Source organism: Corynebacterium sp. KPL3927, assembly GCF_040225835.1.
Lineage (GTDB): Bacteria > Actinomycetota > Actinomycetes > Mycobacteriales > Mycobacteriaceae > Corynebacterium.
Window position 1 is genome coordinate 1 of record NZ_JBEHGD010000016.1, and the last position, 50,767, is coordinate 50,767.

Below are 50,767 nucleotides of genomic sequence, written 5' to 3' on the forward strand. Positions count from 1 at the left end.
CCGCGTCAAAAAACTAACTGGACTCCGAGTCCAAAAAGTCAATGGACTCCGAGTCCAAAAAGTCACTAGACATCACATCTTTCGGCTAAGAACCATCTGGTCGCGCTCAGCTATTTCTGCGGTGATCCGCGGAGCGCCATACATCTCGTCGAAGTCTTTTCAGATCCGATGAATCTTGCGATCAACATCATCGTAAAAGGACTTCCGGCAATCTTTACCGGATGAGCGTTGCTGCTGCGTGTACGCCCATGTGTAGTATCCAGACCGAGTTACCTTCAACAAGCGTGCCATGCGCTTGATGATGAAATTCGCCTTGCTCTGGCTACATTAATTCAAACTTTTCTATTCGCGTTGCCTTAAAGCGAAGAAGGCTATCGTTTGACAAAAACTCGTTATCCATCTTCGCTTCTGCAAGCTCACGGCGTAGACGAGCGTTCTCAGCGCAAAGATTGGCCTCGCTTAGCCCATTGGAGGATCCTCGGTGGTTCCGCTCATTTCTACCCACCGGCCTAAAAGGCTAGGTGTCACACCGATTTCATTAGCCATATGAGAGATTGGGCGCTGCGATTTAATTACCAGGTTCGCGGTTTCACGTCGATACTCCGGCGTGTATTTTTGGCGGTGTTGACTCACGGTGAACATCCACTCTCACGGACACATGATTCGCACTCATCGGGTGTCCACTAAACGAGGGGGTACCTCATTTGTGGAATCTAGGATCTTTGTAACCTTCGCCAGAATAGGGGATTCCACGAAAAATTCGGAAAGGAAGCTGCTTCTCGTCGAGATCTGCATCCGTAATTTCAAAGTTCGGGTCTTGCAACTCGAAGCGGATAAACTGAACAGAAAAAGCCAACCCAAGGAGTCACCATGAACCAGAACAAATTCCGTCACGTCGTCGTCATGGGAGTCTCTGGCTCGGGCAAGACAACGGTGGGGGAGGTGCTGTCGCCGCTGGTAGGGCTAGAGTACCGCGACGGTGATGACATGCACCCGCAGGCAAATATCGACAAGATGGCCGCGGGAACGCCGCTGAATGATGAGGACCGGGAGCCGTGGCTAAAACAGATCGGTCAGTGGTTGGCGGATAGGCCAGAAGGCGCGATGGTGGGGTGCAGTGCACTGAAGCGAAAGTACCGGGATTTGATTAGAAAGTACTGCCCAAGCGTGGCGTTTGTGCACGTACACGGTGACTTTGATGTGTTGTATGAGCGGATGCAACACCGTCCGGGACATTTCATGCCGGCGTCGTTGTTGCAATCGCAATTCGATACCTTGGAGCCCTTGGAAGAAGATGAAACTGGCCGCGTCTTCGATGTGACGCGGCCAGCGGAAGAGATTGCAGAAGACGCTGCGGCTTGGATTAAAACCGGCGCCTAAAAGACTGCGGCCACGCCGTAGAGGACTAGGACGAGTGTGAAACCGATGATGGAGATGAGCATCTGGTTGACGGTCCAAGTCTTCAGAGTTGTCATGGTATCCATACCCATCAGGCGGCCGACGAGCCAGAATCCGGAATCGTTGACGTGAGAGCCAAAGACCGAACCGGCGGCGGTGGCCACGACGATGAGTGCGAGTTGGAGTTCGTTGAACCCGCCAGCCTCCACGGCGGGGACCATGAGGGCAGCAGCAGTGGTGAGTGCGACGGTGGCCGAACCTTGTGCCAAGCGGAGGGCTACGGCGATGAGATAGCAGGCCAGGATGACGGGGATACCGAGACCGGAGAGGGAATCGGCAAGCGCATCGCCAATGCCGGAGGTGCGAAGCACTCCACCGAACATGCCGCCCGCACCGGTAATAAGTACGACGGAACAGATAGGGCCAAGCGAGGAGTCAACGAGTTTTTCCAACGCCGACTTTTCCACGCTGCGGCGCAGGCCCAGAACTACCAATGCGATAAGCACCGTAATCAGCAGTGCGATTGGGGTTTGGCCGAGCATGACGAAGAACCTGACCCACGTGGCATCGGCATCAATGGTGCCGTAGGAAGCTAGAGCGTTGAGCCCAGTATTGAAGAAGATAAGCACCATCGGGATGAGCAGGATGGAAATCACTGTGGTGGCGGACGCAGGTTTTAAGGGTTGTTCTTCCTCATCAAGGACGGGCCCGGCGATGGCGTCAGTGACCTTGAACGGGAATTTCTTTCCGGCCACTAGTCCAAAGCGGTAGCCAGAGATATACCAGGTAGGCAGAGCCAGCAGTAGGCCGACGAGCAGCACCAAGCCAAGATCGGCGCCGTAGAATTCGCTTGCGGCGACAGGACCGGGGTGCGGTGGCAGGTAGACATGCATGACAGAAAATGCGCCAGCGGTCGGCAAGCCAAAGGCAAGGACTGGGCCATTCAAGCGGCGGGCAACAGCAAAGATAACCGGCAGCATCACGATAAGCCCAGCATCAAAGAAGATAGGGAAGCCCATAATCAGCGAGGCGACGCCGAGTGCAAGAGGCGCTTTATTTTCGCCGAAGCGGCGAACCATGGCATCGGCAAGCGATTTCGCACCGCCGGAAGATTCCACGAGCCGGCCGATCATGGCGCCGAGCCCCACCAGTAGCGCAACCGAGCCAAGGGTGGAGCTGAAACTTTCCGTCATCGTAGGGACAATGCCTTCGAGTGGTATGCCTGCCGCGAGTGCCGTCAGAGCGGACACCACCAGCAGCGTGAGAAAAGCATGGAGCTTGAAATATATGACCAGTACCAAAATTACAGCGACCGCAGCAACTGCAATCCCTAGCAACGTACCAGTGGACAATGTGGGCTCCCACGTCTCCATAGGGCAGGCTCCTTTACTTGTGCAAACCTTTGAATAAGGGCAACGTTAGCAGCAGCGCTGCTAGCCGATGCCCATATTCGCCCAACGCGGCTTATCCAACACCCCGAAACTGGGCATATAAAAATCCCCTGGCTCCCGTTCAGGACCAGGGGAGAAGCCGAGGCAAGCTTAGTCGAACTGACCTTGGATGATGGCCGCTGCATCAAGCGGGGTTACGTGATAAGAGATTGGATTTTGATTGGAACCTGCCATAAGTGCGCCGGCACAGGAATGCCCCGCGCCCATCATGTGGCCTAGCTCGTGAGCAATGGTGCCTTGGAGCGCCTCAGGGTAGGTGGCGTTGGGCATCTTGATGGAGACCAACTTGTGATCTGGGTAAGCCGACCCCTGGACGTAGCCGCGAGGATCCGGATTGTAGATGATGGAAATGGTGTCATCATCAGCTTCGGAAGGCTTTACTTCCTGAAGGGAAGCCTTCCCCCCGAGAGCCTCATTCCACTCGGCAACGGCGGCGTCCAGCTGCTTGCGGTATGGGAAGTTATCCGCCACTTTGTACTTCAGTACGCCATCGCTGAAATAAGGTTTTACAGAGTCCTCATCGTGGAGGATGGAAGGATCTGGAACCGGCTTGCCCTCGTTAGCTAGCTTGGTGATGGTCTTGCAGGTTCCAGGATCGATGATGGAACGTACTGGGTCGCTCTTTGCGTTCGCTGCCGGCGCGGCGATAGTACCGAGAATGGCGGTGGTGGCAAGGGCAGTGACAGATAGCTTCTTTAGAGAGCGCATCGGCAGTTAGTGACCTTTCGATTGGCTTTATCGTTCGTGGAATGCATTTGGCCTTAGCAATATCCGCGGGAAACAGAATTGCGTGGATGCCTCAGGCAATCGAGTAACAATGAATTTTTGCTACACCGGGCAAAGTAGAAATTTACATTGTTAACTTCGCTTTGTCGACTTTAGTTTAGACGCTCACCAGTAGAAGAACTAAATAGGTGGATGCGGTCAGGATCTGGGGAAACGCGGAAAGTGTCACCCACCGTGCAATCACGGCGAGCGCTTACTAACATGCCAGTTTGTCCGCCCATTCGGGTCGTCGACTGTAGATTCTCCCCGGATTCTGCCAAGTCGCCATAGAGGTAGGTTTGATTGCCGAGCTCTTCAACGTGCTTAACGGTGAATTCCGCACCTTCCTCTGTGTGCACCCAATCTTCAGGGCGAACGCCAACGGTAATGGATTGCGCACCATCGAAGTCGTAATTGGCCAAGTTGATGCGAGTAGACCCCAGTGAAAGCTGGCTAGAGGTGAGTGCGAGGTTGTAGATATTCATCGCAGGGGAGCCGATAAAGCCGGCAACGAAGACGTTTTGGGGGCGATCGTAGATTTCACGAGTGGTATCTACTTGTTGTAGGACACCGGCGTTAAGAACTGCGACGCGGTCACCCATGGTCATTGCTTCGGTCTGGTCGTGGGTCACGTACACCGTCGTGGTGCCTAGGCGGCGTTGCAAATTTGAAATCTGCGCGCGGGTAGAGACGCGTAGTTTTGCATCCAGGTTGGATAGTGGCTCGTCCATGCAGAATACAGCAGGTTCGCGCACGATGGCGCGGCCCATCGCTACACGCTGACGCTGGCCGCCTGAAAGATTCGCGGGTTTTCGGTCAAGTAAATCCTCCATCTGCAAAATTTTCGCGGCTTCTTGCACCCGTGTCTTAATCTGATCCTTGGGAACTTTCCGGTTCTCCAAAGCAAAGGACATATTCTGCGCGACCGACATATTCGGGTACAGGGCGTAGTTCTGAAAGACCATGGCTACGTCTCGATCTGATGGGCTGACTCCAGTGACGTCTTTTCCGCCGATCCGAATGGAACCTCGGTCCGTTGGCTCAAGGCCAGCGAGCATTCGCAGGCTGGTGGATTTTCCGCAGCCAGAAGGCCCGACGAGGACCAAAAATTCGCCATCGGCAATATCTAGATTGAGTTGGTCAACTGCGGGACGCTCCGCGTCTTTGGAGTAGATGCGGCTTGCTCCATCAAATGTGACAGTAGCCATGGTGTTACCTTTCAGATGTTAAGGAGAATTGGCACGGTTAGCCGTTAATGACGGGCTTTACCTGGTTGTCATAAATGGACTGCAGAGTCTTTTCCAGATCCGTGAGCACCTTGGTGACATCGTCGCGGTTGGTGACGATCTTCTCGAAGGCTCCACCAATCTCCTGATCTGCACCAGGGAGGAATACACGGGCGTTGTCCTGTGGGCGAGTTTCTGGAAGCTGCTTGATAGCAGTCTCGAAATTCGGGTTCTCTTCCATGAATTTCTTTTGTTCCTCGTTGTCGGCAGCAGAAGAGCGGACCGGCATGTAACCCACATTTTGGGACCAGTACGAGGTGTTTTCGTCGTTCGTGATGAAATCAATCAGCTTAATGGCTGCCAACTGGCGGTCCTTGCTAATACCGGAAGGAATGGCAAGACCGGCACCTCCGGTGGGGCAAGCGCCGTCTCCCTTTGGATTGGGAAGGAATGCGGTTCCTAATTCGAAGTCAGCGGTATCAGAGATACCTGCAAGGTCGCCTGTGGATAGGACAGTGGCTGCAGCGCGTCCGGTACCGAATTCCATAGCCATGTCATTGCCCATGTAGGAATAGCCATTCTTGCTATCGGTAACATCCTTGAGCCATTCCACAGCCTCGATGGTTTTGTCATCAGTGAACTTCAATTCCCACTCATCGGAGTAGGCGCCGCCCTTAGACCACAAGGGGCCTTGGAAAATCCATCCCAGGTAGCCAACGGCGTCGCCCCAGCCAAATGGCTTCATTTTGGAATCCGCGCTCGCGAGCTTTTTAGACCACTCATCCATTTCGTCCCAAGACTCCGGTCCGCGGTCCGGCAGGCCAGCCTTCTTCCAAGCGTCCTTGTTATAGAAGAACAGGGGAGTCGACCGAGCAAAGGGAAGCGCGAAGTGGCCGCCGTCGTAGTTGTAGTCCTCATAGAGTGGCTGGACATAGCTTGAAAGGTCAATATCGGCTTCTTTGGCTAGATCATCAACATTGGCAATCTGCCCGTTGATAGCGAAGTTGTACCACCACACATCGGAGAGAACCACGATGTCTGGAAGATCAGATCCGGTGAGTGCAGCATTAAACTTTTGTGCTGCCTCCTCGTAGTTCTTTCCAGCGTCAACAAGGTTGACCTTAATATCAGGGTTTTCCTTCTCGAAGCGAGAGATGATTTCCTTTTCGATGTCCTTTGAAGAAGCTGGGTGGTTGGACCACCACGTCAATTCCGTGACCTCGCCACCATTGCCACCGTCGCTACTGCCCTGGGAACTCGTAGATGAGGTGCCAGCACAAGCGGCAAGAAATGAAGCGGTAGAAGCAGTGGAAGCTAGTGCGAGAAACTTACGGCGAAGCATGGGTATCTCCTTATATTTAAGTCAAATTGCGAAGAAGTGGGTGAAAACGGCGAGCGCGATGGGGATAGAAACCTTCTAACCTTTTACGGCGCCAGTGGTGAGACCTTGAATCATGTATTTCTGCAGGCCAAGGAAGATGACGACCATCGGAAGAATGGTTAGAACGGTAGCGGCCATTACTGGGCCCCAGTTAGTAACGCCATCATTGTTTTGCAACATGGTCAGGCCCACCTGCAAGGGAGCGACACGTTCCGTATCTGCCATCAGGAAAGGCCACAAGTAGGTATTCCACTCGTTTACTAGTGTGATCACGGAAAATGCTGTCAGCGTTGGCCAAGAAACGGGAAGAAGCACCTTGGTGAGTAAGCGAATGGGGCCGGCACCGTCCATGCGAGCAGCTTCCACAAGTTCATACGGCAAGGAAAGAAAGTGATTACGCATGAGGAAAGTGCCGAAGGCAACACCAGCCAGCGGAACGATGATACCGACAAAGGTATTGCGCCAGCCCAAGGAATTGACCAAGGCATAGTTGGAAATCACCGTGATTTCTGCAGGAACCATCAGGGAAGAAATCACTACGATGAAGACTAGATTGCGTCCTGGGAAGCGAAGGATAGATAAGGCGTAGGCGGAGACGACACCAAGCACAATTTTTATAGCGGATAGTACCGCGGTAATGAAGACCGAGTTGCGCAGGTAGGTCCAGAAGGGAACGCGCGTGGTGGCATCTGCGTAATTTTTCGTTTCCCACGTCGGCGGTAGCCAGTTAACTGGGTCGGTGTAAATGTCACTTCTGGCCTTGAATGAGGTCATCAAAATCCAGAACAACGGCAGTCCCACGAGCAGGAGGACGAGGATAATTCCCACGTAGCCGCCGATGAGCTTGGCGCGCCTAGCTACAGGGGAAGAGTCTGTGACCATGTGAAGATTTGAATCAGCCATTGGGTGGTTAACCTCGCTTATCCATGATGCGGACCTGAATCAGCGTAACGACGAGCAGGATGAGGAATAGGATTGTCGCAGCAGTGGCGCCGTAACCAGCGCGGAAATTGACAAAGGTTTCGTTATAAATCTGAAAAACCAGCGTCTGGGTGCCGTTGCCTTGTGGGCCGCCTCGGGTCATGACGTTGATGATGTCAAAGACCTGCACAGAGTTGAGCAGTACCGTAATGGAAAGGAAGAAGGTGGTATTGCGCAGTTGCGGCATCGTCACGCGCCAGAATTTGCGCCAACGGCCTGTTCCATCAATGGCAGCAGCTTCGTCTAATTCCTTATCTAGGCCCTGTAGGGCAGCCAAGTAGATTACAAACGTATAGCCCAAGTTTTTCCACACGAACGTGAATGTCACCATGAACAACGCCCAGCCAGGCACGGCATAAAAGTTTGGAGAACTTATGCCAAACCACCCAAGGATTTCTTGAATCAATCCGAAGTTGGGGTCGAATACGAATTGGAAGGCGATACCAATCGCGGCACCGGAGATCGCATAAGGCGCGAAGACCACCGAGCGTGCAAAGTTGCGACCCCTGATTTTTTGATTGAGAAGAAGTGCAAGCGCGAGCCCAATCACCATGGAGCCGATGACCGCGAAAAAGGTGAAAATGACGGTATTTAAGACAATCGTCTTTGTGTCATCGCGCGTGAACCACTCCACGTAATTATCAAAGCCAACAAAAGTGGAGCTTGAACTGGAAATATTCCAATTAAAAAAGGAAAGCCGAATATTATCCAGCAGCGGCCGGTAGGTAAAGATAGCCAGCAAGATGAGGTTGGGCGCCAAAAGTACGGCAGCCAGCAACCATTCCTTATGTCGGCTCTTTGTAGCCTTTCGTACGAGCTCCGATGAATTATCGTTGCTCGGGCCAGTGGCCGTGGCAGTCGCGATGCCGTTCTTAGCGTCGGCGTGGTCATCCCTGAGAGTCACCCAGCCAACGTAAACCGCGTAGATTACGGGGTGTTTCACATAATGGAAACTTTTGATGAATTGTAATCGTCGAGTCCGTAAAGGCTAGGGGACTATTGCGAACTCGATGAAAACAACTCCAGCGCCCGGGCCTCAGTAAAGGGCCGCAGGGCGCTGGAGCTGGTTCTCTCTATCTCTCTTGCGTTCTCTCAAACGCTAAGGAAAGTATGGCGCTAGACCCTGTTATAGGCATTGAAAAAAGCTGGAATTTTCCTGAAAGTTAGTGGAGGCTAAGAGGGGACACGGGGTAGGCAGGCGGTGCGCTAGTCTGGAAGGTAGAAGAAACAGCCAAAATGTGGGTGGAAGCTGGGGCAATGGCCGGCGAAAGGCGGCCTGGCCCGCAGCTTTCCCGCGAGGTAGAGGTGAAAGATTTGTCGTCGCAGTATGATCCGAATTTTCACCGGCAGATGGGCGTGGAAGCTGACGTCGTGTTGCGTGTCGGGATGATGCTGATGGGCGCTGGCACATCGGGATATCGCGTGCTGCGCGGTATGAAGCGCAGCGCCCGGGCGCTAGGGTTTGACTACTTGGATGCCAACGTGGGGCTAACGCAGATTACCTGTACCTTTCACCGGGGTGACTCCTTTCGCACCGTGATTGCGCGCACGCATTCGCCGGCCGTTGATGCCTCCCGCATTGAGGCATTGGAGGACCTCACCCATAACCGCCTGTACTCCGGAATTACTGCAGAAGAGCTTTCGGGAATGCTCGATTCCATTGAAAGTGACGTAAAAAAGCGTTGGAATGTGTGGGTTCTATCCACCGCAGCCGCGGTCGCGTGCGCGGCGTTTGCATTCCTGAACTTCTTTCCGGTGCAGGCGGTAGGGCTCGTCGCGCTGGCGGCGTTCGTGGGGCAGTTCGTGCGCTATGAGGTGCTCCACCAGCACGTGCACCAAATTGGCGGGATCATCGCCGGTGGCGCGGCAGCCAGCATCACGTTCTTTATTCTTATCGAGATCCTAGGATTTGCCGGGGTGGTAGAGCCGAGCTCGCTGTCCTCGGGCTATGTCGCGACGGTGCTCTTTTTGATTCCGGGGTTCCCGCTGTTTTCGGCCCTGATCGATATTGCGCGCTTTGACTTTGACGCGGGCATCGCCAGGCTGGGGTATGCGTTTACGGTCATCTTTACCGCTACGTTTACAGTCTCCATGGTCAGTTGGTTGACGGATCTTAGCCCGGATCCGCCGGTCCCCGCGCCGGATACGCGGTGGTACCTGCTGGCTTTTGTCGCCAGCTTCTTCGGCATCGCGGGCTTTGCCTTCCTCTTTAATTCCTCGCGCCGCATGGTCCTAGTTGCCGCAAGCGTGGGAACCGTGGCCAATGCGGTGCGCCTGGGACTCCTTGAACTGGGCACGACCATCTACTTTGCGGCTTTTATTGGCGGGCTGATTATCGGACTCTTGGGAGCGGTGGCCTCGCAAAAGGCGCGGTTGCCGCGCATTACCACGACCGTGCCTGCCGCCGTCATTATGATTCCTGGGGTGACGATGTTCCGCGCGGTTTATTACCTCAACGATGGACAGATGGATCAGGCTGTGGCGAATGTGGCCACCGGTTTGATGGTAGTAGGCGCTATCGGCGCGGGGATGGTATTTGCCCGGCTGCTTACGGACCGCGATTGGGCATTGGGACGGCTCATTGACTTCGATAAGGAAATCCCACGGAAGAAGCCCGCCTAGCGCGGGTGGTTCGGCCTTGCAGCGGGGCCGAGGCGATAGCCAGCGGCGGCAGGCAGAGGCAGCGGGCAAAACGGCGGCGAATAATGTGACTAGTAAAACGCCAGCGGCACCCGGTTCCTGTCGGTTCCGAGTGCCGCTGACGTCTCTCTCTACAAGGGTGTTTCCATGTATCGGTTTTCACCGCCCTCTGGAAACTGAGGGGTTCTCTCTATCTCTCTCGTATGCGCTCTCTCAAACGCATGATTTAAGTATGGGGCATGCGGCTGGGCTCGCCATTGAATCTGCCTGAAAGGTTGCTGCTAAGTGCTGTGAGTTGGGTGGGGAAGGGGAGGCATCGGCAAGCAAAGCCTGTAGTAGAGGCAATAAAGGTGTACGAAAGTGATCTAAACCATAGTAAGTTCTGTAGGCTCGTCGCTATGGGTGCAGACTATGCTGCGCCATTTTTGCGAATGAAGCTCAACAGAAACGAGGTGAGGAGCATGGCTCCTCTGATAGCCCCACCGCCAGCGAGCGATGAATCTGCCCCAACGGGTGTGGACGTTCCTGGCACTTCACACGAACAGCGCGTTTCCGCCATCAAGGCCGCTTTCATCGGCACGTTCATTGAGTGGTTCGATTATGCGGCCTATATCTATATGTCCGCGATTATCTCGCGCGTCTTCTTCCCGGAAATGGAAGGCCGCCGCGCGCTAATTTTGACCTTCGCGCTCTTCGCACTGTCATTCCTGGTGCGCCCCATCGGCGGAATAGTCTGGGGCCATATTGGTGATAAGCACGGCCGCATCCACACGCTGACCTATTCCATCGTATTGATGTCGATGGCAACCGCCTGCATCGGCCTATTGCCTGGGTATGCGACCATCGGCTTTGCGGCCACACTCTTGCTCCTGCTGTGCCGCATGGTGCAAGGCTTTTCCGCAGCCGGTGAATACGCCGGCGCCGCCACGCACCTGGCTGAGATTGCCCCACCTGGAAAACGCGGGATTTATGCCGCGGTGGTGCCATCGGCAACCGCATCAGGGTTGCTCTTGGGCTCGCTCATCGCGGCATTTCTTACCGGTGTGCTTGAAGATGATGCCCTGCATTCCTGGGGCTGGCGCGTTCCCTTCCTGGTGGCGCTGCCGCTGGGCTTGTACGGCCTATGGATCCGCCGCCACACGGAGGAATCCTCCCGCTTTGAAAAGCACGCGGACACTGAGCTTTCGCCGCTGCGCCAAGTGCTGAAGTACCCCAAGGCCCTGGCCATTGCTTTTGCCGGCGCGGTGCTCAACGCGATTGGCTTCTACGTCATCTTGACCTACCTGCCCACCTATCTTTCGGAGGAGCTGGGCATGGCAGAAACCCCGGCGTTTGTCGCCTCCTCGGTGGCTTCCGCGTTCTACGTGTGCTTTGCGCTATTGACCGGCCTGCTGTCCGATCGCCTAGGCCGGCGCACCACCATGCTGTGCGCCGCGCTCTTTATGGGCCTTGCCATTATTCCGGCATTCATGCTTCTCGATGGCGCAGGCATTCTGCTCGTCATCATCATCCAGGTGTGCCTGGGTGGGGTGCTGGCGCTTAACGATGGCGTCTTGCCCTCCTTCCTTTCCGAGCAGTTCCCCACGCACGTGCGCCTGTCTGGTTTCGCGCTGACGTTTAATACGGCCAATGCCATCTTCGGTGGTACAGCCCCGATGATCGCGACGTGGCTGATTGATACCACCGGAAATAAACTCGCCCCAGCGTTTTACTTGGTGGCTGCGGCGATCGTGACGGGTACCGCCGTGCTCTTCGCGCCGCGCAAGAACGACCTGGTGGCATAGCCCTTAACCCAGCAAGTAGAACTAGAAAACGCCAGCGGCACCCGGTTCCTTTCGGTTCCGAGTGCCGCTGACGTCTCTCTCTACAAGGGTGTTTCCATGTATTGGTTTTCACCGCCCTCTGGAAACTGAGGGGTTCTCTCTATCTCTCTCGTATGCGCTCTCTCAAACGCATGATTTAAGTATGGGGCATGTGGCTGGAACAGCAATGGAATCTATCTGATAGGTCGCTGAAAATTACTGAAAGTTTCCTGTAAATCCATTTGCGCTGGTAGAGCGGCCAGATGATTAAGCTTCTAGCAGCCCTTCATCGATAAGGAAATCCCGGGCCACGGCGGTGTAGTCCTCACCGTCGACGTCCACGCGGGCATTGAGCTCCTGCATCTTCTCATCCGTCAGGAGCTCCGCTAAGGGAGCGAAGAGATCCTTGATCTCTGGGTGTTCCTCCAGGACCTCCGTGCGCACAACTGGGGCGAGGTTGTATTTGGGGAAGAAGAGCTCAGGATCCTCAAGTACGGTGAGGTTTAAGGACTTAATGCGGCCATCGGTGGCAAAGATCGAACCGAAGGTGCACTCGCCCTTATTCAAGGCGGCATAGACGGCGCCGGAATCCATAATCCGGATGCGGTCGCGCGGTGGTTGTTCAATGCCATAGCTATCCAGCATGGTAAGCAGGCCGTCGTTGCGGGCCAAGAACTCGCTATCGGTGCAATAGGTCTGTTCATTGGCGGGAATACCCTTGATATCGGCCAGCGACTCAAGGTCGTACTGTGCGCGGGACTGTTCGCTAATGGCCAGCGCGTACGTATTATTCATCGGCGCAGGGGGCAGCCAGGTAAGTCCATGGTCCTTATCGGCTTCTTTTACCGCCTCGTATTGCTCCTGCGAGCCGGGGACCGGATCGGCGTTGCCCAGGTAGGTAATCCAGGCGGTACCGGTGTATTCAAACATGGAGTCCATATCGCCGACCTCCAGCGCTTGGCGCGCCGAGGTGGAGCCGGGGATATTGGTCAAGTCCTTTACGTTGGCACCGGCGGATTCCAAGAGGATGGCGCCAATCTTGCCCAGGATCACCTGCTCGGTGAAGTTCTTGGAACCGATGGAAATATTGGCGCCATCCAAGTCGATATCGGCTAGGTCGCCCTTTAACTGTCCGCTCGGGATGAGGCCACCGGCGGTGCCGAGGCCGCACCCGGCGAGGAAGAAGGTGCCTGCGGCGGCGAGGGTTGCGAGGAGGCGTTTCATTTGATCATTCCCTTCGGGGCGAAGACAACCTCAAGAACGCGGCCCACCCATTCGACCGCTAAGGCTAAGGCGGCGATAAGGACCGCGCCAGAGATGAGAATAGGATTGCGGTAGAGGGTGATACCGGTGGTAATCAGCCCGCCGAGGCCGCCGGCATCGATAAAGGTGGCAAACGCACCCGCGCCGACCAAGAGCACCAGGGAGGTGCGGATACCAGTCATGATGACCGGCAGGGCCATGGGCAGCTCGACCTTGGTGAGCACCTGGATTGGTGACATGCTGAGTCCGTAGGCGGCCTCGACAAGCTGCTTATCCACGCCCCGCAAGCCCGCAATCACGTTGGCGAGCACGGGCAAGAAGGCATAGAACCAGAGGCCGAGGATGGCCACCGGCTCACCAAAGCCCAGCCAGATGGCCAATAAGACGATGACGCCGACGACGGGCGCGGCCTGGCCAATATTCGCGATGCTGGTGATGATCGGCGCCATGAACTTGGTGGACTTGCGCGTTAGCACAATGCCCAGCGGCACGGCCGTGGCGATGACCAGCAGCGCGGAGATAACCACGAGGACTAAGTGCTCGCGGGTCATGGTGAGCACGGAGCTAATCTGTAGGGTGCGCTCTTCAATATCATCCAGCTCGGCCGTGGCGTGCCAGATGAGCCAGCCGCCCACCGTGAGCACCACCAAGATGGGGATGCCGATGATAAGGAGGCGGTCTTCACCGGTCAGGCGCTTAAATTTCTCCACCGGAATCCACCTCCTGGTCATCTAAAGCCTCTTGGGCGGCGGCATTCATCTGCTGGATATAATCTGTGACCGTTTCGTAGTACAAAACGCCCACGAATTCACCGCGGCGGGTAACAAGCGCCCCGCTGTGGGAGGAAGCAAGCATGGCAGACATGGCATCGCTAAGCGTAGAGCGCGCATCCACGACGGAGTTGAGCTCGAACTGCGGTTCTGGGATGGTCTCGTAGCGCTCGAGCTGGCGGGCGAAGATCCAGTCGCGGGGATGGCCCTTGTCATCGATGATGACCACCATTTCTTCACCGGCTTCGCGCAGGCGCGCTAGCGCCTTGCTTGTGGATTCGCCGATGCGCGCGGTGGCCTGGTCCGCTAGCTCCAGCTCATCCGCGCGGCGCAGGTTGAGCTGTTTTAGGGCGGAACCGGAACCAATGAAGTCGGCCACGAAGTCATTCGCGGGCGCGGCCAGGATGTTTTCGGGCGTATCGTACTGGCTGATCTTTCCGCCCGGCTCAAAGATGAGGATGCGGTGGCCCAGCTTGATGGCTTCATCGATATCGTGCGTGACGCAGATGATGGTCTTTTTCAACTCGGATTGGATATTGACCAATTCATCCTGCAGGCGGGTGCGGGTGATGGGGTCGACAGCGCCGAAGGGCTCGTCCATCAAGACAACCGGAGGATCCGCAGCCAAGCCGCGGGCGACGCCGACGCGCTGTTGCTGGCCACCGGATAGCTCGCTGGGGAAACGATCGCGGTAGGTGGCAGGATCGAGCCCGACCATATCCAATAGCTCGTCGGTGCGCTGCGAAATCTTATCGGCCTTCCACTTTTTCAGCTTGGGCACAAGCGCGATATTATCCGCGACGGACATGTGCGGGATGAGGCCGCCGCCTTGGATGACGTAGCCAATATCGCGGCGCAGCTGCGTGGGGTTTTTCTTGGTGGCATCCTCGCCGTCGATATAAATGGTGCCGCTGGTTGGCTCCACCAAGCGGTTAATCATCTTCAGCGAGGTGGTCTTACCGCAACCAGACGGGCCGACGAATGCGACCAGCTCGCCCGCCGGAATTTCGAAGGAAAGGTCCTCCACGGCGGGGGAGTCCTGGCCCGAATAGGCCTTGGTGACGTGATCGAAGACGATGCTGGCACCGCTATTGCTCGTGTCCGCGGCGTGCGTGGAGGAAGCGTGCGTTGAATCAGACATTCTTAGATACCTTTCGGGGTGGTCAATTTTTGGATTCCGGCGAGAATCGCATCCACGATGAGCGCAATGATGATGACGCCGATGGTGCCCACCAGCGTGAAATTAAGTGCGTTGGTGCCGCCGATTTGGCTAAGCCCTGAGTAGATATATCCACCCAGCCCTGGGCCGAGCGCGTAGGCGGCGATGGCGGCAACACCCATAGACATTTGGGTGGAGACGCGGATGCCGGTCATAATGACCGGCCAGGCCAGCGGCAGCCGGATGCGGAAGAGGATGGCCGTCGAGCTCATGCCCTGCCCACGGGCGGATTCGATGACATCGTCGCTGACATTGTGCAAACCGACGATGGCATTGCGCAGGATGGGAAGGACGGCATAAAAGACCACGAGGACAACGGAAGGTATGGTGCCGATGCCAAAGAGCGGGATGGCAAGGCCAAGTAGTGCCAGCGAAGGCAAGGTCAGGCCGATGGAGGTTAAGGCATTAGCGATAGCCGCACCGCGCGGGCGTTGGGCTACAAAAATGGCAATAATCAACGCGATGACTAGGGCCACGGCGACCGATTGGATGACAAGGCTTGCGTGCTGGTAACTGCGGAAAAGGATGTCCTGCCAGCGCGCAGCGATAAATTCGTTCATTTCATCACCTAAAAGAAAGAGAATAGGGCGCAGGGAAAATTGATGGAGGGTACAGACTCTCTGGTCCTTCCTCTGCGCTGATGATGCACTTCTAGCGTACAACCTTTTTTCAGCGCGAAACAATAGCTGGACAGGCTAGAGACAAAACCGGGGGCAGTGAGCACGAGGTAATGCCGGTCTTATTGGCGGCCTAGAAAAACAGCACTTGGCCGATAAGTGCCAGGGCAGCGGTAATAGCTACCACTGTGACGATGCGGTTCAGGCGCTTGGTATCGATGAAGTGGTTGAGGTAGTTGGCAATGAATAAACCGACGACCACCAACGGGCTATAGGCCGCGGCGGCGTAGACCTGCGGCTGGGTCACCTGGCCGTTGAAGCCCAGGATGATAAGGGACATGACGGTACCGATCACAAAGGTGCCGGCGAGGCTGCCGCGCGTGCGCTGTGGGTCGAAGCGCTTCATAATCAGCGCCATCGGCGGCCCACCGATGGAGGTAGAGGTTCCCAGGAATCCGGAGGTAAGCCCGGCTAAGACGGTATTGCGCCTGGTGGGCTCGGGGCTCCAGCCGAGGCTGGAGAGGGACATCGCCAAGAGCACGGCGCAGCCGATGAAGATGGACAGGCCGTCGTGTGAGAGGGATGCGATCGCCCACGCACCGGCGAACGAGCCCGGAATGCGGGCGATGACGGATATGCCGACCAAGCGCCATGAGGTTTCGCGGTAGGTTCGCGCCAGCGTATAGATGGAAATGCACAGCGCGAGGAGCAAGATGAGTGTGGGGACTAAATCTGGGCGCAAGAGCGCGACTATGGGGGTGGCGATGGTGCCGAGCCCAAAGCCGATCGAGCCCTGAGTGATAGTGCCGACCAAGATGAGCACACCAATAAAGATGTAGACCCACGCGTCTGAAGAGATTCCCAAGAACATGATGGAAGGCAAGTATAGGGCACTTAACCTACAGCCGGGCGGTTACTTTCTCATTCGCTGCAATTTCATACAAGCGGGACGCGGGGCAGAGTCCAGCGACGATGACGGCGGAGCCGCCGACTGCTAAGGGCTCGAGCACGGCGCGGGTGAAAGAAGATTTATCGCTCCACCCAGTAGACAGCAACCGCTCGGCACTCGCGGGCGGGGTCACCAACTCTGGCAGGGGTTGGGTTTCACCGAAGTATTGGTCGCCATAAAAACGGACGGTGGGGCCGAAGTCAATGGCACCGGTGGGCAGATCCCCGCCGGATTCGACGATGCCACGGCCAAAGGGATCATCGCTGATGAGCACGATATCGGCCTGCGGCTGCCGCTCTTGGGCTGAAAGGTAGCGGGAGGGGGAGGTAAAGACGACGTCGGCAAGCGCGGCCGACTCACCGAAATCAAAGGTGGGCCCAGCGGCGAGGGCGCCTAAGGCAATGACGGCGGCCTGCCACGAGGTGGGCACATCGATGGCGATGGTGGAATCCGGCTCCAAGTCGAGCTCTTCTTCCAACATATTGGCGATCTTGGCCACCCAGTTATCTAGGGTCTGCGCGGAAAAATCCATGCGTGCGCCGGTGGATTCGTTATAAACAGTCAGCCGCGGGGTGGCGGCATCGGCGTTTAAAAGATGGGCGAGTAGTTCCATACCCGCCCATCGTAGGCCAGCCTGCTTAGTTCACGCAGCGCGGTCCGTCGCCGCCGGCGTCGATTTCAGGGGAAACCTTGTTGGCGCCGAAGTCATTGCCCGGGGTGCCTACCAGGTCGGTATCTTCCTCGGCCGCGGATTCCTCGGCGCTTGCTTCCTCATCGGAGGGGCCCTGGTAATCATCGGTGGCCACGACGAGCAAGGTATTGTCATCGAGCTGCGGGTTTTCTACCACCGGCAGGCCACCGAGCTTTTCCGCCAGCTTCTTGGCATCTTCGCTATCGGGGTCCGCGGCCACGACCTGGGACTCGGAGTAGATGCCGGGCTGGGCGTTGGCGGAGCGCTCGACGGTATAGCCGGTGTTTTCCAGCCAGGTGCCGATGCCGGCGGCCAAGCCATCGATATTGCCGGCATTGAGGACGTGGACCTCGTTATCGGAGTTGATATCAGCATCATGCTCCGGCGCGTCTTCTGTCTTCTCGTCCTTCTCGGCCGCCTCTTCTTCGGCTTCCTCGTGCGACTTGGCCAGATCCTCCATAAAGCGGTGAACCTCATTGGTATCGATGGTGACGATGGATTCGCCGTAATCGCCGCGGCCATCGATGGAGGTGACCGGGATGGTGGTGAAGGTGACATTGCCGCCGGCCAGGCCGGCCAGCTGGGTGACGAAGCCCATGATGTCCCAGCCATCATCGATGACCACGGAGCGCTCCACGGCCTTAGCAATCTTGGAGAGCTTAGACGGGCTGGTCAGCGTGTCATTATCGAGTACCTTCTTAACCAGCGAGGCCATATACGCCTGCTGGCGCACGATGCGGTCGAGGTCACCGCGCGGCAGGTTATAGCGCTGGCGCACGAAGGTCAGCGCCTTCGCGCCATCGAGGGTCTGGGTCCCCTTGTGGAATTTGGCGCCGGACATCTCGTCCTCAACATCTTCGTTGAGGCACACGTTGACGCCACCGACGGCATCAGTAAGCAGCGTAAAGCCCAGCAAGCCCACCTCGGCGTAGTGGTCAATGGATACGCCGGTCAGGGAGTGCACCATCTTGAGCAGGCCTTCGCGGCCTGCTTCCACGCCGTGCTTTTCGATGTCCTTATCCGAATACGGTTTCTTCTCACCCTGCGCCTCCGCCTCGGCGTTTTCCTGCTGGAGCTCCTGGACTTTGTCGTTTTTGTGCGAGGCGTAGACGGCATTGATCTTCATATTGCCGTAGTCCGGGTCGTTGACATAGGTATCGCGCGGAATGGAGACAGCCGTAGCACGCGAGCCGTCTTCCGGAATGCGCACGAGCATGATGGTGTCGGTATTTTCCTCGCCCTCGGCAACGCCGGCGTGGAGATCCGCCAACTCCTTTTCGGAGAGCGGGTTGCCCTGGGCATCGGTACGCGAGTCCTTGCCCACGAGCAAGATATCGGCGGCGCCGTCCAAGGAAGGATCGGATAAACCATCCTCGCCCAAAGATAAGTCCGAGGCGGAGGACATGCCCGTATCCAGGCGCCCCACCGTGGCGTAGCCCACGCCGGAGACAGCCAGGATGAGGGCAGAAATAACAGCCACGATGGTTTTGGTGGCCGTGGAACCCTTTTGCTTAACCGCGCTAGCGGCAGAGGGCGCGGGTTGGATATTGCGCGCCCGGCGAGTGTTCTCAGAAGTCACAAGTGAAGGCTTTCTACTTTCCGGGGATCTGGAGACAGTTTAGGGGAGATCTCGCCAAAATTAGGGATCCGTGGCCAGTTTCGCGCAATTGAACAGTGTCTGTCTCCGGACACAGCCTCTGGCGTGACTAAACTTGGGGCCCATTGTGACTACTGAAACTACAGCTCCGCTCGCCGTTATCACTGTGACTTATAATCCCGGTGAGTACTTGGCGCGCTTTATAAGCTCCCTGCCGGACGCCTGCGTTAACGGCACCGAGGTGATACTGGCGGATAATGGTTCGACCGATGGCGTCCCCGAAGCCGCCGCTGCAGAAAAAGAAGACGTACACTTCCTCGATACCGGCGGCAATATTGGTTACGGCGCCGGCATGAATGCCGGCGCGCGGTGGGTGCGCGAGAACCGACGCGTAGATGATGAGTTCTTCCTTATCTCTAACCCGGATGTCACCTTTAGTAAAGGCGCAATTGACCAGATGATTGCGTGCGCGCGCCGCTGGCCGGACGCCGCCGCGGTGGGCCCGCGCATCGTGGAACCGGACGGCAGCAACTATCCGTCCGCTCGGTCGGTGCCGAATATATCCACGGGCATCGGGCACGCGCTGTTTTCCAACCTATGGCCGTCTAATCCATGGACGCGCACGTACCGTAACGATGCCGATATGTCCGTCCAACGCCCCGCCGGGTGGTTATCCGGATCCTGCCTCTTGGTGCGCTGGGATGCCTTCGATGCCATTGGCGGCTTTGATGAGCGTTACTTCATGTACTTGGAGGATGTGGACTTAGGTGATCGCTTCGCCCGCGCCGGGTACCAAAACATTTTCTGCCCAGAAGCCGTCATCAGCCACGCCAAGGGACATTCCACCCAGGCGCACGCCGGGGCGATGCTGCGCGCGCACCACAGTTCCGCGTACCGCTTCCAGGCGGACCGTCACCCGGCGTGGTGGCAGGCCCCGCTGCGCGCCGCGCTGTGGCTGGGATTGCAGGCGCGGGGAGCGGTGACGGCCGCTCGCGCCAGTACGGCCAAAGATTCGGAGGCCTGAAGCGCGTGCCGTTGACCTGGTTTCTGGCCGCGGCCGCATACACTGACCTTCGAAAAACCTCAGAATAAGATTGTCTGCATACAAAGGATGACTATGACTGAAGCAGCCACCACTCACGGTGCCACCACCGATGCAGTGATTTTGGTGGGCGGGCGCGGTACCCGCCTGCGCCCACTGACCATTGGTACGCCCAAGCCCATGCTGCCGACGGCAAATTACCCGTTCCTGCAGCACCTGCTCGCCCGCATCAAGGCCGCGGGCATTGAGCACGTGGTGATGTCCACCTCGTATAAGGCAGAGGTTTTCGAGGAATACTTTGGCGATGGCTCCGAGCTCGGCCTGGACATTGAATACGTGGTGGAAGAGACCGCGCTGGGCACCGGCGGCGGCATCCGCAATGTCTATGACAAGCTGCGCAATGACACCGTTATGGTTTTCAATGGTGATGTTCTTTCCGGCATGGACCTAGAGGGCATCTTGACCACGCACCACAACAAGGGTGCCGATGTCACCATGCACCTGCTCAACGTGGCGGATCCCCGCGCCTTTGGTTGCGTGCCCACGGATTCTGAAGGCCGGGTCACGGCCTTTTTGGAAAAGACCGAGGATCCACCAACCAACCAGATCAACGCCGGTTGCTACGTCTTTGACCGCTCCGTCATCGAATCCATCCCTGCAGACCGCGTGGTCTCGGTTGAGCGCGAGACCTTCCCAGGCTTGCTTGCCGATGGCCGCTTGGTCGTCGGCCACGTCGATAATTCCTACTGGCGCGATATGGGCCGCCCAGATGATTTCACCCGCGGCTCCTCTGACTTGGTGCGCGGCATCGCCCCATCGCCGCTGTTGGAAGGCCGCACCGGCGAGTCCCTCGTGGAATCCTCTGCGGGCATTGCCGGCGGCGTGCTGCTGCTATCTGGCACCGCGGTGGGCCGCGGATCCGAGGTGGGAGCCGGCTCCCGCCTCGAGGGAACGGTGGTCTTTGATGGCGTGCGCATCGAACCAGGGGCCATCATCCACAACTCCATCATTGCCTCGGGCGCGCATATTGGCGCCAATGCGGTCATCGAAAACTGCGTCATTGGCGAAGGCGCCCACGTAGGCGCCCGCTGCGAGCTCGTGGACGGCATGCGGGTATTTCCTGGTGTGACCATCCCCGATGCCGGCATTCGCTTTAGCTCCGACGCCTAAAGCGCCCGCCACCTACCCTCCGCACCTCCTGCAGCTCGGTAACGCTGCGCGGTGCGGAGGGCTTTGTGATCCTTGCCCGGCTGAGATTTTGGGAGACACGCCGACACTTCCTGAAAATTGTTGACAGAAAAACCGGGAACCACTATATCTAGTACCCCCTACCTATACACCCGGATAGCACCGGGTGTTACTAATGTGACGGATGGGGATCGTGTGCAGCGTTTTTGCGATAAAGCGCGAAAAAGGCACTAATTCAGGTTGACGATATTTAGTGATCCGGTGTGAAATTACATCAGTGCAAGAAACGGCGACCGACGCACTTGTTTTCACGGATTGGCTCGCGGGTTGACCGCGATTCAGCCGCACTTCAGCCTCGTGTACAGTCGGTTGCACTGATTAGGATTACCCAACCTCGGAGAAAGGAAAAGGCGTGGACAAAATGGCTAATAACAACGCCATTCTCCGTGGCGGTGCTGCTGCAGAGGTATCGCTCGATGAACTCTTCGGTGCCGTCGAGCAGGAGTGGCAGGATCAAGCGTTGTGCGCGCAGACGGATCCAGAGGCATTCTTCCCTGAAAAGGGAGGTTCCACCCGTGAGGCAAAGCGTATCTGCCAAGCCTGCGCGGTGCGCGATGAGTGCCTGGAATACGCGCTGGAGCACGATGAACGCTTCGGAATTTGGGGCGGGCTTTCGGACCGCGAACGCCGCCGCCTCAAACGCGAGATTGGTTAACTAAGTTGTGTGCTCTAGCCCTTGGCTGCGCCCCCTGAGCGGTGCGGTCAAGGGCTAGAGTTTTCTTTGTGGTGAGAAACCTCCCTACCAGCCATAGCGCGGGTCTACCTCCTCTGGAGCGAGGTTTAAGTAATTGGCCACCAGGGCGGTAATGACCGTGCCGAGGAGCTCCGCGCGCTCGGCGGAGGTGACAGCACGCTGCTCAATGGGCATGCGGAAGATAACGAGCCGGGCGCGGGTAGGGGTGCCAGCAGAATCGACACCGGCGGGCACGATGCGACCGAGCGGCACTGGCCCATCGGCAATGATTTCATCCGGCAGCACCGTCATATCGGCAGAAAGGCGCATGCGCGGGATGGTATCTACCGCAAGATCGAGCCCGCGCAATTGCGGGGCGAAGGCGTGTTGAATGGGTGCGTAGGCCTCGAGGACGGCGGCATCGAAAAGCTCGCGGGCGCTGCGGTAGCGCGGGGTTTGCTGCGGTAGCAAGGACCCGTGCAGCCCGCGCCCGTGGCGGTCGCGGGCGGGGCGAATATGCGGGCGGGGGCGAGCGGCGGTCATGGCGTTGATTCTAAAGCTCTATGGCTGCGCAATAAGTGCAGCCACGCCGGGGAAGTACTATCTAAATCTCAACCAAGGGTTTAGACTATTGCCCGTGACTGAATCTCGCCATTGCTCCCGCCCAGGCTGCGGCCGACCCGCCGTGGCGACGTTGACCTATGCATATGCGGATCAAACCGCAGTGGTTGGACCGCTGGCAGAAGAGGATAACCCGCATAGCTGGGATCTGTGCAGCACCCACCGCGACCGCATCTCTGCGCCGGTGGGGTGGGAGTTGGTGCGCGTAGACCGCATCGAGCTAGATGAGGACGATGACCTTATGGCCCTGGCCCAGGCGGTCAAGGAAGACGGCAGGGTGACCACGGGGCTTGTCGATGACCGCAGTGCCGGCTCCGGGGCAGACCCCATCGATTACGCCGCCACCTTCGATGGTGCTGACCCCGCCAATTCCAATCACCCGGTATTTCGCACTCGTCGCGTGGCCTATGCCAAAAAGGCCCGCCGCGCTCACCTGTCCGTCGTTCCCGATGCGCACAGCGAAGATGATCCTGCCGAGAAGCAGGACACGGACACCGAGTCCGACTAAACCACGGGCGCTGGGCACAGCGCCCGTGAAAGTTTGCGCTAGCTAGCTGCAGACACGGACGGAACACTGCGCTAGTTGCCCGCAGGCGGGGAGTATTATTGCGAGGTATGCGAACTCGTGAGCATCTTGATGCAGTGATTAAGGCCTATGACGTCCGTGGCGTGGTGGGCGAAGATATCGATGAAGACTTCGTGCGCGATACCGGCGCCGCCTTCGCCGCAATCCTGCGCGAAGAAGGCGAAAACACCGTGGCTGTAGGTCACGATATGCGCCCGTCTTCACCCGCACTGGCGCAAGCCTTTGCTGAGGGCGTGGTGAGCCAAGGCCTCCACGTGACGCTTTTGGGGCTTACCTCCACCGATGAGCTCTACTATGCCGCGGGTTCTATGGAGTGCGCGGGTGCTATGTTTACCGCCTCCCACAACCCGGCGAAGTATAACGGCATCAAGCTCTGCCGCGCCGGAGCCGTCCCCGTGGGGCAACAAACTGGGTTAGAAGAGATTAAGCAGATGCTTATCGATGGCACCCCAAACTACGACGGCCCCAATGGTGCCATCGCCGAGCAGGAAATCCTGACCGGCTACGCGGATTTCCTGCGTCACCTCGTGCCGCTGGAAGAATCCAAGCCGCTGGTCGTCGCCGTCGATGCCGCCAATGGCATGGGCGGGCACACGGTCCCGGCCGTTTTCGATGGCCTGCCCTTTGATGTCCGCGATCTCTACTTTGAGCTCGACGGTACCTTCCCCAACCATGAGGCGAACCCACTGGATCCCAAGAACCTAGAGGATCTGCAGAAATTCACCGTAGAGCAAAAGGCCGATATCGGCCTTGCCTTTGACGGCGACGCGGACCGTTGCTTCGTGGTGGATGAAAAGGGCCAGCCGGTATCGCCGTCTGCCATCTGCGCGCTGGTGGCAAGCCGCTACTTGGATAAATTTACTGGCGCGACCATCATCCACAACTTGATTACGTCCAAGACGGTGCCGGAGCTCATCGTGGAAAAGGGCGGTACCGCCGTGCGCACGCGCGTGGGCCACTCCTTCATCAAGGCCCAAATGGCCGAGCACAAGGCGGCCTTTGGCGGCGAGCACTCCGCGCACTACTACTTCCAGGAATTCTGGAATGCCGATTCCGGCATGCTAGCCGCGATGCATGTCCTGGCCGCGTTGGGGCAGACGGATAAGCCACTCAGCGAGCTCATGGCGGAATACTCCCGCTACGAGGCCTCTGGGGAAATCAACTCCACCGTGGCGGATCAACAGGCCGCCACCCAGGCGGTACTCGATGAGCTGGCGGATAAGATTGAATCCGTCGATGAGCTCGACGGTGTCACGGTCGAGCTCAAGGGTACGGATGCCTGGTTCAATGTGCGCGCTTCCAATACCGAGCCGCTGTTGCGACTCAATGTTGAGGCGAAGACCTCCGAAGAGGTTCAGCAGATCGTAGACGAGGTCCTCGCCATCATCAGGCGCTAATTACTGAATTACTGCGCGCGGGAGTGGGCGACCATGTCTTCCCACTCCACGTACTTCTTTCGCTCGCGGCCTTCGCGCTCGCCCAAAGCGCGCTCAGCGGCATCGAGGCGCTGCCAATCCTGCCACGTGAGGTAGTCGATGCCCTTATCTGCGAAGGCCTCGGTGATATCGTCGGCGGTGGGGGACGGTAGGGTGCCCGCGGCGGCATCATCAAGCAGCATGCCAATGGTTTCACTGGCATCGGACTTGGTATTGCCAATCAGGCCCACGGGCCCGCGTTTTACCCAGCCGGTGGTGTAGAGGCCGGGCACGATGGCGCCCTCTTCGTCGATGACGTGGCCGCCGTCATTGTTGATGACGTTTTTCTCGCTATTAAATGGCACGCCATCCACGGCGTCCGAGCGATAGCCCGTGGCAAAGTAGACCGCTTGCACTGGCCACGTGGTGAATTTACCCGTCCCGCGCACGCTGCCATCGCCGGTCAGCTCTGTGCGCTCCGTTTTAATCCCACTGACCTGGCCGTTCTCACCGAGAATTTCCACCGGCTGCTCGAAGAGGTGGATCTGCAGCGTATGCGGGGCCTGTTTGGGATCGCGAATGGCATATTGCTCAAGAACCTGGCACACCAAATCCGTAGACTTGCTGGAAGCGCGCGCCTCTAGCGAGGCCTCGTCGTAATCAATATCTTCGGGGGAGACGACCACATTGATGTTCTCCGAATGGTCGAGCTCTTTGAGCTCTTGCGGGGTGAACTTGGCTTGGGCGGGCCCGCGGCGCCCGAAGACGCGCACGGTCTCTGCCTTATTTTGTGCCAGCGAATCGTAGACATTATCGGCGATTTCGGTCACCTTAAGCTCATCGCCCGTCTTAGCCAAGATGCGCGAGACGTCCAGGCCCACATTGCCTACGCCGATGACGGCGACCTCGCTGGCGGAGAGATCCCACTCGCGCTCAAAGCGTGGATTGCCATCATAGAAGCCCACGAACTCACCGGCGCCGTGCACTCCCTGTAGCTGCGCGCCGGGGATTTCGCGGTGGCGATCGCCTACTGCTCCGGTGGCGAAGATGACGGCATCGTAGTGCTGCTGCAGCTCGTCCACGGTGATATCGCGGCCGATGTGAACGTTGGTAAGCAGGCGAATCTGCTCAGTATCTAAGACGCGGTGCAGGGATTTAATGATTCCTTTAATGCGTGGATGGTCGGGGGCCACGCCGTAGCGGATGAGGCCGAAGGGGGCGGGCATCTGTTCAATGAGATCGATGCGCACGTTTCCGCCGGTCTTTTTTACCAGGATGTCGGAGGCATAAATGCCGGCGGGACCGGCACCGATGACTGCTACGTTTAAGGGTTTATCTGACACGGTAATTCTGCCTTTCTTGTATGCGTATTCTCCCGCGGCGATGTGAAGGGAAACGGGGTTCCTTAACGGATATACACTAATAGACCGATAGGTCTATTAGTGGCGGTTGAGTGCGGGATTTCTCTTAAGAGAGTGAACCGTATGGTCTGTTTGTGCACAAGTGGGATATTTAGATTCTTTATTAGATCTCTTTAAGGTGCTGGTCACGGCATTAATAAAAGTGAAAATAAAACAGACCGCTTTGTCTGTACTCTATAGACGGGTAGGTTTTCCTTCAACGCTTTGAAAGGGAGGTCTACACCACATTATGGCTACCGCAACGACGACCAAACGCAAGCCACGGGCCAATAAGCCCGAGGGCCAATGGAAAATTGACGGTAAGAAACCGTTGAATAACGATGAGGCCATCAAGCAGGACGATGGTGGTCTCTCAGCCAGGCAGCGCGTGATAGACATCTACTCCAAACAGGGATTTTCCTCCATCCCACCGGAGGATTTAGCACCGCGCTTTAAGTGGTTAGGGCTGTATACGCAGCGCAATCAGAACCTGGGCGGGGAGATGACCGCCAAGCTATCCAACGCAGAATTGCAAGATGAATACTTCATGATGCGCGTGCGCTTCGATGGCGGCCGCGCTGATCCAGCAAAGTTGCGCGCGGTAGGGGAAATCTCGCGCGATTATGCTCGCTCCACCGCGGACTTTACTGACCGGCAGAATATCCAGCTGCACTGGATTCAGATCGAAGATGTGCCCACCATCTGGGACAAACTCGAATCTGTGGGCCTGGGTACCTTGATGGGGTGCGGCGATGTGCCGCGCGTTATCTTGGGCTCGCCGGTCGCAGGAGTTGCCGAAGATGAGATTATCGATGCCACCCCAGCTATCGAGGAAATCAAGAATAATTACTTACCGCGCGAGGAGTTCCATAACCTTCCCCGCAAGTTCAAAACCGCTATTTCCGGCAATGCGCGCCAGGACGTTACGCACGAAATTCAAGACGTTGCCTTCGTCGGCGTCAACCACCCCGAATACGGGCCCGGCTTTGACTGCTTCGTGGGTGGGGGACTGTCCACCAACCCGATGCTCTCGCAGTCTCTAGGCGCGTGGGTGCCACTCGAGCGCGTGCCGGAAGTATGGGCCGGCGTGGTCAGCATCTTCCGCGACTATGGCTTCCGCCGCAACCGCAACCGCGCGCGCCTGAAGTTCTTGGTGGCTAAATGGGGCATCGAAAAGTTCCGCCAAGTGCTCGAGGAGGAGTATCTGGAGAAGCCGCTGGCCGATGGCATCCCGCTCGAGGTCAATCCCGGCAGCCGCGATCACCTGGGCGTGCACAGGCAAAAGGACGGCAAATTCTACGTCGGCGTGAAACCTACCGTGGGCCATGCAACGGGCGAACAGCTCATTGCCATTGCCGATGTCGCAGAAAAGTTCGGCATCTCGCGCATCCGTACCACCCCGATGAAGGAATTGCTCTTTCTTGATGTGGAGGAAGACGATATTCCGGCGCTCTCGCGCGCGCTAGATGAAACGGGCCTGTATTCCCAGCCCACGGAGTTCCGCCGCGGCGTCATTTCCTGCACTGGTCTGGAATTTTGCAAGTTGGCGCACGTGACGACAAAGGCCCGCGCCATCGAATTGGTGGACATCCTCGAAGACACCCTGGGGGATTTGGATGTGCCCATTTCCATCGCATTGAACGGTTGCCCCAATGCGTGCGCGCGCTCCCAGGTATCCGATATCGGGCTCAAGGGTCAGATCGTCACCGATGCCGATGGCAACCGCGTAGAGGGCTTCCAAGTCCACCTGGGCGGTGCCCTAGGCCTTTCACCTGACTGGGGCCGCAAGCTCCGCGGGCACAAGGTTGTTGCCGATGAGGTACCGGACTACGTCATACGGCTGGTCAATAAATATAAGGAACAACGCGAAGAAGGCGAGCAGTTCCGCCACTGGGTACTGCGCGCCGAGGAGGAAGATCTGCAGTGAATTTTCGCCGTAAGCCTAATCCCAATCGCAATCACCCCACCTTTTGCCCTTACTGCGCCGGCACCGATCTCTTCCCGGATGAAGAAGACGACTTTGCCTGGAATTGCCAGGAATGCCTGCGCGTATTTTCGGTCCGCTTCCATGGACAAGACGATGCCCCCGTAGCACCGGCCCCAGCAGTCTCTTCCACCGAGGCCCTGCAGCGCTCCCTAGCTCGCCGCGGACACTCCACGGCTCCAGTGGATTAAGGATGGACCATGACCGCACTCGTTACTTTGTCCCACGGCTCGCGCCACCCGGGCGCCGCCGCCGGCATTGAACGGCTCACCCAGGCCGCTGCCGCCTCGATACCAGGCCGACCTGCTTATCGTGCGGCGCACCTGGAGTTCAATACTCCCGATCTCACCGGAGCTGCAGTCGATCTCGCTCGTTGCGGGGAGGATACAGCCGTAGTCATTCCATTGCTCTTTACGCAGGGTTACCACCAGCGCGTTGACGTTCCCCGCGTTATTGCGGCGGCCGAACAGGCTTCAGGCCTGCGCTTGGTGCAAGGCGAGTGCTTAGGCGGAGGGCGCGCCGCACGAGATGCGGACAGGCGGGAAGCCGCAGAAGCGGAATTGGCGGCGGTACTCGCCGCGCGCGCCAGGCCCGCCGATACCCACCACGTCATCTACTCCGTTGGTTCCTCCGATGCTGCGGCCAATGACTCCATCCGCCGGCTCGCCGCTCGGGTATCCCAGCTCACCGGTGTACCCGCCACGGCCGCGTTCGCCACCCGGGGTGGCAGCAACGACATTCATGCATTGGCAAGAAGCACTGCGCGAATGCGGGTTATCCCGCTCTTTGTAACCGCAGGACTGCTCCTTAAACCACTGTCATCTACTCCCAGCAATGTCACCGTCGATCCCGTTCTTGGTACCGATCTCGCTGGCATCGTTGCTGCCCACTATCACATCGCCCAGGAGGTCGGTGTCCCATGCTAACTCTTATTTTAATCGCCGTGGCCGGTGCGGCCGCCCAGCTTGTCGATGGCGGCATCGGCATGGGCTTCGGCGTCACCTCAACCACCATCCTTCTCCTGGCGGGCCTTGGGCCCGCCCAAGCCTCCGCCGTCGTCCACACCGCTGAGCTGGGGACCACCGCAATGTCGGGCCTGAGCCACGCCCGCTTTGGCAATGTGGATTGGAAAACCGTCTTCCGGCTGGGCGTTCCCGGTGCCATCGCGGCATTTATCGGCGCCACCGTGCTCTCCAATATCTCCACCGATGCGGCAGCCCCCATTACCGCGCTCATCTTGGTTGCCATCGGCAGCAACCTCATCTGGCGCTTTTCCCGCCCGCGCCGGGCGAAGTTCGTGCAGACGCGCAGCCATTCCACCCCATTTTTGATCGGGCTCGGTTCCGTCGGCGGCTTCGTTGACTCCACCGGTGGCGGTGGTTGGGGTCCGGTATCCACCTCGACGCTCATGGCGATTGGCCGCGAGCAGCCCCGCCGCATCGTCGGCACGGTAAATACCGCCGAATTCCTGGTCACCCTGGGTGCAACCCTCGGCTTCGTCGTTGGATTGTGGCAGGATATCGTCGCCAACCTCTCCGCCGTGTTGGCCCTGCTCATCGGTGGTTCCATTGCCGCTCCGATTGCGGCATGGGTGATTTCCCGGATTGAGCCGGTCGTCCTCGGTGGCCTCGTGGGTACGGCCATCGTGGCTCTCAATATCGGCAAGGTCTTAAGCGGGCTAGAAACCTACTTCGGGCTGACGGTGCCGGGCTTTGTCTCCCCGCTGCTCATGGTCATGATCCTCGTCGTGGGCATTTCCGCCACCATCCACGGCGCACGGGCGACCCGGGCAGCCCGCGCACGGGAGCTGGAAGCCGAAAACGCCGAGACCAAGGCACATGCGGAATTTCATGCCGCAGGCTTTGCACACAACGCGGCCGGTGCCTCCAAGGGCGAAAGCGTCGTGGAGGACTCCGCACCGCAGGCGGATAAAGCCTAATCGCTGGCCGGGTCGAGGCCGGCAACCTCGCCGATGACATATACGGCAGGGGAGGAGACGTTATTATCCTCCATCGTCTGCGCAAGGTGCGCTAGTTCACAGCGAAATTCCCGCTGCGTGTCCAGGGTGCCCTCCTGGATAATCGCGCACGGTGTCGAGCCAGCAAGCCCGCCGTCTTGCAATGCCCTGGCAATCGCCGGGGCATTTTTCACGCCCATGATGATGGACAAGGTCGCGCCGGACTGGGCCAGGGCGTGCCAATCCACTAGGGACTTCTCGTGTCTTGGAGGCAGGTGGCCCGATACGACGGTAAAGCCGTGAACCATTCCGCGCTGGGTGACGGGGATGCCAATGCCCGCGGGTACGGAAATGGCGGAGGTCACCCCTGGAATGACGGTGGTGGGGATAGATGCCTTGGCTAGGGCCTGTACCTCTTCAAAGCCGCGGCCGAACACGAAAGGATCGCCTCCTTTGAGCCGCGCTACCTTCCGTCCGGCTTGGGCGTGTTCGATGAGCAGCTCGTTGATCTTGTCTTGCGTAATCGACTTCTTGTAGGGCAGCTTGGAGACATCGATAAGCTCCTTTGCGGAAATATCGCAGAGCTTATCCAACTGCGGGGCAGGGCCTAGGTGATCGGTCAAGATGACCTCGGCCTCCTGTAGGGCGCGCATGCCGCGAACCGTAATCAGGTCCCACGCGCCGGGGCCGCCACCGATAAGGGATACGGGATGAATTTGTGCTGACATCATGCCGCACCATCATAGTGGGAGCCAGACTATGCTGGAGCGATATGGATAACGGTTTCACTGATGGTTCCGCCTATGACACCGAAACGGTGCGATTTTTTGATGTCGCCCACGAGGGCGCGCAGATTCGTCTGCTCGCCGGGCAAATGGAGCGCTGGGGTGAAATCTTAAACGGGCTCAACCCGCGCTCCCTGGTCATCCTGCCCACCGATGCCATCGCCCGCGAGGCAGCGCACCTTGGCGTCGGCTTGGCCGAACCGCTGCGCATTCCGCTGGTGGTGACGGAATCGCTGCCGCAATACGTGGGCGCGCTCGATATCGTCGTGGCGGTGGGCGAGCCCGCAGAATGCGATTGGGCCTCCCGCGCGCTCATTGCGGCGAGCCAGCGGGGCGCCACCACCATTCTGGTGGGCCCGGCAAGCGGCCCCCTGGTAGAGGATTGCCCAGAAGATACCCTGATTGCCCCGTCGCTTCCCACCGCAGAGGGCTGCTCGCCGGCGCGGTTTATCACGGCCTTGTACGCGCTGTGCAGCATCGTGCATACCTCCCCGTACGCGGTGCGCGAGGAGCTAGAGGATCTAGCAGCCGCGGTAGATCGCGAGATCGAGCAGCTTTCGCCAGAGCGCGATGATGCCATCAATCCGGGTCGGCAGCTGCGCGAATACGCCGAGGGTGCGCGGATTATCCACTCCTGCGTCATCGATGCCTATGCGTATGCCGAGCGCCGCGAGCGCGTCCACATCGATACCTTGGTCGCCCGCATGGCAGCAACCATCTGGGCCGTGCACGGGTTGCCCGGCACCTATGTCGAGCCCGCTGACCTGCGCGGTGCACTCGATCGGGGTGCCGAATCGAGTACGGCGCCCGCGCCTGCCGATGACCTTTTCTACGATCCCTTCATCGACGGTGCTGGCGCGGATGCACCTTTGATACCCTTGAAAGTGATTTTCTGGGGGCAGGAAGAGGCGAACCTGCCCAACTCGCTTGCAGTCCGCAGCACCGACCCGGAACCGGGCCTTGGGCACCTTGCCCGCTCGCTGCAGCTTATTACGCGGAGTTTTGCCGCGACCGCCTACGAGATTTCTAAAGGATAGAAATAAATGCAATTACTGGAAGGCGCTACCCGCAACTACTCGTGGGGCTCGCGCACCCTCATCCCTGAGCTGCGGGGCGAAGAAGCCGCAGAAAAGCCGGTGGCCGAACTCTGGTTTGGTGCCCACCCGGGCGATCCCTCCACGGTGGATGGCCAGCTTCTCAACGAGGTTATTGCGGAGGATCCAGAAGGCCAGCTGGGTGCTCGAGTTTATAAAGAATACGGCGAGAACCTGCCGTTCCTGCTGAAGATTCTCGCCGCCGAAGATCCACTGTCTTTGCAGGCCCACCCGTCCAAGGAGCAGGCCGAGGAGGGTTTCGCCCGCGAAAACGAGGCAGGCATTGCCCTGCAGGCCGCAAACCGCAATTACAAGGACGATAACCACAAGCCGGAACTTATCGTGGCTCTTTCGGATTTCTACGCCATGGCGGGTTTCCGTCCCTTGGCACAAACCCGCGAGCTCTTTGCCGCCTTGCAGTGCCCAGAGCTTGAGCGCTACCTGGCCATGCTTGACGATGACCCCGCGGAATCCTCCGAGTCCGCCAACCTCCGGGTGCTTTTTACCACGTGGATTACCATCCCTTCGGCCAAGCGCAAGGAGCTCATTAAGGCCATCGTTGCCGCCGGCGAGCGCCTGATTGCTGCCGATCCGACGGATTGGAAGGCGCGGGTCATGGCTACGGTGGTGGACCTTAATGACCGTTATCCTGGCGATATTGGCGTGCTTGGTGCGCTCTTGCTTAACCACATCGAGCTTGCCCCGGGCGAGGCCGTCTACCTCGACGCCGGACAACTCCACGCGTATGTCTCCGGTCTTGGCGTAGAAATCATGGCCAATTCCGATAATGTCTTGCGCGGCGGATTGACCCCGAAATTCGTGGATGTGCCGGAGTTGGTGAAGGTCTTGACCTATGCGGCCGCCAATGAGCCGCGGGTGCAGCAAAAAGATAAGCGGAACCAAGACAACGTCCACGGCGCCGAGGCTTGGTCCTATCCGGTGCCCATCGATGAGTTCTTGCTCGACCGTGCCGAGCTCGGGCCGGATTCTTCCGTCGACCTCGATTATGACGGCCCCACCATCGCCTTGTGCACCGCTGGTTCCCTCAGCCTGCGCAATGCCGCGGGCGAGGAATTGATCCTTTCCCCTGGCCAAGCCGCATGGCTGCCGGCCGCCGATGGCGTGGTTACCGCCCAAGCTCACGCAGTAAATGAGGCAACTCCTGAGGTCCGCGCGGCGCAACTATTCGTCGCCCGAGTTTAAAGGACCTTATAACTGTGACCCCCTTGCTGGAAACTCCCAGCAAGGGGGCCTTTTAGGTCTTGGCCGCGTTTGGCTGAGGCTAACTCCCTGATACCAGTTGTGCTAGCCGCGTAGAGGACTTAACGCGCGGCGGAAGATCCTGCGGCAGAGCTTCCCGTTGCCGGGAGATCCGTGGGCTCCTGGTTGCCGGACTGTTGCGTAGGGGCAGGCTTCCCGGTTGCTGCCGGCTCGGCGTGTGATTTGTTTTTCGCCTGCGGTGCGCTAGAAGGCGCTCCCGCTCCGGCACCGTGCCCCTCTGTGGTGGCGTCAGGAGCCGCTGGGGTGCGCTGCGCGCTCCCCTTTGTATATGACTTTTGTGGAGTCTGCGTCGATGGCGGCTCCGGGGTTTCTGATCCGGCGGGTTCTACCGGTTTTCCGGACTCTCCACCCTGATCGCCTTGACCTGGCTTTTCTTCGCCTGGGGCAGGGGAGGGAGCAGATGAGCTTGGTGCTGGGGAGGACGGCGCTTGGTTATCCGGCTTGCTGGGGGTATCTGGGACTGCCTGCCTAGTGCCGGCACCGTTACCACTCTGCGGAGCCTGGCCGCCCTGTGTGGACGGGGCGTTATTAGCGGAAGCGTCTGGAGAGTACACATTTCCGGGGCGGTACACCTTGGTAGGGCGGGTGGCCGCGTGGGGATGCGTGACGGCATTGGGCGCCAAGTATGGGTCCGTCGTTTTCGGGTGCTGATGGTCTGATTCATCAGCGCCAGAATTGGACTTTGCTGGGGCGGAGTTTTCCGTCGAAGGCTTTTTATGTGTCGACGATGTCGTCGATTCTTCAGCGGAGGTATTTTTTGGTGCCACAGTAGAGGTCGGGGACTCATTCGCGGCATTGGAGTAATGGGCGCTCGGAGTGCTCATGCGCCACACGCCCACTCCCACGACGACGGCGGCGATAAGGCCGAGCACGATGAACACGTACACGCGACGTGAATCTGGCTTCATCGTGCCCTCCTTTCTTAGTTGCATAGGGTGGGTAACAAGTTGATAACGACAGTATCATGCATTGGAATTTCCGCGACAGCCTGCAAAATCCGTGATATGTAAACAATGCACAAATGGGAAAGTGGATTTTCTATGCAATCCTTTTCATGCCCGATTTTTCTGCGACGGAAAAGCGTGTATAAATGGCGCTAAACCCGTCGAAGGAGTGAGAAATGAGCAGCTGGGACGAAGAGATTTTTAGCACCGATCTCAACGTGGATTTTTTAGATGAATTGGCAAACCTCGATGAAGAAGGGGTAATCCGCGCAGTACAGGACGCCTGCGAGGTAGCTCGCAGCAAGAACGATTTAACCGAGGAAGAGCAACTCAATGCCCACGCTGCGGCTACGATCGCCGCCATTTGGGCAGGCGCGCCGTTCAGCGCCAGCGAAACCGTCGAGGACTACCCCTATATTAGGGGCTTGGTGGGGACTGTTGACGATACCTTGACCGAAAACGCCCTTGAGATCTTGGACACCGTCGAAGAAGACTACGACGTGGAACCGTTTATCGAGGCGCTTTCTTAAAACCATGTCCCTCGGTGCCAAAGGCGCCGCCACAGAGCAGAAAGGATTCTGCGTATCTCACCATGCTCATAAGCATTGAAGGCATTGACGGCGCCGGAAAAAATACGCTTGCGACCGCAGTGCGAGACGCCCTCGAAGTCCCGGTAAGGACCATAGCCTTTCCGCGCTATGAGACCTCCATCCACGCGCAGCTCGCGCGCGAGGCGCTCTACGGAAAGATGGGCGATCTTACGGATTCGGCCTACGGTATGGCCACGCTCTTCGCCCTCGACCGCTTTGGGATAAAAGAGGAATTGCTGGCGGCGAAGGAAACCCGCGAGGTAGTGATCTTGGATCGCTATGTGGCCTCCAACGCCGCCTATTCCGCGGCTCGGTTGCGCGACGATAGCCTCTTCCAGTGGGTCTATGACCTAGAATTTGGCACCTTGGGCCTGCCACACGCAGACCTGCAGGTGTATGTGGATACGGCGGTGGAGGTGGCATCGGCAAGAGCACAGTCCCGGGCCGCCACCGATTCCACCCGCGAGCGCGACCACTATGAACGCGATGGGGGATTGCAAGAGCGCACCGCCGCCGCCTACCGGCGCTTGGTCGAATCCGGTTGGGGTGGGCGCTGGATCGCCACCGCCGATGCGGATACTATTACGGCAGCAATAAATGACCTTGTAGGAGATTAAAACGTGGCGCCAACGATTTTGGTTGTGGATGATGATCCAGCGATCTCGGAAATGCTGACCATTGTACTTGAATCTGAGGGACTCAATCCCGTCCCCGTCATGGATGGCAACGACGCCGTTCCTGCCTTCCGCGAGCACGAACCGGATCTCATCCTTTTGGATCTTATGCTGCCGGGCATGAATGGTGTGGATATCTGCCGCACCATCCGGCGCGAATCCGCGGTGCCCATTGTCATGCTTACCGCCAAGACCGATACCGTGGACGTGGTCTTGGGCCTTGAATCCGGCGCGGATGATTACATCACCAAGCCCTTTAAGCCGAAGGAGCTCATCGCCCGCATTCGGGCGCGCCTGCGCCGCACTGACTCCGCGGAACCGGAGACCCTTGAGGTCGCCGACCTGATCATCGACGTGCCGGAACACACGGTGCGCCGCACCGATGGCACCGAATTAAACCTGACCCCGCTGGAGTTCGATCTCCTGCTGGAAATGGCGCGCCACCCAGGCCAGGTGCATACCCGCGAGTCACTCCTGGAGTCCGTCTGGGGCTACCGCAATGCCTCCGATACTCGTTTGGTTAACGTGCACGTCCAGCGCCTGCGCGCCAAGATCGAGCACGATCCGGAAGATCCGCAGATCGTGCTGACGGTGCGCGGCGTGGGGTATAAGACCGGCAAGGCCGGTGCCGGGGAGTAAGGAAAAATCAGAATTCTGGACCGCGTGCGGCGCATTCGTGACGCCATAGTAGATACGCTGCGCACCTCATTGCAGGCGCGCGTTATCGGCATGATTGTGGTCGCCTCCTCGGTGGTCATGATTATCTTGGCCTACGCCTTGGTCTCCGTGCTGACCCAGCGGTTGGTATCCCAAAAGGAAGACGTGGCGCTGCAGGAGCTCGAGCGTGCCCGCACGGCGGTGGAGCAGCAAATCGATGCCACCAGCTCGGCCAACTCGGTGCAGGTGCGCATCAATTCCGCCCGCGCTTCCTTGGATCAGCTCTCTGCGCAACAAGGCGATGCGCAGGCCGTGTATGAACCCGTCATCGTGGTGGAAAACCAGGATGGTTCCATCACCACCTCGCCGGAGGATTTCCCGGTGCCGGAACAAATGCGGCAGATGGTGGGCCAAGACCAGATTGCGCAGCAGTATTACCCCGTCCCGCGCGGCAATGGCGATTACTATAACGCGCTCATGGTGGGCACACCCACCGATGCCGAGATTCCGAATCTGCAGGTCTACCTTGCCCTGTCCATGGAATCTGAAGAATCAACGATGGCGCTTATGCGCGGCCTGCTCTCTGCCGCCGGCGTGGTGGTCGTGGTCTTGCTGGTGGGCATTGCCTGGTTGGCTACCCAGCAGGTCATTACCCCGATCAAGTCCGCGTCCCGCATCGCCCAGCGCCTGGCCGCCGGCCACCTCAAGGAGCGCATGGCCGTGGACCGGGACGATGAGATGGGCCGGCTTGCCGCCTCCTTTAATAATATGGCGGATAAATTGTCCTCCCAGATTGCGCAGCTGGAGGAATACGGCGATTTGCAGAGGCAATTTACTTCCGATGTCTCGCACGAGCTGCGCACCCCCATTACCACCGTGCGCATGGCCGCAGACCTCATCGAATCTGAGGCCGATAGCCTGCCCGCGGGCGCGCAGCGCGCCTCCAAGCTCATGTCCAGGGAGCTGGACCGCTTCGAGGAGCTGCTCGCGGATCTGCTGGAGATTTCCCGCCACGATGCCGGCGTGGCGGACCTATCCACCACGGCCATTGACCTGCGCTCCTGCGTGGATGCCGCCTACCGACAGGTCGAGCATTTGGCGCAGAAGCTCGACGTGGAGGTTGTTCGCAATATGCCGGATGAGCGGATTTCCATCCGGGCCGATTCGCGCCGCATCGAGCGCATTTTGCGCAACCTCTTGGCCAATGCCATCGACCACTCTGAGGGCAATCCTGTGGTGATCGATATCGCCACCACAGATAAGGCCGTGGGCGTAGCCGTTACGGACCAGGGCGTGGGCCTGAAACCTGGACAAGAAGAACTGGTATTCAACCGTTTCTGGCGCGCGGATTCTTCCCGCAAGCGCCACTCTGGCGGCACTGGGCTGGGCCTTGCCATCGCCCGCGAGGACGCGGCCCTGCACGGCGGCACGCTCGATGCATTTGGCGTATTTGGCTACGGCTCCCGCTTCCGCCTCATCATCCCGCGCGAGCCGAATACCGAGATTGGTGAAGAGCCCATCTCCCGAGAGATTCCAGGCGCCCCGGGCACTGGTTCAGACGCCGCGCACGACGGGCTTGCCGATGCCCCTGCTTCCTCTGACCCCAGCGGCGCAACCGGCGCCGCTGTTGGCGCCGCTGCCGACGCAGCTAGCGGTGCCGACACCGGGCAAGCTGGTACAGCGGAAGCTGGTGCAGCGGAAGCTGGTGCAGCAGATGACGAGGACGAGGGTGGTGCCGGTGGGGCATCGCCAAGCAATAGCTCAGTGGTAGGCCGCGGAATCGGCATCGACGATGACTCGGCGGAGGCATCTGAGGCGGATGGTGATGGCATCCTGTGGCCCTCCGAACGCGAGCGCAATCGCGGGGCCGCGTCGCCAGAGAGGCGCTCCTATAAGGCGCCGGATTTTAAGGGGGATAAATAAATGAATTCGGTCATTATGAAGGGAATATGGCGGCGGCACACCGCCGTGGGCGCGGTGGCGGCGCTGTGCTTTGTCACCGGTTGTTCAACCTTGCCGCACGATACGAGCCCCCAGGTCGTAGGTACCTACCACAATCAGCCCGATGGTCCGGAAGAAGTCATTACCCCAGAGGTGGGGGCGGACCCGGACCTTACCCTGCGCGATTTTTACCGCGCTGCGGCCATTCCCACCAATGATCACGATGCGGCCCGTGGATTCCTTACGGATTCCGCCCGCGGGGCCTGGGATTCCTCGGGCGATGTCATGGTGGTCGATAGCCTGGATATCGTGACCGCGCCCGATAAGAAACAAAATACCGCGGAGGATGTGCGCTCATTTACTGTGCGGGGCACCATCATCGGACGGCTAAAATCCGGTGGGGCATATGTGCCGGAAAATGAAGGCTACGAAGCTACCATTGATATGAAAATGGTGGATGACCAGTGGCTTATTAATGGGTTGCCGGCAGGATTGGTCATTGAGCGCAATGAGCTGCGCAATCATTACACCCCGCAATCGCTCTATTTTTATAAACAAACCGATGACGTCCTTGTCCCGGATCGCCGGTGGCTCTATAAAGGCAGCGAGGAATCCGAGTCCACGCTGATCACCCTCTTGATGGAAGGCCCGTCCAGCAGCATTGCCCCTGCCACCCGCCGGGCAGCGGATGAACAGGTCACCTTCGCCGGCTATGACAATGAAAACGGATACCAGTTCGAGGGGTTGTCAGAACTGGATGAAAATGACCGCACCCGCTTTGCCGCGCAATTGGTCTGGACGCTTTCTGATGCCGGGCATATCGGCCCCTTTAAGGTCAAGGCCGATGGTAGCAACCTGGTAGAAGGCATGGACACCGTCAGCGTGGATGATTTTGCTGACTATAACCCCAAGATCAATAGCAATTCCCTGTCCACGCTGTACGCCTTGAACGAGGGCAACGTGCTGGAAGTCGATAGTGGGGTGGCCGAGCCGATCACTGGTGCCTTGGGCTCGAGCGGCAATGTGCAGTCGGTCGATGTCACCGAGTCCGGCATGATTGCGGCGGTCAGCCGGAAGTCTAATGGTGACTTCAAATTGCAAATGGGCGAAATCGGCTCCGCCATGCAGGACTCGGTCGACGGGAAGACGCTGGCGCGGCCCACCTTCGAATTTAATGGGCAGGCCGCTTGGACGGTGGTCGATGGTGACCGCATCGTACGCGTCGTGCGATCCAAGACCACCGGGCGGATCTCAGAATCCGAGGTCGATGCCCGCAGCATCGACGATATCGAGGGCGAAATCTCCGTTATCCGCTTATCCCATAGCGGCGCACGTGCGGCGATGATCATTGATGGCCACGTCTACATCGCCGCGGTGGCCCAATCCAGCAGCGGTGAAAAGCGCATTGTCAACGCCCGCGAGGTGGGCCCTGAGGTATCCGGCTCGGCACTGTCGCTGGATTGGAATAACGATGGCTCGCTCATCGTGGGCACGTCTTCTGGGCAGTCGCCGGTATGGCGCATCGAGCAAGATGGTTCCTCGGCTTCTACCATGCCGACGGGTAATATCACCGCCCCGGTAGTTGCGGTGGCTACCTCGCCCTCGAAGCTTTATATTACGGATTCCCATGCCATGCTGGAACTTCCTGCCACGGTGGTAGATGAGGTGAACTGGCGCGAGGTGCCCGGCCTGCAGGGTCGGCGTTCTTCGCCTATCGTGTCCGATTAGAAGGCGGCCGCGCTGGGCGGCGCTGCCGCAGAGGACCTTTCGGGTATGGGGTGGTGTCGCGCCGTGAGCGTGCGAGAGCTGATTTTTCCGCGTGCGTGCGCCGGGTGCCGGGCGCCCGGACATGTCTTGTGTCCGCAGTGCCGTGAGCACCTGCGCCAGCCTCCTTACTTGGTAAGCCGCCCGCGGCTTTTGGGGGCACCGGTATTTACTCTAGGGTCCTATTCCGATATTCGCCGCAATATCATCATCAGCATGAAGGAACAGGGCAATAGGGAGGTGCGCGATTATATCGGTGCTGTGGTGGCCGCGGGCGTGGCGCACTTGGCCGCCCGTGGCGAGATTCCCCGCGAGCTGTGCCTGGTGCCGGCACCTACTCGTCGCCGCTCGGCGCGCATGCGCGGCGGCGATCCCGTAACGGCCATGTGCCAGGGTGCGGCGAGACGACAGCAGGGCCTGCGTGTGCGCGAGGCGCTTACCATGGGCGCGGATACGGCGGATCAATCCGAGCTCAATGCGCAGGATAGGTGGGCGAACCTGCAGGGGCGCGTGGGGGTTAGCACCCCGGTTGGCGGTGAGCAGGCGCTGCTTGTCGATGACGTTATAACCACCGGTGCCACCCTCGCGGCCAGCATGGCGGCCCTGCGCGCCGCCGGCGCCACGGTCTATGGGGCGTTGGCTTTTGCCGATGCTTAAGGTACATCACAGAGTGGGGTGCACGGTGTTACCCCCTAATACCATCAGGTCATAACCACTGGTATTATTAAAGGTGTCACAGAGGAACAGTTACTGTGATTGTTTCTAGTCCCCACTACCAAAGGGAGGCATCTCAATGTCCCAGCCAAATAATGCTCAGGTAACGATTACGGGCCGTAACGTTGAAGTACCGGAACACTTCCAAGAGCGCGTCAATGAAAAGCTGGCCAAGATTGAACGCCTTGATCCCACATTGACCTTCTTCCACGTGGAGTTGCAGCACGAGCCAAACCCACGCCGTGAAGCAGAGTCCGACCGCATCCAGATCACTGCGACCGGCAAGGGCCACATCGCCCGCGCAGAGGCTAAGGAAGACTCTTTCTACGCAGCGCTGGAAACCGCGATGGGGAAGATGGAACGCTCCCTGCGCAAGGTGAAGGTTCGCCGTGAATTCGTCAAGGGCGGCCACCGCGCACAGAAGGGCACCGGCGAAATCGCCGCCGAGATGGTTGCGGAGGCAGAAGCACAACGCGCCAAGGAAGAGCGCCTGGTCGATCCTTATGCCGAGACCGTCGAGGATGTTCGCCCCGGCCAGATCGTGCGCACCAAGGAGCACCCGGCCACCCCGATGAGCGTGGATGATGCCCTGAGCGAAATGGAGCTGGTTGGCCACGATTTCTTCCTCTTTGTTAATGAGGAAAACAATAAGCCATCTGTGGTTTACCGCCGCCACGCTTTCGACTACGGCATCATCTCCTTGTCTGAGGATGCAGAGGGCTAGAACCTCCAGCGCCCGCCTAGAGCGCTAAACCACTTCTCCCTCCTTCCTGCCTATCGGGCTATTGCTCGATGAGGTGGGGAAGGGGGGATTTGTCATGCTGTGAGCTATCCGTTTTCTTAGTGTCCTTAGTGTGAAATCACTATCGTTTAAGGGCGGGTAGAACGCGACAAGGGCAGTGGCGTGAGTACAATTGCGGGAAGTTAACGAATGTGTCGCGATAAGAAGGACTAACGAATAGTGTTTGGACTTTCCAAGCTGCTGCGCGCGGGCGAGGGCCGTACGGTCAAGCGCCTGGGCAAAATTGCAGACGATGTAATTGCACTCGAGGATCAGTACGCGGAGCTTTCGGACGATGAGCTAAAGGCCAAGACTGACGAGTTCAAGACTCGCCTGAAAGATGGCGAAGAAAAGAACGACATCTTGCTCGATGCTTTTGCTACCGTCCGCGAAGCCGCTTGGCGCGTCCTGGGACAAAAGCACTACCCCGTGCAGATCATGGGCGGCGCCGCCCTGCACTTTGGCAATGTGGCTGAGATGCGCACCGGTGAGGGTAAGACCCTGACCTCCCTGTTGCCCGCTTACCTCAACGCTTTGGAGGGCGAGGGCGTTCACATCGTCACGGTCAATGACTACTTGGCCAAGCGTGACGCCGAGATGATGGGTCGTGTTCACCGCTGGTTGGGCCTGTCCGTAGGGGTTATCTTGGCAGAAATGCGCCCGCAAGAGCGCAAGGAAGCCTACGACTGCGATATCACTTACGGCACCAATAATGAGCTGGGCTTTGATTACCTGCGCGATAACATGGTACGTACCCTCAATGATGTAGTTCAGCGCGGCCACAATTTCTGCATCGTGGATGAGGTGGACTCGATTCTTATCGATGAAGCCCGTACCCCACTCATCATTTCCGGCCCGGTTGATGGTTCCTCCCAGTTCTACGGCGTCTTTGCGCAGCTGGCGCCGCGCATGCGCGAGGGAATCCACTACGAAGTGGACCACAAAAAGCGCACCATTGGTGTCTTGGAAGAGGGCGTGGAGTACGTCGAAGATCAGCTCGGCATTGAAAACCTCTACGCGCCGGAGCACTCCCAGTTGGTTTCCTACCTCAATAACGCGTTGAAGGCCAAGGAGCTATTTACCCGCGATAAGGACTACATCGTTCGCAACGGCGAAGTCATGATCGTGGATGGCTTTACCGGCCGCGTTTTGGCGGGACGCCGCTACAACGAAGGCATGCACCAGGCCATTGAGGCCAAGGAGCAGGTGGAGATCAAAAACGAGAACCAGACGCTGGCGACGGTTACCCTGCAGAACTTCTTCCGCCTTTATGAAAAGATTTCCGGCATGACCGGTACCGCGGAAACGGAAGCCGCGGAGCTGCATTCCATCTATGGGCTGGATGTGGTTCCTATTCCTACCAATAAGCCGAATCAGCGCACCGACCACTCGGACCGCATTTACAAGACGCAAGAGGCAAAATTCGCCGCAGTGGTTGATGATATTGCAGAACACGTCGAAAACGGCCAACCGGTGCTAGTTGGTACCACCTCTGTGGAGCGCTCCGAATACCTGTCGCAGTTGCTTTCCAAGCGCGGCGTGCAGCACAACGTGCTCAACGCCAAGCACCACGAAGAAGAGGGCCAGATCATTGCCCGTGCGGGCCGCCCCGGCACCGTGACCGTGGCAACCAACATGGCGGGTCGTGGTACCGATATCGTGCTCGGTGGTAACCCGGAAGTCATCCTCGATGAAAAGCTGCGCGAACGCGGCCTCGACCCCTTCGAGGATGAGGAAAAGTACCAGGAAGCCTGGGAAGCCGAGATCGACGGGGAGAAAGAGCGCTCGAAGCGCTTGGGCGACGAGGTGCGCGAATCGGGCGGACTCTATGTTTTGGGTACCGAGCGCCACGAGTCCCGCCGCATTGATAACCAGCTGCGCGGTCGTACCGGCCGTCAGGGCGACCCAGGCGAGACCCGCTTCTACCTGTCCATGCGCGATGAATTGATGGTGCGCTTTGTGGGCCAGTCCATGGAGCACATGATGAACCGCCTCAACGTGCCCGATGATGTCCCCATCGAGGCCAAGATGGTCTCGAACTCCATTAAGGGCGCCCAGGCGCAGGTGGAGAACCAAAACTTCGAGATGCGCAAGAACGTGCTGAAGTACGATGAGGTGCTCAATGAGCAGCGCAAGGTGGTCTACTCCACGCGCTATTCCATCCTCGATGCTGATGACATCAAGGACGATATCCGCACCATGATCGATGACACAGTCTCTGCCTACGTCGCGGGTGCTACCGCCACCGGTTATGTCGAAGACTGGAACCTCGAGGAACTCTGGAACGCCCTTGAGGCGCTCTACGGCCCCACGATGTCCCCGGAGGAACTCGTAGAAGGCTCCGAGTATGGCTCCCCAGGCGAGCTCACCGCGGAGCAGCTGCGCGATGCCCTCGTCACCGACGCGAACCGGGAGTACGACAAACTGGAGGAAGCCGTTTCTGCCATCGGCGGCGACAAGCAGATGCGCAATACCGAGCGCATGGTCATCCTGCCGATCATTGACCAGAAATGGCGCGAGCACCTCTATGAGATGGACTACCTCAAGGAGGGCATCGGCCTGCGTGCGATGGCGCAGCGCGACCCGCTGGTGGAATACCAGAAGGAGGGCGGCGATATGTTCAATGCCATGAATGAAGGCGTGAAGGAAGAAACCGTGCGCCAGTTGTTCATGCTGCGCAAGCAGTTCAAGCAGCAGGAAGAAAACCAAGAATCCGGCGGTGACTCGGGCTCTGGCCCTGCAGGCCAAGAAACCGTAGAGGCATAACGCTGCAGCGTCCTTTCGCACCCCCTTCCTCTGCCTCCCCGCCTTCGCGTGGTAAGGAGAGCGGGAGGGGGCACTGTCAGTTTTAGAGCAGCCGAAACGAGCGCAGCCCCTGGTCCGTGGCGGAGCCGGTAAAGGCGTGGCGGTGGGTGCCGATGACCGCGGAACCGAAGTATTCGCCATTAGGCCGCGCGTGCAGGCTGGTAAGGCGCAGGGTATCGGTGTCATAGGGGCTTTCCCGCCGGTGCACCCAGGAGCCAATATGAAGGCGGATGGAATCCGAAAAGCGCGGGGAATTGAGCTGGGCAAGCGGGCGGTAGCCGGCGGCGACCTCAAGGATGAAGACGACCCAGGCTTGGATATGGTGCTGGGCGGCAACCTCTGCCGTAGTGGGCAGGCGGCCGTAATGGATGCGGTGCGGGGCGATATACAGCTTGAGATGGGAGTAGCCGGGAATGGGCTCATACATGGTGAAATGAGTGCTCCTGCGAAAAAGGGCAGGGAGGCGAACGCGTGATAATTATCTCATGGGGGCGCTGCGCGCGCTATTTCTGGCAGGTTCCTGTATGAGGCGGGCGAGAATATAAGCGCAGTTCGCTATACTTTCGAGGGTTACAAAGAATTCGTGTACTGAAGGATTAAAAATATGCGTGGTCTCATCGTTGACTATGTCGGCGTCCTCGATGGCGCTGAAGAGGACAATCGCCGCTGGAAGGCATTGCTATCCGCGGCGAAGGCAAATGGTGCCGCAACCGCTATCTTGTCTAATGACCCGGGCGGTTCCGGCGCTGAGCACATTCGCGAGTGGGAATACCGCGGCAACGTCGATGCCGTGGTGTTGTCTGGAGAAATCGGGGCGGAAAAGCCGGAGGCTGCGGCCTTCCAAGCGGCTGCCGATGCCCTCGAGCTGCCCTTGAGCGATTGCGTGATGGTCGATGATTCGATTCTCAACGTGCGCGCCGCCGTCGATGCCGGGATGATCGGTTTCTTGTACACCAGCTTCGACCGCGTGTCCGTAGAAATTCAAGCCGTATTCGATATTGAAGGGGAATTTTAGTGGCTGAAGCCCGCGTCTATATTCCGGCGACCTATGCCATGTTGGCGGAGCTCGCAGAAACTGGTACGCTCGCGGCGCGTTCCGGTTGGGGTTTCATGGTTACCCCGGCCCTGCGAGATTTTTATACCGCAGGAGATGAAGAAGAGATAGCCTACTCCGCCTTCCTTGAGGCCTCTATGGCCTCGCTGCGCCTGTTGACCATTGGGGACGAGGAGAAGTTCCCACACCGGCGCGTGGTTATTTCCATTGACGTTGATGACACTGCAGTTACCCCGCGCCCAGATATGGGCGAGCCGGTGGTAGAGCTCCAACCGGCGCAATTTGGCACCGATAACCTCGCCGCCATTCACGTCGATATTGAAGAATCCGAAGAGGCAACCGCCAAGGCCATTGAGGCCATCGATTCCGCAGACCTGGGAGATGAGGATGCGGAGCTCGCGGTGGGCGATGCCCTGGATAACTTCATGGCCTTCTACCACCCCACGGAGCTGCCCTTCCTCGTGGAATTGCTTTAAGCCGCGCTAGTTTTCCCACTCCACGTTGGAGCGCAGGGCTTGCAGCAGCCCGCGTACCGCATCGCGACGGCGGGCGGTAGCGGTGCCCTCGGGAATGATTTCTGGATCATCGAGCCCGCATTCCGGATCCGCCGGTGGCCCCGCGTGCGTACAGCCACGCGGACACTCCTCAATAGCCGCGGCGAGGTCCTCGAAGACTCCAAGGACGTTATCCGCGTCCACGTGCGCCAGCCCAAAGGAACGAATGCCCGGGGTATCGATGATCCAGCCGCCCTGAGATTCGGTTCCTGTAGCGTCGGTGGGCAAGGGGAGGGCCACCGATTGCGTCGAGGTATGCCGGCCCTTGCCGATACCCGATACTTCCCCCGTTTCCCTTTCCGCTTCTGGAACCAGCCGGTTGACCAGCGTGGACTTGCCCACCCCGGAATGCCCGATGAGCGCGGTAATGTGGCCATCCACCTGCGCGCGCACGGCATCTAGGCCATCCTCGACTCCGGCTTCGACCACCGTGACGTCTAGGTCGGCGAATTCTTCTGCAAACGGCGTCGGGTCCGCGAGATCTGTCTTGGTCAGGCACAGGATGGGGTGCAGGTTGCCCACGAATGCGGCAATCAAGGCACGCTCGACAAAGCCGGAACGCGGGGGAGGGTCTGCCACGGCAGAAACGATCAGCAATTGATCGGCATTGGCCACGATAATGCGCTCATACGGATCCGTGTCATCGGCGGTGCGACGCAGCACGGAGGTGCGATCCGCGAGCTTGACGATGCGCGCCAGCGTGTCCTTGGCACCAGAGGTATCACCAACCACGCCGACGCGGTCACCGACCTCGATGGCGGTGCGGCCCAGCTCGCGGGCGCGCATGGCGGTGACCTGGGGGCCATCGTCAAGCGCAACGCCCCACCGCCCGCGGTCCTTGGTGATTACCATGCCGTATTTGGCATTTTTGTGCTTGGGCCGATCCTTGGTGCGCGGGCGCGAGCCCTTGCCGGGGCGCACGCGCACATCAGATTCATCAAAGGAACCGAAACGTCTAGCCATGTAAATCCTGTTGGTCGGGGTGCAGCATCGTCTCCCACATGCGGGCGAAACCGGGCAGTGTCTTGGAAGTGGTGGAAATATCCTCAATCTGGATATCAGGGACTTTCAAACCCAGAATGGCGCCGGCGGTGGCCATGCGGTGATCGGCATAGCACGGCCAATCGCCGCCGTGGAGTTCGGCGGGTTCGATCACTAGGCCATCGTCAAGCTCGGTGACCCTGCCGCCCAGCGCATTGATATTCGCTGTGAGCGCCTGCAAGCGGTCGGTCTCGTGGCCGTGCAGGTGGGCAATGCCCGTAAGCCGCGACGGCGTTTCCGCAAGCGCGCACAGGGCCGCAACGGTGGGGGTGAGCTCCCCGATATCGCCCATGTTGCGCTCGATGCCCTGCAGCTTTCCCGCCGGGTTGCCCGCTGCGGTCACGCTATTGTGCTCTTGGGTTACCATCACGCCCATATCCAGCAGGATCTGGCGGATGGCATCGCCTGGCTGGGTGGTATTTGCCGGCCAGTTCTTGATGGTCAAGCGCCCGCCGGTTACCGCCGCGGCGGCGAGGAATGGCGTGGCATTGGAGAGATCCGGCTCAATGAACCATTCGCGACCGGCGATGGGGCCGGGGTGCACCGTCCACGTAGTGCCATCCGAATCCACGCGCACGCCCGCCTGGCGCAGCATGCCCACCGTCATTTCCACGTGCGGCATGGATGGCAGCTGGCCGCCCTCGTGGGTGAGTTGGATGCCCTGGGAAAAGCGCGCCCCGCTGAGCAGCAGGCCGGAGACGAACTGGGAAGAACCAGAAGCATCGATGGTGACCTTGCCGCCTTCTGGTACGCCGTTGGAGGACACCGTAAAGGGCAGGCTACCTCCTTCCACATCAACGCCGAGGCTGCGCAGCGCATCTAGCGTAGTGGACATGGGGCGGTTATAGGCCTGCTTATCGCCATCGACGCGCACTGGGCCATCCGCTAGCGCCGCGACCGGCGGCACAAAACGCATCACCGTGCCGGCCAGCCCGCAATCCACCGTGGCACCGTGCAGCTTCCCAGGCTGGACGTGGATATCGGAGCCGTCATGGGTAAAGCGAACCCCCAAGGCACTGAGCGCATCCTCCATTAGCTGAGTATCGCGCGATACCAGCGGGGCGCGCAGGATAGACGGGGAATCAGCCAGCGCGGCCAGGATGAAGGCGCGATTGGTAATAGATTTCGATCCTGGCACCTGGTGTTCCCCCGTAACGGGGCTGGTAGCCAGCGGGGCGGTCCAAGGTTGAGACATAGTGTCCATAATAGAGGGCATGTGCGGAAGATTCGTTCTTTTTACCGAGTCCCTCCTCGATGAGGTGGGAAGCCTCCCGGGAATCCAGGAAGTCCACGCCCCACAGGGTACGCCCGGGCCGCGATATAATATTGCCCCGACCCAGCCCATTCCCATCGTGCGCGTGCGCGAGGAGCTAGCGGAAGTCGACCCCGCGCGGTGGGCGCTCTTGCCGCAGTGGAAGAAAGACCTGGATGGCCCGCCGCTTTTTAATGCTCGGGCAGAAACGGTGGCAAGCAAGCCATCTTTTCGCACCGCCTTTAAAACCCAGCGCTGCCTTATCCCCATGAACGGCTATTACGAGTGGCACAAGGATGGCTCCACCAAGACGCCGTACTACGTCCACCCAGACCACGGCCTGCTGTGGGCCGCAGGGCTCTGGGATACCGGGTTGGATCGGCTCTCTGCCACCATCGTGACCACCGCGGCTACCGAAGAGATGGAGTGGCTGCACCACAGGCTGCCGCGATTTTTGGCGCCGGAGGAGATGCGCACCTGGCTCGAGGGCAGCGCCGAGGAGGCTAAGGAGCTGCTAGTGCCCACTGGCCTGCGGGGATTTGAGTACCACGCGGTGGATAAGGCCGTGGGGACTGTCTCTAATGACTACCCGGAGCTACTCAGCCAGTAGATCGGCAAAGTCGGCCCCGCACAAGCGCGCGAGGTCTTCTGCGTTGAGCTCGATATCTAAGCCGCGGCGGCCGCCGGAGATAAAGACAGTATCGAAAAGCACCGCGGATTCCTCGATCACTGTGGGCAGCGGGTTCTTTTGCCCGAGCGGGGAAATGCCGCCGTGCACGTAGCCTGAGGACTTCTCGGCATCGTGCACCTGCGCCATGGCGGCCTTAGGAGCCCCCAGGGCGGCGGCCGCCTTCTTGAGGCTTAAATGGTGCGTCGTGGGAATCACGCACACCGCCAGCTCGCGGCGCGGGCCCTTGCCCGCGGTGAGATCAATGATGAGGGTTTTCAGCACGCGTTCGGGTTCTACGTCTAAGGCCGCCGCGGCGTGGTCACCGAAGTGATCCTTGCCCGCTTCAAAGGTGGATACGGAGTGCTCGACTCCGGCATCTTCGATGACTTTCAGCGCCGGGGTAGCGGCATGCGGGGACTTTTTGGCCATATAGGAATTTTAGCGTGAGACGTTAGGATAGATTGTGTGGTTAAAGAAACAGTGAGCGAAAAGGAGCTGCAGCGCCGCTTTGAAAAGGAAGCGCTCCCGCTGCTCGATCAGCTCTATGGCGGCGCGCTGCGCATGACGCGAAACCCGCAAGACGCGGAAGACTTGGTGCAAGAGACCTATCTGAAGGCCTATAAGTCCTTCCATTCCTTTAAGCAGGGAACGAACCTAAAGGCATGGCTTTATCGCATCATGACCAATAACTACATCAACTCTTATCGCAAGGCGAAGCGGCGCCCTACCGAGTCTTCTGCCGATGATCTGAGTGATTTTCAGCTCTATACCACCGCAGGCCACGATTCCACCGGCTTGGAATCCGCCGAGGTGGCAGCGCTTAAAGAGATGCCAGATAGGTCCATTTCGCAGGCCATTAATGACTTACCGGAGGATTACCGGATGGTGGTCTACTACTCTGATGTGGAGGGCTTAGCGTACAAGGAAATCGCCGAAATCATGGATACTCCATTGGGAACGGTGATGTCCCGCCTGCACCGTGGAAGAAGAATGCTCCGGAAGGCGTTGAAGGACGTAGCACGTGAACAAGGAATTGGATTAGAACACCCGGACATGGAGGACAAGTAATGGAAGGCGCAACCGGAAAGAACTGTGGTGCGTGCAGCTCCACTGAGGTACACAACCTATTTTGCGAGCTTCTCGATGAATCCACGACCTACGCCCGCGCTTTAGCCATCCGCGAGCACATCGCCCAATGTGATTTTTGCCAGCAACGCCTAGAGCGCGAAGAGCTCGTCCGCTCCCTCGTGCGCAATTGTTGTGCCGGCCAAGCTAAGGCACCGCAATCGTTGCGTCGCCGCATCTCGGTAGAAATTACGGAGATCGAATCCCGCTGGTAAGAAGCGCCCTTCAGAGCTGCGAACGTCTCGCAACAAAAGTCGGGACAGTTCGTGCTGCCGTGTTTTCTCATCCAGTTCAGAAGCATACGTACACACCGTCAGGCGCGCTCTGCCGAAGAGGTGCTGTGGAAAAACTTTTTCCACAGGATCGCACTCGCAGCGGTTAACCCAAGAGTCAAACCCCACCACACGCCTTGGGGACCTAATGCGAGTGGATAGGCAAATAGTAGGGGCCTAACCCTGACGTGTACACTTTCTGGGGTCATGTCCGGCCCCGACTGGTGAATACGCATCCTGCGAATAGTTGAAGAACGGGTTCTATTGTTTGGGCTGGTACCTATCTGGTGGTAGCAGTGCTAGTTTTTCTGAATTCGCTGGCGGTAGTAATCACGATTGTCTTCTTGCATGTGAGCAAATTCCATGAGTACGCCCGGCCAGATGGGATACGTATCGATAAGGTTCTCTGCGATGCTTAGCAACGGTGAAAATGCGATCTCGCCCCATCTGATGCCTATACCTACTCTTTCGGAGTAGGCCGTGCTACTTAAGGGGCCAAGTGCCCACTGGCTCCCTGACATCGCATTCATCCATGTGCCGTTGATGGCGAGGACGCGGGATACTTTCTCTTCGTAGCTGTGTTTAGAGTTTAAGATTTCGAGTACGATCTCGAAGGGAAACTCTTTTGTGCCATCGGTGACCTGCTTGCGCTGAAGAGGCGTCAACTCTGCAAGTGTCGTGGGGACTGTTGTTGAAAGGAAGTCTTCCAGCCTATTTCCGAATTGTTGATGATATCCGTCAAACCACATGAGATTCCTATCGGGCTATGCAGGGCGTATAACCCAAGCCCCTGAATATTGATTTAATGTCTTGTCGAAAAACAGGTTGCGGATTTAGCCCAGTACCCAGTTTTTGCTGTCTTCTTAGACGATCGAGTGTATTCCAGCATACACTTTCTACTACAAGGAAGATTTCGTTGTTGTGTCCTGAGGATTCAAGATTCGGCTTTGTGGGGTGCAGCAGAGACGTTGTCGAAGTGAAGAAGGCGAGAATCGCTGCCCCGAGGAATTATGCGTGGACCTGACCCCCATGTGGTGGACACCTGATATCCAGCCCAGTCGAGCTGGGAAGAAAGGTAATCTACCACCATGTC

The 50,767-nt window shown here is 58.6% G+C and carries 50 protein-coding genes; 27 read left to right on the forward strand and 23 right to left on the reverse strand.

Annotation, left to right across the window (positions count from 1 at the left end; translation table 11 throughout):
* Positions 1-459: 459 nt before the first annotated feature.
* Positions 460-642 carry a transposase gene (locus ABRP86_RS08285; protein ID WP_084529706.1) on the reverse strand — a complete coding sequence of 61 codons (183 nt, stop codon included), beginning with the start codon at positions 640-642 and terminating at the stop codon, positions 460-462.
* Positions 643-870: 228 nt separating this feature from the next.
* Between ABRP86_RS08285 and ABRP86_RS08290 the strand changes: the two genes are divergently transcribed.
* Complete coding sequence (locus ABRP86_RS08290; protein ID WP_349863692.1) at positions 871-1,380, forward strand: gluconokinase; 510 nt, start codon at positions 871-873, stop codon at positions 1,378-1,380.
* Here the strand turns inward: ABRP86_RS08290 and ABRP86_RS08295 are convergent.
* The 6 genes from ABRP86_RS08295 to ABRP86_RS08320 all read right to left on the reverse strand — a co-directional run bounded on the left by ABRP86_RS08295 (position 1,377) and on the right by ABRP86_RS08320 (position 8,106).
* Positions 1,377-2,771 (reverse strand): GntP family permease, encoded by a 1,395-nt coding sequence (locus ABRP86_RS08295; RefSeq protein ID WP_349863693.1) that lies wholly within the window; start codon positions 2,769-2,771, stop codon positions 1,377-1,379. The genes ABRP86_RS08290 and ABRP86_RS08295 overlap by 4 nt on opposite strands.
* Before the next feature lie 168 nt (positions 2,772-2,939).
* Positions 2,940-3,557 (reverse strand): zinc metalloprotease, encoded by a 618-nt coding sequence (locus ABRP86_RS08300; RefSeq protein ID WP_023025551.1) that lies wholly within the window; start codon positions 3,555-3,557, stop codon positions 2,940-2,942.
* Positions 3,558-3,727: 170 nt separating this feature from the next.
* Entirely contained in the window at positions 3,728-4,822 is a 1,095-nt protein-coding gene (locus ABRP86_RS08305) for an ABC transporter ATP-binding protein (protein ID WP_349863694.1), read from the reverse strand.
* 37 nt (positions 4,823-4,859) lie between these two features.
* Positions 4,860-6,182 carry an ABC transporter substrate-binding protein gene (locus ABRP86_RS08310; RefSeq protein WP_349863695.1) on the reverse strand — a complete coding sequence of 441 codons (1,323 nt, stop codon included), beginning with the start codon at positions 6,180-6,182 and terminating at the stop codon, positions 4,860-4,862.
* A 75-nt stretch (positions 6,183-6,257) separates the two neighbouring features.
* The gene (locus tag ABRP86_RS08315) at positions 6,258-7,103 is read right to left on the reverse strand and encodes a carbohydrate ABC transporter permease (protein ID WP_349863729.1); all 846 of its coding nucleotides are present in this window, start codon (positions 7,101-7,103) and stop codon (positions 6,258-6,260) included.
* A 28-nt stretch (positions 7,104-7,131) separates the two neighbouring features.
* Positions 7,132-8,106, reverse strand: a complete 975-nt coding sequence (locus ABRP86_RS08320; protein ID WP_034659666.1) for a carbohydrate ABC transporter permease — start codon at positions 8,104-8,106, stop codon at positions 7,132-7,134.
* Between the two features lie 446 nt (positions 8,107-8,552).
* Here ABRP86_RS08320 and ABRP86_RS08325 point away from each other — a divergent pair, with 446 nt between their 5' ends.
* Both ABRP86_RS08325 and ABRP86_RS08330 read left to right on the forward strand, forming a co-directional pair.
* Positions 8,553-9,824, forward strand: coding sequence for a threonine/serine exporter family protein (locus ABRP86_RS08325; protein WP_198010522.1), 1,272 nt, complete (start codon positions 8,553-8,555; stop codon positions 9,822-9,824).
* 479 nt (positions 9,825-10,303) lie between these two features.
* A complete protein-coding gene (locus ABRP86_RS08330; RefSeq protein WP_349863696.1) occupies positions 10,304-11,626 on the forward strand; it encodes an MFS transporter in 1,323 nt (440 codons plus the stop codon).
* A 285-nt stretch (positions 11,627-11,911) separates the two neighbouring features.
* On the opposite strand, the gene ABRP86_RS08335 is transcribed toward ABRP86_RS08330, so the two are convergent.
* From ABRP86_RS08335 to ABRP86_RS08365, 7 genes are all read right to left on the reverse strand, one after another.
* A complete protein-coding gene (locus tag ABRP86_RS08335) occupies positions 11,912-12,868 on the reverse strand; it encodes a glycine betaine ABC transporter substrate-binding protein (RefSeq protein ID WP_349863698.1) in 957 nt (318 codons plus the stop codon).
* On the reverse strand, positions 12,865-13,617 hold the full coding sequence (locus tag ABRP86_RS08340) for an ABC transporter permease (protein WP_023016900.1): 753 nt from the start codon (positions 13,615-13,617) through the stop codon (positions 12,865-12,867). Before ABRP86_RS08340 ends, ABRP86_RS08335 begins: the two co-directional genes overlap by 4 nt.
* Positions 13,604-14,818: an ABC transporter ATP-binding protein gene (locus ABRP86_RS08345; RefSeq protein WP_349852017.1), complete on the reverse strand. Its 1,215-nt coding sequence runs from the start codon at positions 14,816-14,818 to the stop codon at positions 13,604-13,606. The genes ABRP86_RS08340 and ABRP86_RS08345 overlap by 14 nt, the downstream gene beginning before the upstream one ends.
* 2 nt (positions 14,819-14,820) lie before the next feature.
* The gene (locus ABRP86_RS08350; RefSeq protein WP_349852015.1) at positions 14,821-15,456 is read right to left on the reverse strand and encodes an ABC transporter permease; all 636 of its coding nucleotides are present in this window, start codon (positions 15,454-15,456) and stop codon (positions 14,821-14,823) included.
* A 190-nt stretch (positions 15,457-15,646) separates the two neighbouring features.
* Positions 15,647-16,384, reverse strand: coding sequence for a sulfite exporter TauE/SafE family protein (locus ABRP86_RS08355; protein ID WP_239269392.1), 738 nt, complete (start codon positions 16,382-16,384; stop codon positions 15,647-15,649).
* Positions 16,385-16,412: 28 nt separating this feature from the next.
* Positions 16,413-17,075, reverse strand: coding sequence for a TIGR03089 family protein (locus tag ABRP86_RS08360; RefSeq protein WP_349852013.1), 663 nt, complete (start codon positions 17,073-17,075; stop codon positions 16,413-16,415).
* A 25-nt stretch (positions 17,076-17,100) separates the two neighbouring features.
* A complete protein-coding gene (locus ABRP86_RS08365; RefSeq protein WP_349863700.1) occupies positions 17,101-18,732 on the reverse strand; it encodes an LCP family protein in 1,632 nt (543 codons plus the stop codon).
* Positions 18,733-18,865: 133 nt separating this feature from the next.
* On the opposite strand from ABRP86_RS08365, the gene ABRP86_RS08370 reads away from it, so the two are divergent.
* The 3 genes from ABRP86_RS08370 (at position 18,866) to ABRP86_RS08380 (ending at position 21,695) form a co-directional block, all read left to right on the forward strand.
* Entirely contained in the window at positions 18,866-19,774 is a 909-nt protein-coding gene (locus tag ABRP86_RS08370; protein ID WP_034659656.1) for a glycosyltransferase family 2 protein, read from the forward strand.
* A gap of 93 nt (positions 19,775-19,867) precedes the next feature.
* On the forward strand, positions 19,868-20,962 hold the full coding sequence (gene manB / locus ABRP86_RS08375) for a mannose-1-phosphate guanylyltransferase (protein ID WP_284609975.1): 1,095 nt from the start codon (positions 19,868-19,870) through the stop codon (positions 20,960-20,962).
* A 439-nt stretch (positions 20,963-21,401) separates the two neighbouring features.
* The gene (locus ABRP86_RS08380; RefSeq protein ID WP_005277485.1) at positions 21,402-21,695 is read left to right on the forward strand and encodes a WhiB family transcriptional regulator; all 294 of its coding nucleotides are present in this window, start codon (positions 21,402-21,404) and stop codon (positions 21,693-21,695) included.
* A gap of 84 nt (positions 21,696-21,779) precedes the next feature.
* Here ABRP86_RS08380 and ABRP86_RS08385 read toward each other — a convergent pair whose 3' ends face one another.
* The gene (locus tag ABRP86_RS08385; protein WP_349863702.1) at positions 21,780-22,256 is read right to left on the reverse strand and encodes a metallopeptidase family protein; all 477 of its coding nucleotides are present in this window, start codon (positions 22,254-22,256) and stop codon (positions 21,780-21,782) included.
* A gap of 88 nt (positions 22,257-22,344) precedes the next feature.
* On the opposite strand from ABRP86_RS08385, the gene ABRP86_RS08390 reads away from it, so the two are divergent.
* The gene (locus ABRP86_RS08390) at positions 22,345-22,842 is read left to right on the forward strand and encodes a DUF3499 domain-containing protein (protein WP_084529704.1); all 498 of its coding nucleotides are present in this window, start codon (positions 22,345-22,347) and stop codon (positions 22,840-22,842) included.
* A 107-nt stretch (positions 22,843-22,949) separates the two neighbouring features.
* The gene (locus tag ABRP86_RS08395) at positions 22,950-24,317 is read left to right on the forward strand and encodes a phosphomannomutase/phosphoglucomutase (protein ID WP_023025587.1); all 1,368 of its coding nucleotides are present in this window, start codon (positions 22,950-22,952) and stop codon (positions 24,315-24,317) included.
* An 8-nt stretch (positions 24,318-24,325) separates the two neighbouring features.
* On the opposite strand, the gene ABRP86_RS08400 is transcribed toward ABRP86_RS08395, so the two are convergent.
* Positions 24,326-25,678: an FAD-dependent oxidoreductase gene (locus tag ABRP86_RS08400; protein WP_349852007.1), complete on the reverse strand. Its 1,353-nt coding sequence runs from the start codon at positions 25,676-25,678 to the stop codon at positions 24,326-24,328.
* Positions 25,679-25,985: 307 nt separating this feature from the next.
* Here ABRP86_RS08400 and ABRP86_RS08405 point away from each other — a divergent pair, with 307 nt between their 5' ends.
* The 4 genes from ABRP86_RS08405 to ABRP86_RS08420 are packed head-to-tail and all read left to right on the forward strand — an operon-like array spanning position 25,986 to position 29,658.
* Positions 25,986-27,662, forward strand: a complete 1,677-nt coding sequence (locus tag ABRP86_RS08405) for a nitrite/sulfite reductase (RefSeq protein ID WP_349852005.1) — start codon at positions 25,986-25,988, stop codon at positions 27,660-27,662.
* Positions 27,659-27,910: a hypothetical protein gene (locus ABRP86_RS08410; RefSeq protein ID WP_005277497.1), complete on the forward strand. Its 252-nt coding sequence runs from the start codon at positions 27,659-27,661 to the stop codon at positions 27,908-27,910. The genes ABRP86_RS08405 and ABRP86_RS08410 overlap by 4 nt, the downstream gene beginning before the upstream one ends.
* A 9-nt stretch (positions 27,911-27,919) precedes the next feature.
* Positions 27,920-28,645 carry a sirohydrochlorin chelatase gene (locus tag ABRP86_RS08415; protein WP_349852003.1) on the forward strand — a complete coding sequence of 242 codons (726 nt, stop codon included), beginning with the start codon at positions 27,920-27,922 and terminating at the stop codon, positions 28,643-28,645.
* Entirely contained in the window at positions 28,639-29,658 is a 1,020-nt protein-coding gene (locus ABRP86_RS08420; RefSeq protein WP_349852002.1) for a sulfite exporter TauE/SafE family protein, read from the forward strand. The genes ABRP86_RS08415 and ABRP86_RS08420 overlap by 7 nt, the downstream gene beginning before the upstream one ends.
* Here ABRP86_RS08420 and cobA read toward each other — a convergent pair.
* Entirely contained in the window at positions 29,655-30,407 is a 753-nt protein-coding gene (gene cobA, locus ABRP86_RS08425) for a uroporphyrinogen-III C-methyltransferase (protein WP_349852000.1), read from the reverse strand. The genes ABRP86_RS08420 and cobA overlap by 4 nt on opposite strands.
* Before the next feature lie 41 nt (positions 30,408-30,448).
* Between cobA and ABRP86_RS08430 the strand changes: the two genes are divergently transcribed.
* Positions 30,449-31,498, forward strand: a complete 1,050-nt coding sequence (locus tag ABRP86_RS08430) for an exopolyphosphatase (RefSeq protein ID WP_349863704.1) — start codon at positions 30,449-30,451, stop codon at positions 31,496-31,498.
* Positions 31,499-31,504: 6 nt separating this feature from the next.
* On the forward strand, positions 31,505-32,758 hold the full coding sequence (gene manA / locus ABRP86_RS08435; RefSeq protein ID WP_349851996.1) for a mannose-6-phosphate isomerase, class I: 1,254 nt from the start codon (positions 31,505-31,507) through the stop codon (positions 32,756-32,758).
* 119 nt (positions 32,759-32,877) lie between these two features.
* Here manA and ABRP86_RS08440 read toward each other — a convergent pair whose 3' ends face one another.
* Positions 32,878-33,744 carry a hypothetical protein gene (locus tag ABRP86_RS08440; RefSeq protein ID WP_349851994.1) on the reverse strand — a complete coding sequence of 289 codons (867 nt, stop codon included), beginning with the start codon at positions 33,742-33,744 and terminating at the stop codon, positions 32,878-32,880.
* 212 nt (positions 33,745-33,956) lie between these two features.
* On the opposite strand from ABRP86_RS08440, the gene ABRP86_RS08445 reads away from it, so the two are divergent.
* The 8 genes from ABRP86_RS08445 (at position 33,957) to secA (ending at position 43,667) form a co-directional block, all read left to right on the forward strand.
* Entirely contained in the window at positions 33,957-34,310 is a 354-nt protein-coding gene (locus ABRP86_RS08445; protein WP_349851992.1) for a DUF4259 domain-containing protein, read from the forward strand.
* 62 nt (positions 34,311-34,372) lie between these two features.
* Entirely contained in the window at positions 34,373-34,987 is a 615-nt protein-coding gene (locus ABRP86_RS08450; protein ID WP_349851990.1) for a dTMP kinase, read from the forward strand.
* 3 nt (positions 34,988-34,990) lie between these two features.
* Positions 34,991-35,683, forward strand: a complete 693-nt coding sequence (mtrA, locus tag ABRP86_RS08455) for an MtrAB system response regulator MtrA (protein ID WP_005281774.1) — start codon at positions 34,991-34,993, stop codon at positions 35,681-35,683.
* A gap of 69 nt (positions 35,684-35,752) precedes the next feature.
* The gene (gene mtrB / locus ABRP86_RS08460) at positions 35,753-37,624 is read left to right on the forward strand and encodes an MtrAB system histidine kinase MtrB (RefSeq protein ID WP_349863732.1); all 1,872 of its coding nucleotides are present in this window, start codon (positions 35,753-35,755) and stop codon (positions 37,622-37,624) included.
* Positions 37,625-39,370, forward strand: a complete 1,746-nt coding sequence (lpqB, locus tag ABRP86_RS08465; RefSeq protein WP_349863705.1) for an MtrAB system accessory lipoprotein LpqB — start codon at positions 37,625-37,627, stop codon at positions 39,368-39,370.
* A gap of 168 nt (positions 39,371-39,538) precedes the next feature.
* Positions 39,539-40,063, forward strand: a complete 525-nt coding sequence (locus ABRP86_RS08470; protein ID WP_284869880.1) for a ComF family protein — start codon at positions 39,539-39,541, stop codon at positions 40,061-40,063.
* A gap of 136 nt (positions 40,064-40,199) precedes the next feature.
* Positions 40,200-40,844 carry a ribosome hibernation-promoting factor, HPF/YfiA family gene (gene hpf, locus ABRP86_RS08475; protein ID WP_349863706.1) on the forward strand — a complete coding sequence of 215 codons (645 nt, stop codon included), beginning with the start codon at positions 40,200-40,202 and terminating at the stop codon, positions 40,842-40,844.
* A 237-nt stretch (positions 40,845-41,081) separates the two neighbouring features.
* Entirely contained in the window at positions 41,082-43,667 is a 2,586-nt protein-coding gene (gene secA / locus ABRP86_RS08480; RefSeq protein ID WP_349863708.1) for a preprotein translocase subunit SecA, read from the forward strand.
* A gap of 82 nt (positions 43,668-43,749) precedes the next feature.
* Here the strand turns inward: secA and ABRP86_RS08485 are convergent, their stop codons facing one another.
* On the reverse strand, positions 43,750-44,133 hold the full coding sequence (locus tag ABRP86_RS08485) for a hypothetical protein (protein WP_284643374.1): 384 nt from the start codon (positions 44,131-44,133) through the stop codon (positions 43,750-43,752).
* A 177-nt stretch (positions 44,134-44,310) separates the two neighbouring features.
* Between ABRP86_RS08485 and ABRP86_RS08490 the strand changes: the two genes are divergently transcribed.
* Entirely contained in the window at positions 44,311-44,721 is a 411-nt protein-coding gene (locus ABRP86_RS08490; protein WP_349863711.1) for an HAD-IA family hydrolase, read from the forward strand.
* The gene (locus ABRP86_RS08495; RefSeq protein WP_005277532.1) at positions 44,721-45,236 is read left to right on the forward strand and encodes a DUF6912 family protein; all 516 of its coding nucleotides are present in this window, start codon (positions 44,721-44,723) and stop codon (positions 45,234-45,236) included. Before ABRP86_RS08490 ends, ABRP86_RS08495 begins: the two co-directional genes overlap by 1 nt.
* 6 nt (positions 45,237-45,242) lie before the next feature.
* Here the strand turns inward: ABRP86_RS08495 and rsgA are convergent, their stop codons facing one another.
* Both rsgA and aroA read right to left on the reverse strand, forming a co-directional pair.
* Entirely contained in the window at positions 45,243-46,277 is a 1,035-nt protein-coding gene (rsgA, locus tag ABRP86_RS08500; RefSeq protein WP_349863713.1) for a ribosome small subunit-dependent GTPase A, read from the reverse strand.
* Complete coding sequence (gene aroA / locus ABRP86_RS08505) at positions 46,270-47,571, reverse strand: 3-phosphoshikimate 1-carboxyvinyltransferase (RefSeq protein WP_349863716.1); 1,302 nt, start codon at positions 47,569-47,571, stop codon at positions 46,270-46,272. Before aroA ends, rsgA begins: the two co-directional genes overlap by 8 nt.
* On the opposite strand from aroA, the gene ABRP86_RS08510 reads away from it, so the two are divergent.
* A complete protein-coding gene (locus ABRP86_RS08510) occupies positions 47,570-48,217 on the forward strand; it encodes an SOS response-associated peptidase (RefSeq protein ID WP_349863718.1) in 648 nt (215 codons plus the stop codon). The genes aroA and ABRP86_RS08510 overlap by 2 nt on opposite strands.
* On the opposite strand, the gene ybaK is transcribed toward ABRP86_RS08510, so the two are convergent.
* On the reverse strand, positions 48,203-48,706 hold the full coding sequence (gene ybaK / locus ABRP86_RS08515) for a Cys-tRNA(Pro) deacylase (RefSeq protein ID WP_349863721.1): 504 nt from the start codon (positions 48,704-48,706) through the stop codon (positions 48,203-48,205). The two genes, ABRP86_RS08510 and ybaK, sit on opposite strands and share 15 nt — an antisense overlap.
* Positions 48,707-48,742: 36 nt before the next feature.
* Between ybaK and ABRP86_RS08520 the strand changes: the two genes are divergently transcribed.
* The gene (locus ABRP86_RS08520; protein ID WP_349863724.1) at positions 48,743-49,345 is read left to right on the forward strand and encodes a sigma-70 family RNA polymerase sigma factor; all 603 of its coding nucleotides are present in this window, start codon (positions 48,743-48,745) and stop codon (positions 49,343-49,345) included.
* On the forward strand, positions 49,345-49,617 hold the full coding sequence (locus ABRP86_RS08525) for an anti-sigma factor (protein ID WP_005281801.1): 273 nt from the start codon (positions 49,345-49,347) through the stop codon (positions 49,615-49,617). The genes ABRP86_RS08520 and ABRP86_RS08525 overlap by 1 nt, the downstream gene beginning before the upstream one ends.
* Before the next feature lie 356 nt (positions 49,618-49,973).
* Here ABRP86_RS08525 and ABRP86_RS08530 read toward each other — a convergent pair whose 3' ends face one another.
* Positions 49,974-50,423: a hypothetical protein gene (locus ABRP86_RS08530; RefSeq protein WP_349863727.1), complete on the reverse strand. Its 450-nt coding sequence runs from the start codon at positions 50,421-50,423 to the stop codon at positions 49,974-49,976.
* Between the last annotated feature and the right edge of the window lie 344 nt (positions 50,424-50,767).

Coding starts and splice junctions, on each gene's coding strand:
- ABRP86_RS08285 (WP_084529706.1), bottom strand. CDS start 642: ATGTTCACCGTGAGTCAACACCGCCAAAAATACACGCCGGAGTATCGA.
- ABRP86_RS08290 (WP_349863692.1), top strand. CDS start 871: ATGAACCAGAACAAATTCCGTCACGTCGTCGTCATGGGAGTCTCTGGC.
- ABRP86_RS08295 (WP_349863693.1), bottom strand. CDS start 2,771: ATGGAGACGTGGGAGCCCACATTGTCCACTGGTACGTTGCTAGGGATT.
- ABRP86_RS08300 (WP_023025551.1), bottom strand. CDS start 3,557: ATGCGCTCTCTAAAGAAGCTATCTGTCACTGCCCTTGCCACCACCGCC.
- ABRP86_RS08305 (WP_349863694.1), bottom strand. CDS start 4,822: ATGGCTACTGTCACATTTGATGGAGCAAGCCGCATCTACTCCAAAGAC.
- ABRP86_RS08310 (WP_349863695.1), bottom strand. CDS start 6,182: ATGCTTCGCCGTAAGTTTCTCGCACTAGCTTCCACTGCTTCTACCGCT.
- ABRP86_RS08315 (WP_349863729.1), bottom strand. CDS start 7,103: ATGGTCACAGACTCTTCCCCTGTAGCTAGGCGCGCCAAGCTCATCGGC.
- ABRP86_RS08325 (WP_198010522.1), top strand. CDS start 8,553: ATGGGCGTGGAAGCTGACGTCGTGTTGCGTGTCGGGATGATGCTGATG.
- ABRP86_RS08330 (WP_349863696.1), top strand. CDS start 10,304: ATGGCTCCTCTGATAGCCCCACCGCCAGCGAGCGATGAATCTGCCCCA.
- ABRP86_RS08335 (WP_349863698.1), bottom strand. CDS start 12,868: ATGAAACGCCTCCTCGCAACCCTCGCCGCCGCAGGCACCTTCTTCCTC.
- ABRP86_RS08345 (WP_349852017.1), bottom strand. CDS start 14,818: ATGTCTGATTCAACGCACGCTTCCTCCACGCACGCCGCGGACACGAGC.
- ABRP86_RS08350 (WP_349852015.1), bottom strand. CDS start 15,456: ATGAACGAATTTATCGCTGCGCGCTGGCAGGACATCCTTTTCCGCAGT.
- ABRP86_RS08355 (WP_239269392.1), bottom strand. CDS start 16,384: ATGTTCTTGGGAATCTCTTCAGACGCGTGGGTCTACATCTTTATTGGT.
- ABRP86_RS08360 (WP_349852013.1), bottom strand. CDS start 17,075: ATGGAACTACTCGCCCATCTTTTAAACGCCGATGCCGCCACCCCGCGG.
- manB (WP_284609975.1), top strand. CDS start 19,868: ATGACTGAAGCAGCCACCACTCACGGTGCCACCACCGATGCAGTGATT.
- ABRP86_RS08380 (WP_005277485.1), top strand. CDS start 21,402: ATGGCTAATAACAACGCCATTCTCCGTGGCGGTGCTGCTGCAGAGGTA.
- ABRP86_RS08385 (WP_349863702.1), bottom strand. CDS start 22,256: ATGACCGCCGCTCGCCCCCGCCCGCATATTCGCCCCGCCCGCGACCGC.
- ABRP86_RS08395 (WP_023025587.1), top strand. CDS start 22,950: ATGCGAACTCGTGAGCATCTTGATGCAGTGATTAAGGCCTATGACGTC.
- ABRP86_RS08405 (WP_349852005.1), top strand. CDS start 25,986: ATGGCTACCGCAACGACGACCAAACGCAAGCCACGGGCCAATAAGCCC.
- ABRP86_RS08415 (WP_349852003.1), top strand. CDS start 27,920: ATGACCGCACTCGTTACTTTGTCCCACGGCTCGCGCCACCCGGGCGCC.
- ABRP86_RS08420 (WP_349852002.1), top strand. CDS start 28,639: ATGCTAACTCTTATTTTAATCGCCGTGGCCGGTGCGGCCGCCCAGCTT.
- cobA (WP_349852000.1), bottom strand. CDS start 30,407: ATGATGTCAGCACAAATTCATCCCGTATCCCTTATCGGTGGCGGCCCC.
- ABRP86_RS08430 (WP_349863704.1), top strand. CDS start 30,449: ATGGATAACGGTTTCACTGATGGTTCCGCCTATGACACCGAAACGGTG.
- manA (WP_349851996.1), top strand. CDS start 31,505: ATGCAATTACTGGAAGGCGCTACCCGCAACTACTCGTGGGGCTCGCGC.
- ABRP86_RS08440 (WP_349851994.1), bottom strand. CDS start 33,744: ATGAAGCCAGATTCACGTCGCGTGTACGTGTTCATCGTGCTCGGCCTT.
- ABRP86_RS08445 (WP_349851992.1), top strand. CDS start 33,957: ATGAGCAGCTGGGACGAAGAGATTTTTAGCACCGATCTCAACGTGGAT.
- ABRP86_RS08450 (WP_349851990.1), top strand. CDS start 34,373: ATGCTCATAAGCATTGAAGGCATTGACGGCGCCGGAAAAAATACGCTT.
- lpqB (WP_349863705.1), top strand. CDS start 37,625: ATGAATTCGGTCATTATGAAGGGAATATGGCGGCGGCACACCGCCGTG.
- hpf (WP_349863706.1), top strand. CDS start 40,200: ATGTCCCAGCCAAATAATGCTCAGGTAACGATTACGGGCCGTAACGTT.
- ABRP86_RS08485 (WP_284643374.1), bottom strand. CDS start 44,133: ATGTATGAGCCCATTCCCGGCTACTCCCATCTCAAGCTGTATATCGCC.
- ABRP86_RS08490 (WP_349863711.1), top strand. CDS start 44,311: ATGCGTGGTCTCATCGTTGACTATGTCGGCGTCCTCGATGGCGCTGAA.
- rsgA (WP_349863713.1), bottom strand. CDS start 46,277: ATGGCTAGACGTTTCGGTTCCTTTGATGAATCTGATGTGCGCGTGCGC.
- ABRP86_RS08510 (WP_349863718.1), top strand. CDS start 47,570: ATGTGCGGAAGATTCGTTCTTTTTACCGAGTCCCTCCTCGATGAGGTG.
- aroA (WP_349863716.1), bottom strand. CDS start 47,571: ATGCCCTCTATTATGGACACTATGTCTCAACCTTGGACCGCCCCGCTG.
- ybaK (WP_349863721.1), bottom strand. CDS start 48,706: ATGGCCAAAAAGTCCCCGCATGCCGCTACCCCGGCGCTGAAAGTCATC.
- ABRP86_RS08525 (WP_005281801.1), top strand. CDS start 49,345: ATGGAAGGCGCAACCGGAAAGAACTGTGGTGCGTGCAGCTCCACTGAG.
- ABRP86_RS08530 (WP_349863727.1), bottom strand. CDS start 50,423: ATGTGGTTTGACGGATATCATCAACAATTCGGAAATAGGCTGGAAGAC.